The organism is Sorangium sp. So ce406, from assembly GCF_051474675.1.
Lineage (GTDB): Bacteria > Myxococcota_A > Polyangia > Polyangiales > Polyangiaceae > Sorangium > Sorangium cellulosum_G.
This window is the reverse complement of sequence record NZ_CP150340.1, coordinates 6,261,466-6,319,136: the sequence shown is the minus strand read 5'-3', so window position 1 is coordinate 6,319,136 and position 57,671 is coordinate 6,261,466. Positions and strand designations below refer to the sequence as shown.

Genomic DNA, 57,671 nt, shown 5'->3' with positions numbered 1-57,671 from the left:
TCATGCTCCACTTGCGGCGATCAGCTCGCCGCGACCGACAAGACACCAAATGATTCCGACAAACTTTAGGGATCACGCACGTCGGGGCGCCACGTCGGGGCGACCCGGAACGCATCAAGGAAGACCGAGCCCCCCCGCTCTCCGCTGGAATAGCTCACGCAGCAAAGCGTTTTCAGCATCGGCGTCCACCGTGCTCTTCTGAAGCTGGCTCATCACGGCGGCCTTCTGTCGCGCCAGGGCTTGCCTGCTCAACTTTTTCGAGTTTTCCAAGAGCGTCGCCTTGGCCGTTGAGGCCGCTTCGAAGACAGGCGAGACCAGCCGTCCAGCCGCGAATGAATGGATCGGAGCCGGGACTTGCGCAAGAAATTCGCCGGCGGCAAGTCCCATTTCAAATGTGAAATTTTGACGCGCTGTGACAATTGCAAGAGCGACGTCGCCTTCAAGGCATTCCAGCGCGGCCTGCACCTCATCGTCGGCCAGGAGCTCGGGGAAATCGAGGATCGATCCCAGGATCTCGAGGCTGATCTCCTGGACCTGCGCGCGCGACCGGGCGTTCTCCCAGGTCTCGGTCGACTGTCCGGAGGGGGTCACCTCGCGGGCGGGCTGGCTTCGCGGTCGGGAGAGCGACTCCTCGACGACGCGCTCGAGCTGCCGGAGGTCGTCGGGCGAGCGACCGCCGATCACGAGCTTCGAGGAGACGCGGTCGGCGTAGAGCTTCGCCATCATCCGGAGGTTGGGGTCGTCCTCCTCCGCGAGCAGCGAGGTCACGGCGCGAACGCGGGCGAACTGCTCGGGGAGCGAAGAACCCCCGAAGCTGTCGCCGTCGAGCGCCTCGTCGATGAGGTGCTCGAGCAGGCCGCGCGCCCCCTTGAGGATGCGCGCGACCGCGTCGGGGCCGTGCTTGCGCGCGAGGTCGTCGGGATCGAGGCCGGCGGGCAGCACGGCGACGCGGGCGCTGAGCCCCGCCTCGCGGCAGGGGGCGCGCGCCGCGCGCGTGGCCTTCTTGCCGGCCGCGTCGCCGTCGAAGAGCAGGACGACCGCGGGCGCGAAGCGCTTGATGAGCTTCGCCTGTGCGGGCGTGAACGCGGTGCCGAGCGGCGCGATCGCCTGGCCGATGCCGCGCGCGTGCAGCGCGACGACGTCGAAGTTGCCCTCCACGAGGATCGCCTCCCCGTGCTGCCGGATCGCCTGGCGTGCCTGGTACAGGCCGAAGAGGTGCTCGCCCTTCGTGTAGATCGGCGACTCGGGGCTGTTGATGTACTTCGCCGGCGCGCTGTCGGCCTGCGGCGCAGGGCCGGTGAGGCCGAGCGACGAGAGCTCCGCGGGGCTCGGATCCGGCAGCGCGCGCCCGCTGAACGCGATCACGCGGCCCATCACGTCGGTCACGGCGAACATGAGCCGGTGCCGGAAGCGGTCGTAATGGCCGCTCCCCGACGAGCGCGGCACGAGGAGCCCGACGCGCTCGCCGAGGACCGGGGAGACGCCTTGTTGCCGCAGGAAGTTGGCGAGCCCGTCCCAGCCGAACGGGGCGTAGCCGATCCGGAACGCCTGGAGGGCGTCGGAGATCGGGTCGACGGATCCTTCGCCGTCGCGGAGGGGCAGACCGCGACGCTGGAGCTCCTCGTGGGCGTAGCGCGAGAGCGGGTGCGCGCTGGTGCCAGGACCGCCGCGGAGGCTGTGCTCGAAGAACGTCGCGGCGAGGTGGTTGACGGCGTAGAGGTCGTCCTTCGACTTGCGCGCCGCGTGCGCTTCGCGCCGCTCGGCCTCGGTCATCGCGTCCGCCACCTCGATGCCGGCGCGCTCGGCGAGCGCGCGCACCGCCTCGGCGAACGTCCGGCCTTCGAGCTTCATCACGAAGTCGATGGCGCTGCCGGTCTCCTTGCAGCCGAAGCAGTGATAGAACCCGCGGTTCGGGTTCACGTGGAAGCTCGGCGTCTTTTCCTTGTGGAAGGGGCAGAGCCCGGTGAAGGAGTGTCCGCGGCGCGTGAGGCGCACGCTTTCGCCGATGAGCGCTACGAGATCCGTGCGCTCTTTCACGAGCGCGATCGTCTCCGGAGAGATCATGGGCTGCCTTGAGGGCCCCGTGCGTGCGGGGCCCGCAGATCGTCACGGGTGAACCCGAACGGCGTGGCGGCGTTCGCGCCAGCGCCTGGGCGGTGCGGGCAGCTCGCGAAGCGGGAAATTCCCCAGGCCTCCGCGGCCAGTGTGAAGAACAGTGTCCTGTGCGGCGGCCGCACGCGCAAGGCGGTTGCCGCCAGGTACGTCACTTCGGGTCGGGGAACGGAGACCCGGGCTTCTTGTGGTCTGTGAGGCTCTCGTCGGGGTGGGAGGCCTCGACCATCTCTTCGACAGAGGGCGCCTCGGCGTGGTCGGCGAGGAACCGCGTGTCCTCGCGGACCATCGGCGGCGGCGGGTCACCGATGAGCTCGAGCTCGGTAGCGAGCCACTGCTCCTCTTCGATGAGCTCGCGGCGGCGCGGATCAGTCAGGTCGCCCTGCCAGTGGTCGAGCTCAGCGTCGACCTCCTTGAGCCGGAGGCGCACCCTCACGACGTCGACATCGTCCTTCTTCGCGAAGCGCTCGGTGAGCAGCAGCGCGGTGTCGTTGGCGACCTCGACGAAGCCGTGATGGACGGCCAAGCGGTGCTCCTGGCCGTTCTGATGGTAGGTCACGAGGCCAGTCCGGAGCGCGGCGAGCAGCGGGAGGTGCCCGGGGAGCACGCCGAACTCACCGGCGACGCTCGGCGCGGTCACGTCCGTGACCTGCTCGCGCAGCGCGACGCCGGTCGGCGTCACGATTTCGAGGAGGATTGTGTCGGCCATGGCTGCTTCAAGCCGCCCTCTGCGAGGCCCGAGCCTTCACCTCGTCGATGCCGCCCACCAGATAGAAGTCCTGCTCCGCGACGTGGTCGAGCTTGCCGTCGAGGATCTCCTCGAAGCCCGCGATCGTGTCCTTGAGCGGCACGAGCTTGCCCTCGAGCCCGGTGAACTGGGCCGCGACGAAGAACGGCTGCGACAGGAACTTCTGGATCTTGCGGGCGCGCGACACGACGAGCTTGTCGTCCTCGCTGAGCTCGTCCATGCCGAGGATGGCGATGATGTCCTGGAGGTCCTTGTAGCGCTGCAGCGTCTGCTGCACGCGCCGCGCGACGGAGTAGTGCTTCTCGCCGACGATCTGGGGATCGAGCATCGTCGAGTTCGAGTCGAGCGGATCGACGGCCGGGTAGATGCCGAGCTCCGAGATCGCGCGCGACAGCACGGTGGTGGCGTCGAGGTGGGCGAACGCCGTGGCCGGGGCGGGATCGGTCAGGTCGTCGGCAGGGACGTAGATCGCCTGCACGCTGGTGACGGAGCCCTTGGTCGTCGAGGTGATGCGCTCCTGGAAGGCGCCCATCTCCGTCGAGAGGGTCGGCTGGTAGCCGACGGCGCTCGGAATACGCCCGAGGAGCGCGCTCACCTCGGAGCCCGCCTGGGTGAACCGGAAGATGTTGTCGACGAACAGGAGCACGTCCTGGCCCTCCTCGTCGCGGAAGTGCTCGGCCACGGCGAGCGCCGAGAGCGCGACGCGGGCGCGGGCCCCCGGGGGCTCGTTCATCTGGCCGTAGATCAGCGCGGCCTTGGAGATGACGGGGCTGCCGTCCGCGAGCTTCGACTCGCTCATCTCGAGGAAGAGGTCGTTGCCCTCGCGCGTCCGCTCACCGACGCCGGCGAAGACGGACACGCCGCCGTGCGCCTTCGCGACGTTGTTGATGAGCTCGAGGATGAGCACCGTCTTGCCGACGCCGGCGCCGCCGAAGAGGCCGATCTTGCCGCCCTTGCGGTAGGGGGCGATCAGGTCGATGACCTTGATGCCCGTCTCGAAGACCTCGACCTTGGTCGACTGCTCGATGAACGGGGGAGGCTCCCTGTGGATCGGCGCCAGCTTCTTGGCGTGCACGGGGCCGGCCTCATCGATCGGCACGCCGACGACGTTCAGGATCCGGCCGAGGCACTCGTTGCCCACCGGCACCATGATCGGCTTGCCGGTGTCGCGGACTTCCATGCCGCGCACGAGGCCGTCGGTGGAGTCCATCGCGATGGTGCGCACCGTCGACTCGCCGAGGTGCTGGGCGACCTCGAGCACGAGGTTGTCAGGATCAGCCGAGATGCTCGGGTTGCTCACCTTGAGCGCGTTCAGAATCCTGGGCAGCTGGCCCGACGGAAAATCGACGTCGACGACCGGTCCGATGACCTGAGTGATCTTTCCAACAACCATGGAGCGGGAGCCCTCCTCGTACGAGCTTTGACGAGTCGGGCGGCGCACTAGCACGGACCTGCGCGTCCGACTAGGGGTTCCGAGGCCCACTCCCGCAAGAGAACGACCGCGCGGGCCGGCGGTCGGCGCTCGCGCGGGACCGCGGTCAGCGGCCCTTGGCGGCGGCGATCCGCGCGAACGCCTCCACGCTGAGCGTCTCGCCGCGCGCGTCGAGCGAGATGCCGGCGTCCTTCGCGCGGCGATCGAGCTCCTCCGGCGACCAGCCGTAGAGGTTCCTCCAGGCGTTGCGGAGCGTCTTGCGGCGGGCCGAGAAGGCGGCGCGCACCGCGGCGCGGAAGGCGTCCGTCTCCTCGGCCCGCCGCGGGCGTGACGGCGTCAGGACGACGACGGCCGAGTCGACCTCGGGCCTCGGATAGAACGCGCCCCCGCGCGCGACCAGGAGGCGGCGCACGTCGAACGCGGCCTGCACGAAGACCGAGAGCGCGCCGTAGTCGCCGCTGCCAGGGGCGGCGGTGAGGCGCTCGGCGACCTCGAGCTGCACCATGAACACCGCGCGGTCGATCTCGTGCGCGATCGTGGTCGCCTGCTCGAGGAGCCGGCCTGTGAGCTGGTACGGGAGGTTGCCGGCCACAGCGCGCGGGGGCGGCTTCCCGGCGAGCGAAGCGACCCAGTCGACCTGCGCGGCGTCGGCCTCGAGCAGCGTCAGCCGGCCTTCCTCGATCGGGCCAGCGAGCTGCTCGCGGAGGATCGGGACGAGGTCGCGGTCGCGCTCGATCGCGACGACGTGCGCGGCGCGGTCGAGGAGCGGCCGCGTGAGCGCGCCGAGCCCCGCCCCGATCTCGACCACCGCGCCGCCCGTGGGCGTGGTGGCCGCCTCGGCGATCCGGCGCGCCGCCTCGACGTCGACGAGGAAGTTCTGACCGAACCCTTTCTTGGGAGAGAGCCCGCGCGCGCGCAGGAGCTCGGAGATGGACATCGCTCGTCCTAGGTCTGAGGTGGGGGTGCCCCGTCGTGGGGCGCGGTCGCGCTCGGGGCGGCGGCGGTCGTCGCGCGAAGCCGTACCACGCGCACGCCGGCCTTGCGGAGCACAGCTTCACGGCGGGTTTGCGCCACCCGCGCGCGGATGAGCACGGCCTCCGCCGCGATCGGCGCGAGCTCCTGGAAGGCCTTGTCGGCCGGCGTGAGCGCTCGCGGCTCCTCGTCTCCGTCGCTCTCCGGCGGTCGCGGCGCCTCCCAGGGAGGGCTGAGCCCCGGCTCGAGCTCGGGGAGCGTCCACATCACCTGGACGGCCTTCCGCGAGAGCCGCCGCACCGCCTCCGAGAGCCGCCCGAGCTGCGCGTCGGCGGGGGGCGGCGCGAGGACGTAGACCATGCTCGCCCGCGGCTTGGTGCGCGCGACGTGCGTGAGCGACTCCGCGATCGTCACGGCCGGATCGCGCCGATCCGTCTCGGACCGCGCGGGCGATTCGATGCCATAGCTGGCGAGGTAGCGGCGCAGGGTGCGCTCGCGCTGCGAGCGCCCGAGCGGCGCCGGCGCCGAGAACGGCGCGCGCGACCGCATCGACTCGGCGCGGGCGGCCAGCCGGTCGAGGTCGCCGCGGCGCAGGTCGTCGAGGCCGCGCGCGTCGAGCGGCCTGAGGTGCTCGAGGACGCGCGCCGCGACGTCCGCCTCGTCGAGCTCGCTCCGATCCGCGTCATACGTGCCGCACCCGACGGTGAGCGCGTGCGCGATCTTCTGGCCGTGCCCAGGGCCGTGGTCGGGCGGGATCGTCACGCGCGGGCCGGGCGCGAGGATGATGAGCCCGACGCGATCGCCGCGCCCGAGGTGCCTCGTGGCGATGGCCGAGGCCTCGTCGATCATGAGGTCGAGCGGGGCGCGGCCGAGCGGGCCCGCCCAGAGATCCACGGCCGCGTCGACCAGGATCCAGACCACGTCGCGCTCCTCGCGCTCGAACTCCCTCACGAGCAGCGTGCCCCGGCGCGCGCTCGCCTTCCACGCGATCTTCCGGAACGGGTCCCCCGGCTGGTGCTCTCGCAGCTCGCGCAGATCATCTCCCTCGCCGCGCACGCGGCCGGGCCTGCCGGAGGCCGCGAGGAGGTGGCTCCGCCCTCCGCGCGGCTGCGTCAGGTACGCCATGAAGGGCCGCGGGAGCACCTCGATCCCGTACGGGTTCGCGAACGTGAGCGGCACCTCGAAGAGGCCGGGGGCGCCGTGCACCTCGAGCGCGAGCCCGTGGAGCCCGTGCTGGCCGACGCGCGGCGTCCGCACGACGACCTTCACCTTGAGCCGTCCCGAGGCGGAGACCTCCCCGCGGTTCGGCTCGATGCGCACGTCGAGCTGCGACGAGGCGATCGCGCGCAGCTTCACGTAGCGCGCCGCGAGCGTGTCGCGGTTCCGCACCTCCGCCTCGATCTCCACGGTGCCGCCCCGCGCGGACCGCAGGACCCGCTTCGAGCCGCCCCAGAGCATCTCGAACCCGGCCGCGCGGATGCGCGCCACCGACACCAGCGTCACGCCGCGGGCGAGCGCGATGGCGACCAGGATCGCCCCGCCCCAGCCGACGATCGCCGGCTCCCGCGCGATGAGCCCGGCGCCCATGACCGCGACGCCGGCGATGGCCAGATGGGCGGCGGTGCGCGTGGGGTAGAGCTGCATGGGGCGACCTACGCCGGCCGCGCAGCGCGCCGGTAGCCCACGCGCTGGACCGCCTCCTCGACGATCGTGTCGCGCGCCTTCGTGTCCACGTCGGCCTCGGGCACGAGCACCAGGCGGTGCGCGAGCGTCGCGGGCGCCATGCCGCGCACGTCGTCCGGCGTCACGAACGGGCGCCCGCCGATCACCGCCGCCGCCTTCGCCGCCTGGATGAGCGCGAGCGTGGCCCGCGGGGAGGCGCCGAGCAGGACGCGGGGATGCGTGCGCGTGAACGCCGTGAGGTTCACCGCGTACTCGTACAGATCCTCCTCGACGTGGATGCGCCGCGCGACGCCCTGGAGCATGAGCAGGTCCTGGACGGCGAGCGTCGCCCGCGCGCGCGGCGGCTCGACGTTGTGCGCGCGGAGCATCGCCACCTCGTCCTTGTGCTGCGGGTACCCGAGGCTCACCCGGATGAGGAACCTGTCGATCTGCGCCTCCGGCAGCGGGTAGGTCCCCTCGAGATCGATCGGGTTCTGCGTCGCGAGCACCATGAAGGGCGACGGCAGCTCGAAGCGATCGCCCTCGATCGTCACCTGCCGCTCCTGCATGGCCTCGAGCAGGGCGGACTGGGTCTTCGCCGGGGCGCGGTTGATCTCGTCGGCGAGCACGAGGTTCGCGAAGATCGGACCGGGGCGCAGCGTGAACGTCCCCTCCTTGGGCGACAGGACGTACGTCCCCGTGATGTCGGCCGGCAGGAGGTCGGGCGTGAACTGGATCCGCCGCACGGACGCGCCCAGCGCGGCCGCGAACGCCTTGACCAGCGTGGTCTTTGCGACGCCAGGGACGCCTTCCAGCAGCACGTGCCCCTGCGCGAGCAGGGCGGTGAGCATCAGATCGATCGCGCGCGACGATCCGATGTAAACGCGCGTGATCTCCCGCCGGACCGCCTCGATCCGCTCCTTGGCAGCGGAGATTTCATCGACGGCGACGGCTTGAACCTGGTTCATCGAGCGCCTTTGTCAGAGGGTGGTGGTGCGAGCTTCGCGTCGGCCTGCGAGGGCGGCGCCGCCGAGCGGCCTTCCGGCGCGCCGGGATGAGGCCCCCGCGGCGGCTTCCGGCCGTCGGCGCCGCAGGCGGCAAGGACCTTCCGCACGACGTCGGCGGCGTGCATGAGCGCGGGCCTGGACACGTTCGCCGGCTTGCCGGCGACGACGGACGCTTCGACTCGGTACATGGTGCCCAGGACCTCCTTGAATGCCGAGAGGGCGCGCTCGTCAAGAGATCCCTCTCGGGCCACGAGCCGCGTGACCGTGTCCTGCGCCGGGTTGGCCTCGAGGCCGAAGCGCACGGACAGGGCCTCGAACAGCGCGCTCTTCAGCTCGAGGAACGCGAGCCCGCGGGGGGACGACGGGGCCGCGAGCACGGCGAAGCGCCCAGCGGCGCCGCCCTGCGAGACGAGCGGCGTCGGGCGGGCGTATCGAGGGAGGGGGCTCCGGTAAGGCCGCGCCGAGGCGCGCGCGGTCCAGAGCGCGAGCCCGAGGCCGGCCAGCGCTGCGAGGGCGAGGAGCGCGCCGCCGGGCAGGCCGTCGCGGCGGGCGTCCTCGACGGCGCTCGCGAGCGTCTTGAGCTGCTCGTCGAAGTCCTTGCGCAGCGACGTCTCGCCGCCGAACGAGCTCTCCTCGTCGAAGCGGTTCGCGACGATGTAGAGCCGTCCCCGGCGCGGCTGAGCCCCGTCTTCGTCGACGAGGTAGCGGGTCAGGCCCGAGGCGAACGCGCGGTTGCCCGGATACCGGAGCATCATGTTCATCAGCGCGGACGGGTCGCCCATCGCGAAGAGCCGGCCCTTGCCGACCTGTCCGGCGACGGCGACGATCACGTCGGGCTCGCTGACGGCGCGGATCCGCAGCACGGGCGAGAGGTTCGGGTGCCTCAGGCCGGTCGCGTGGTTCGTCACGAGCCGCTGCACATGGCTGACGACGGGGTGCGGGCCGATGGCGTGGCCGCCGACGACGTCGACGACCGGCTCCGCGACGGCGAGGGCGGGGCGGTTCCGGAGCGCGGCGACCGGCCGGGCTGGCGTCGGGATGCGCTCGATCTGGAACCGCCGGAGCGTGTCGTCGCCGCGGCCGAAGTCGTCGACGATCGCGAGCCGCCCGCCGGCCTTCATGAACGAGGTGGTGTCGTCCGCGTCGAGCGCCTGCAGCGGGTGGAGCACGAGGATTCCGTCCTCCGGGCCGACCTGGCTCCAGTCGAGCACAGCGACGGCGTGGACCCTGGCAACCCCGAGCTCCGCGCGCGCGATCTCGAGAAACTCGGAGCAACCCTCCCAGCTCGGGTCGTTGACGTCGAAGGCAGCGGCCGCTGCTCGGGCGGGCGCAAGCAGCGCCATCAGCGCGGCCAGCGCGACCACGAGGGAGCGGCATGTCGCCCGCGGGCGCACCCGCGGACGCCGATCATCCCAGTGAAACTCGAAGGATGCGTGCGTAGGCCACGCGCCGTGCCGCGTCATGAGCGCCGCGAACATACCACCGTCGGCCCGAGCGATAACCTTGACCCGCCATCCCACATTGCTAGATTCGCTTCTAAGAGCGGGGTGCTTTCTCCCAGACCTCGTTCCACCAATTCAGCCGAGCACTCTACGAGGTGGAGGGGTTAGTCGATGCTTCCTCCGTTCATCATCGAGCAAATACGGCAGCGCGAAGAAGAGAAGGATCGGTCCAGAAGAGAAGAAATTCGACCGCGCCTTGAGCTGCCGATCGAACGCTACCCCGCACCTCGTCGTCTTCCGGACGCGGAAGAGGACGATCCCAACCGGGGCGTCATCATCCTCGACCTGGGCTGACGCCACGTGTAGCACGCAGGTCCCCTCTCTGATTCCCGCGGGAACGCCAGCCCAGCGGTTCCCGTGAGCGGTCCCCCCCGGACGCTCTCCGCTTTCCCCGCAACTCCCACATTTTTTCGGCGTCGCGCATCGTCCGATGCGTGCTGAGCTCGGTCACCCGCCTGTACCAGGGTTCAGCGAAGCTCGTCTGGTCGGAACGGCCGGTCACGACGACGGCGGGCACGAGCGCGGCATGCGCATGGGGGCGGGGAAAAAGTTGCCCTTCGCAGGGCTCGCCACGCGCGTGCGGGGTTGACCACCGGCGGGATCTTCGCCTAGGTTGCGCCCCCACTTCTGGCGCCGGGCACTGAACGAGCTACGCTCCGGCGCCTCAGAGCAGGCCGTGCACAACGTGCGCACGGGCTCTTCCATATCGATCGAGGTTCTACAGATGGCCGTTCATATTCGCCTCGCCCGCGCGGGCACCAAGAAGACGCCCTTCTACCGCATCGTCGTCGCCGACCAGCGCAGCCCGCGCGGCGGCAGGTTCATCGAGCGGCTGGGCACGTACGACCCGCGCAGGACGGAGATCCGCCTCGACGTGCCCCGCGTGAGGCACTGGATCTCGAACGGCGCCCAGCCGACGCACACGGTGGCGCTGCTTCTGAAGCATCCTGGGCTTGCCCAGGCGGCCGCTCCGGCGGACGCCGCGAAGTAGCATGGCCTCCTCGACGTCTCCGCTGGTCGATCTCGTCGCGCTCGTCGCTCGAGCGCTCGTCGATCACCCGGACCGGGTCGTGGTGCGCGAGGTCGCGGGCGACCGCTTCCCGCGGATCGAGCTGACGGTCGCGCGAGAGGACATCGGCAAGGTGATCGGCAAGGATGGGCGCACCGCGCAGTCGATCAGGACGCTGCTGAGCGCCGCTGCGAGCAAGTCGGGGCGGCGCGCGCACCTCGACATCCTCGACTGAGACGGGCCCGACGTGGAGCGACGTTACGTTCCCGTCGCGGAGGTCGCCCGCCCGCACGGCGTGCAGGGCGAGCTGCGGCTGCGGCTCTACAACGAGGCGTCCGACCTGCTCGTCGCGCGGCTCGCGGTCAAGCTGCGCCTCGCGGACGGGGCCGAGCGGGACGCGAAGCTCGTCGCGACGCGGCCCGCCGACAAGGCGCTGCTCGTGCGGCTCGCGGGCGTCGACGATCGGGACGCGGCCGAGGCGCTGCGCGGCGCGCAGGTGTGCGTGCCGCGCGACGCGTTCGCGCCGCTCTCCGAGGGCGAGTTCTACGCATGCGATATCGAGGGGGCGCGCGTGATGACGCCCGAGGGCACGGTGCTCGGGCACGTGAAGTCGCTCCAGTCGTACCCGACCTGCGACGTCCTCGTCGTGGAGCGGCGCGGCGCAGACTCGATCGAGATCCCGCTGACCGAGGGCTTCGTCAGCAGCGTGGACGTGGAACAGCACCTGGTCCAGCTCGTCACGCTGGAAGGCCTCGTCTGAGCCGCCGTTCGGCGCGAGGCAGCCCGCCGCGGCAGGTTCAATGCGCATCGCTGTAGTCACCCTGTTTCCAGAGCTCTTCCAGGGCTTTCTGGCGATCGGCATGGTCGGGCGGGCGCTCGCTTCGAGCGCGGTCACCGTGCAGATGCGCAGCCCACGCGAGTTCGGCCTCGGCCGGCACCGAAGCGTCGACGACACGCCCTACGGCGGTGGCTCGGGCATGGTGATGCGCGTCGACTGCATCGTCCGCTGCATGGAGGCGCTCGACGAGGCTGCCGGCGAGGGCGAGCCGGCGATCGCGCCTCCAGCGGGCGAAGGGGAGGCGTCGCCCGGCCTGGCTCGGCGGGCGCATCGGATCCTGCTCACGCCGCAGGGACAGCCCTTCCGCCAGGAGAAGGCGATCGAGCTCGCGGCGCGCCCCTCCATCGCGCTCGTGTGCGGCCGATACGAAGGGTTCGACGAGCGGGTCCGCGCCTTCGTCGACGAGGAGATCTCGCTCGGCGACTTCGTGATGACCGGCGGCGAGGTGGCGGCCATGGCGGTGATCGACGCGTGCGTACGCCTGCTGCCAGGGGTGCTGGGCAACGCGGGATCGGCGGAGCACGAGTCCCACAGCCCCGCGCTGTCCGGGCTCCTGGAGTACCCGCAGTACACGCGCCCCGTGGAGTTCCGCGGGCACAGGGTGCCCGAGGTGCTGCAGCAGGGGAACCACGCCGCGATCGCCCGATGGCGACAGGCGCAGGCAGAGCTGCGCACGGCCGAGCGGCGGCCCGACCTGTGGCGCAAGGCGCGAGGGGGAGACGCTCCGCCGGACGAGCGCGGCGAGGTGCGGCGATGAGGCTCGCGCTCGCGCTCGTTCACTACCCGGTGCTCGATCGCTCCGGCGAGACGGTGACCACGGCGATCACGAACCTCGACCTGCACGACATGGCGCGAAGCGCGCGCACGTACGGGGCCGAGCGGCTCTTCGTCGTGCACCCGGTCGCAGCCCAGCGCGCCCTGGCAGAGCGGATCAGGGAGCACTGGGTCGTCGGATCAGGCAAGCGCCGGATCCCGGATCGCGCCGTCGCGCTGGACGTGCTCAGCGTGGTCTCGAGCCTCGAGGAAGCGTACGGCGCGCTGAGCAGCGCGGGACGAGAGGGCGTCGAGGTCTGGACGACCGCGGCCGCTTCGCGGGGGCTGCCCGTGACGAGCTATGCGGAGACCCGCGCGCGCCTCGCGCAGGCGACCCGGCCGGTGCTGATCACGTTCGGCACGGGCTGGGGTCTCGCGCCGGAGCTCATCGCCAACGCCGACGTCAGGATCGAGCCCATCCGCGCGGCCGGGAACACCGGCTACAATCACCTCAGCGTGCGCGCGGCGTGCGCGATCACGCTCGATCGGCTGCTCGGCGAGCAGACCGCCGGGTGAGCTCGCGAGGTCGCCGCGCGTGAAGCCGGCGCCCACGTCCGTACGGCTACCATCGACGTCATGAACAAGCGCGATGCCCATCGTCCCGCAGGGGAGGCGAGCGCGGAGCGACCGACGGTCGATCGCCTCGTCCGCGAGCAGGCGTTCGCGCTCGGGTTCGATGTCGTCGGGGTCGCGCGCGCGGACGAGCCGATCGGGATCGAGCACGCCCGGTACCTCGAGTTCATCGAGCGCGGCATGCACGGGGAGATGGGCTACCTCGCGGAGTACGCGGAGCAGCGGCGACGGCTGGACACCGGCGCGATCCTCGAGGGCGCGCGCTCGGTCGTGTGCGTCGGCCGCAGGTACGCCCGCCCCAGGGAGAGCGAGGGGCGCGACCCCGCGCTCGCGCAGAGCGTCGCGCGGTACGCGCGGGGGCAGGACTATCACAACCACCTGAAGCGCCGGCTGCGGCGGCTCGCGTCCTTCATCCGGTCGCTCGCGCCGTCGGTCGCCGCGCGGCCGCTCTGCGACGTCGAGCCGGTGATGGAGCGCGTCTGGGCGGCGCGCGCGGGCATCGGCTTCGTCGGCAAGAACGGGCTCCTCATCACGCCGGGGCAGGGGAGCTACCAGCTCCTCGGCGAGGTGGTGACCACGCTGCCGCTCGTCCCCGACGTTCCCATCGCGGAGCGCTGCGGATCGTGCACGCGCTGCCTCGACGCGTGCCCGACGCAGGCGTTCGACGCGCCCTTCGTGCTCGATCCGCGTCGCTGCATCGCGTACCTGACGATCGAGCAGCGGAGCGCGCCGGCCGAGGGGCTGCGGACCGGCATCGGAGAGCACCTCTTCGGTTGCGATGTCTGCCAGGAGGTCTGCCCGTTCAACAAGACCGCGCCGCCGCCGCTCGAGCGCACCGCGCCGTTTCATCCGCTGGCGCGATGGGAAGCCCGGGACGTCGACGACCTCGCGTCGCTGGGCGAGCAAGAGTTCGACGCGCTGACGGTCGGGACGCCGCTCCGGCGCGCGCGGCGCGGCGGGCTGGCCAGGAACGCGACCATCGTCGCTGCAAACCGGCTCGCGCGCGGCGCAGAAGGCGCGGCCGCGTCCAGCGCGAGGCGCGCGCTCGCCGCGGCGCTCACCCACGAGGATCCCTCGGTGCGCGCCGTCGCTGCGTGGGGGGTGCGCCGCGCCGGGGGCGCCGAGCCGACGAACCCGGCCGCGCCCGGACCCGCCGAGCCGCCCGAGGATCCCGGCGCAGGCTGAGGCGCGCAGCGCGCCTACACGGCCCCTCGGGCCGCGGCGCGGCGGTGCTCCGGCGCTCTTCGCGGACGCCTCGCGATCCGCTACGGTGTCCGCCTGCAAGACGCCGCGCGCACGAGCACGAACGTGGATCTCCCTTCCAGGCTCCGAGCGCTCCTCGACGACCTGCGCCACCACGACTCCGTGCTCTGGCGGCGCGCGGTCGACGCTGGGGTGACCTACGGCCCAGACCTCCTCGTCCGCCACAGCCCTGCGCTGTTCGGGCTCTTCTTCGGCGCGGTGTTGCCAGAGCAGCGCAAGGCCGTGCTCCGGAACCTGCGGCTGGCGCTCGGCGAGCGGGGGGCGCTCGACGAGTACCGGGACGTCGCCCGGGTGTTCATCAACTTCGCCAACTGCCTCACCGACGCGTTCATCGCGGGCAGCAGCCGGTCCGAGCGGCTCACCGGCCTGTGCGTGAACGACGAGCACTTCACGAACGCGTTCCGGCGCGGCCACGGGGTGATCGTCGTCACGGCGCACACCGGCGGCTGGCAGGCCGCCGCGCCGCTGCTGCGCTCGGTGCATGCAGCCGACGTGCTCGTCGTGATGCAGCGCGAGCGCGACAGCCGGGCGCAGGCCATCCAGGACGGCACGCGCGATCGGGTCGGCGTGCGGATGCAGCACGTGGAGGATGATCCGCTCGCGGTGCTCCCGCTGCTCGCGCACCTGCGTCGAAAGGGCGTCGTGGCCATCCAGATCGATCGGCTGCCGTCCGGGATGCGCGGGCGCGACGTCGAGCTCTTCGGGATGCCCTGGCGCGTGCCAGAAGGGCCGCTCCAGCTCGCCGCTGTGAGCGGCGCGCCCATCGTCCCGGTGTTCACCCGCCGGACCGGGTTCATGCAGTACGAGATCTGCATCGCGCCGCCGATCTCGCTGCCCCGCAGGCCAGGACCGTCCGAGCTCGACGTCGCAGCGCGGCAGATCACGGCCGAGATGGAGCGGTTCCTCCGGGAGAACCCGACGCAGTGGTTCCACTTCGAATAATCAAGGATTTTGAGCCTCGCGCGAGAAATCGCGCCGCCGTCGGCCATGCGCTGCATCGGCGCGCAAGCTGGGTTAAGAGTCCGCGCTGATGGCCCGCCTCCTCGTCGGACTGCCCTCGCTCAAGGGGGATATCCAGAAGTACAAAGATCGCTTCGATCTGGTCGAGCTCCGTCCGGTCGACTCGTCGCTGCCCCGCGTGACGACGCTGCGCAAGTGGCGCAAGGCGGTCCCGCCAGGCTTCGTCTTCAGCGTCGTGCTGCCGCGCGTGGTCGGCGAGCTCGCGTCCGGGAGCGAGCTCGACGAGGCGCTCTCGACCTCGCTCGAGGTGGCGGCCGTGCTGGAGGCGCGATGCATCGTGCTCCAGACGCCGGCGTCGCTCCGGCCGACGGCGAGCAACCGCAAGAAGCTCGCGGCGCTGTTCGAGCGCCTGCCGGCGGAAGGGGTCGTGCGCTGCTGGGAGCCCTCCGGGATCTGGGAGCGCGACGACATCGTCGCGACCGCGCGCGCCGCGAAGGTCATCCCGGTGCTCGACGTCGCCCGGGACGCCCCCCCGCCCGGGCCGATCGTCTACACCCGGCTGCGCGCGCTCGGAAAATCCTCGTCGCTCGGGGCGGCCGCGCTCGAGCGCGTCGCCGATCGCCTGCGCGGACGGCGCGAGGTGTTCCTGGTCGTCGAGGGAGACCGCGCGGTCCAGATCAAGTCGCAGCTCGCGGCGTCGCTCGCGCGCAAGCCCGATCGCTCAACGGCTTCGGCTGTGGTAAGGCCGACCATGCCCATGCCGAACACCCTCGTCGCCGAGGACGAGGAGCAGTGATCCGCGGCGCCGCGGCCACGGCGAGCGACGCCTCTGCGGCCTCGGCCGCTCGGGCCGCGCTCGAGTCGTCCGGCAGCGCGATCGACGCGATCGTCGCCGGCTTCTTCGCCGCCGCGGGCGCGCAGCCCGACGTGCTGCTGGCGCCCGCGGTGGCGCTCGCGGCCGGCGTCGGCGTCGGCGCGCGGGCGTTCGATGGACGGGCGATCCAGCCCGGCCGCGGCGCGCCGCGGCCGCGCGGGTTCGTCGACGGGCAGAGCGTTCCGGAGGCCGCGCGCGTCGCGGTCCCGCGATCGCTCGGCATGCTGGTCCTGCTGCACGGTTACCTCGGGCGCGCGCGGCTCCGCGAGCTGGTGCGCGCCGGCGTTGCCGCGGCCGAGCGCGCGGGCGCGAGCGGGCGCGCGGCGCTGCTCCGCGAGGTCGGCTCGCTCGGCGCGGTGGCGCTCCGGGCGCGCGACGTGGAGCGGGCGCTGCTCGCCGTGGGCGGGCCGGTCGCCGGCGGGACGCTGACCGCCGAGGACATCGCCGAGGCCGTCCCGGCCGAGGTCGAAGCCGCGTCGACGCCGATCGCGGAGGGCGCCACGGCGCTCCAGGCGCCGTGGCCGGTCGCGGAGCAGGCGCGGCCCGCGGACGCCATCGTCGCCTGCGACGGCTGGGGCACGGTCGCGGCGCTGGCCTACGCGCGCACCGACGACGGGATCGCCGTGCCCGAGCTCGAGATCGCGCTCGGCCGCGATGCCGTCCCGGTGCGCCGCGGCATCACGCGCCTCGCGCCGGGCACGCCCTTGCCAGCGGCGGCGCCGATCGCGATTCTCCAGCGCAGCACCCTCGCGGCGGCCGTCGCGCTGACCGGCAAGCCCAGCCTCGACGTGAACGCCCTCGGCGCGCTCCTTCACGGCACCGCGCTCGAGGCCGCCCTTCACGACGTCCGCACGCAGTTGAGCGCCGAGGGCGCCCTCGCCGTGCTGCGCGACGACCGCGACGCGCGCGCGGTCCACCTCGCGCCCGGCTTCATGGCGGGACCTGGGACGCGGCCAGCAGGCGATTGAGACGAAGCTGGAGCGGGCTGGCCGACGCGCTGTGCGCGGCAGCGCGTCCATCGAGCGGCCTGGCCGACGCCACGCTGGCTGGCCGAGCGGGAGCTAGCCGCCGCCGCCCTGCGGCGGCTGGCCGACGCCACGCTGGCTGGCCGAGCGGGAGCTGGCCGCCGCCCTGCGGGCGGCTGACCGACGCCCCTACCGTCGAGGGCTCCGGGGAACGTTAGGGGGCGCTGCGTGATGCCGCGACCGACGACGTTCGCGGCGAAGCATCGGCCGACGCTTGGCGGCCGCACAGAGTGCCTGCCGCAGGATGCTGGGGCTACGTGTGGAGCGGGGCGGAGCCCCGGGAGGAATCAGAAGGAGAGCGCTGCGCGCGTGCAGCCGCGAAGCGGCTGCGAGACACTCGCCTGGTCGCGCCGGCGCGGCGCCTAGAGCGCGACGCCGTGGCGCTTCGCGTACGCGACGACGCCGATCTTGTCGATCGTGCGGATGTCGCGCGTCGTGAGGTTGAGCTTCACGAAGCGGTTGAGCTCGGGGACCCAGACGCGCCGGGTCTGGATGTTGACGAGCTGCCAGCGCTTCGTCTTGATGTTGGAGTGGGAGACATTCTGCGCCAGAAGCTTCCGCTTCCCAGTGATGTCGCTCTTCGCCATGACGTCCTCGGTTGGAAGGAGCACCGCCCTCGGTGCCCCGACCTGTATCGAAAAAACTGGCCGGGCACACGCCCTGCGCGGGGGAGCAGGGGGGCTCGGGAGCGCGGGAAAGTGAAGGAAGCCGGGGGACATGTCAAGCGTCCACCCGCGCTCGTCGCGCATCTTTGCGTTTACGCCGTTTGCGCAGCACGGCGCAGCTCCCGGAGCGCGCCCAGCTCTTTTTTGCGTGCTTCTGGCGCAGGAGCCTAGGTCAGCCACTCGCCGCCGGAGGGCGGACGCTGGTCCGGGCCATCCTTGTCGCTCGGGCGCGAGTGCAGGTCGATGCGCCGAGCGTCGGCGGCCAGACGCCAGGCCAGGATCTGGAACAGGCCCAGGCTCGTGAGGGCGGACGTGGCGGCGAACGCCACCCCCGCGGAGAGCACACCGACGAGCTCGCCCGGGGAGAAGGCGCCGAGCTGCGCGAGCCTGCCGACGACCAGGTCAGCCGTGAAGGCGAGCACCACCGCGACAGCAAGGAACGTCCCGGCGCCCGTCGTCTCGGACCCCATGAAGCCGGTGAGGCTGGACAGCACCGCCAGGATCACCATCACGGCGCCGAGCTGGCCCAGGTGCGGATCGACCAGGGCGAGCTGCGCGACGGCCTGTCCGAAAGACGGGAGCGCGACGAGGAAAGCGGCCACGAGCAGCCAGCGCGCGCCGCTGTACGCCCGGTAGCGCGACCGGAAGACGAGCGCCGCCGGCAGCGCTATCGCCGCCACCGCCCGGGCGGCTCCCCAGCCGAACGCCGTCCCGGAGCTCTGCAGGCCGATGACGGTCGCGATCGCCCCCAGCACCACCATGGCCACGGCGCGCTGCCTGTAGCTCACCGACGTGAGCGCGGTGAACAGCGCGACGATCCCGAGCACGAACGCGGGCGGCCCGGCGACCACGCCCTCCGGACGGAGCCCCGCGAGCGACAGGCCCCCGAGGAGGAGAAACCCCACGCCCACGGCGGCGCACCAGATCCGCGCCGCGTCCTGCGCCGGACGCATCGGCGCGAGATCCTCCATGAGCGCCTCGGACGCGAGCAGCGGCTTGGTGACGCGCTCGCGCGCGCTCGGGGGCGCCTCCTCGATCGTGATGACCGGGCTCGCCCCGAGCTGCCGCTCGGCCGGCGCCACGCTGTTCGATGCCGCTGCGGGCGTCTCCTCCGCGGGGCGGATGGCCGGGGCGTCGTCGACTGTGGCGCCCTCCAGCGGGGCTGGTGCTGCCTTTTCCCGTTCGGCGGTCGCGCGACGGCTTGCTGGGGGGCGGTCGCGGTTCGCCTCTCCGCAAGGCTTTTCCATCGATGGGGCTGGATCAGATCTCACGGGCGTCGAGGGGGTTGCGGCGAAGCTGACCGAGCAGCTCGGCCGAGGTGAGCCGCGCGACCAGGGTGCGCCCGAAGTCTCGCACGGCAGTGAATCCTTGCCCATCCATCGCGAGGGATTGCTCGTCCATGTACAGCCGGCGCGCAATCTCGATCTGCACGGCGTGGACGGCACGGTGCGGCTGGCCGTAGTGCGCTGTGCTGAAACCTCCTTTGTAGGGGTCGTCGTGGCGCACCGAGAAGCCGTAGGCGCGCGCGTGCTGGTCGACCACGTCGATCACCGGGCTGGCGGCGGTCGTCCGCCCGCGCGTCCCGGGGACGATGTCGGCGCGGCCGACGGCGCCCTCCGCGCCGCGGCGGCTCTGGCTCGGCATCGAGTGCGCGCAGAGGAGGATCGCGAAGCCGAAGCGCTCGCGCTTGCGGGCAAGGATGGCGCTCAGGCTGCGGTGGTAGGGGCGATAGAACCGGTCGAGCCGGCGCTCCACCTCGCGCCGCGGGAGGCGCGAGGTGAGGATGGGCTTGCCGTCCGTGGTCACACGCCAGATGAGCCCCCTCGGGTAGGGCGCCCGGCCACCCCCCTCGACCGCGTCGCCGTCACAGTCGGCCTCGCTCCGGTTGAGATCGACGACCAGGCGGCTCATCCGGGAGAACAGGAGCGTCGCCCCCTCGGCCGGCGCGTCCTGGAAGAGCGCGTCGACGTAGAGATCGGCGTCGCGCCCGATGCTGCGCGCAGGGGCGATGGTCCACGACAGCGACTCGGGATCCATGTGGACGCCCGCGTGCGGTACCTCGACGAGGACCGGGCTTTCCGCTCCGCGGGGCTCGACGACCTCGAAGGGTGACAGCACGGCGACACTGTGACGCATTCCGCGCCCGGCTGGAACCGGGACGGGCGCGGATCAGGCTGGAACGCAGGAAGAGCTACGGCCGTCCGGGGTGCACCTGCCCCGCTTTCTGGCGCACTTTGCCGCTTTCGCAGTAGCGTTGGGCGTGGACCTCGCGACCTGGGTGGACGCGTACCTCGATCACCTGCGCGTCGAGCGGGCTCTGGCGCCCCTGACGCTCGAGGCGTACGGCCACGACCTCGCCAAGCTCGTCGCGCATGCGGAGGCGGCCGGGATCACGACCGTCGAGGGGCTCGACCAGGCGCTGATCGGCACCTACCTTGTCGCGCTCGGCCAGGCGGGCATCAGCGCGAGCTCGGCCGCTCGCCATCTCTCCGCGGTCCGCGGGTTCATCCGCTTCCTGCTGCGCGAGCGCCGGATCGAGCGCGATCCGTGCGCGCTCGTCGAGCGACCCCGGGTCGGGCGGCGGCTGCCCAAGGTGCTCTCGTTCGACGAGATCGCGCTCCTCATCGAGGCGCCCGAGCAGGGGACCTTCAGGGGCCTGCGCGATCGCGCCATGCTCCACGTGATGTACGCGGCCGGCCTGCGCGTGAGCGAGGTGGTGCGCCTCAAGCTCGCGGACATCGAGCGGCGCAAGGGGATCGTGATGGCGCTCGGCAAGGGCGGGAAGCGACGGCTCGTGCCGCTCGGGGAACCGGCGCTCGCGGCGATCGACGCCTACCTGGAGGCGCGCGCCGCGCACCCGCGCAGCGCGTCGACGCAGGTGCTGTTCCTCTCGCCGCGCGGCGGGGCGCTCACCCGGCAGGCGGTATGGAAGCTCCTCGGGGGGTACGCCCGCGCCGTCGGCATCGACAAACCGAGCTCGCCGCACAAGCTCCGCCACTCGTTCGCGACACACCTGCTCGAGGGGGGCGCCGATCTCCGCAGCGTCCAGGCGCTCCTCGGTCACGCGAACGTCGTGACGACCGAGATCTACACGCACCTCGCCGACGACCACGTGCGCGCCGCGTACAGGCGGGCGCACCCGCGCGCGTGAGCGTACGTCCCGTGGTTAGTTGCAGCGCTTGAGGAATTTTCCGCAGGGCTTTTTCGTGGCCTGCCCCGCCGGCTTGGCGGGCGCCGGGGGGATCTCGGTCAGCTGAAACTCCTGGACGAGCGGCGTGCCGGCCTTGGCGACGACCTTCAAGCTCCGCGGGAAATAACCGGCGCGCTTCACGGCAATCTGGTGCACCCCCGGCGTGAGCTCGAGGTCGACCTCGGGGGCCTGCGTCGCCTTGCCGTCGACCGTGATCTCCTCGCAGGTGACGGGCTTGCACGAGATCTTCACCGGCACCAGCGCGCTGGCCGCAGCGCCGGCGTCGGCCGGGGCGCCGGCGTCGACAGGGGCCTGGGCGATCGCGGCGCCGGCGTCGGGCGCCGGCGCGGTGGCGGCGGGCTCGGGCGGCGGGGGCACGGCCGACGGCAAGGGCGGCACGACGGAGGCCGACGTCGAGGCGCTGGGGCTCGGCTGCGCCTGGTCCTTGCGGTCCAGGACGTACCAAGCGGCGGCGGTGCCCCCGACGAGCAGCACCGCGGCGATGCCGACCGCCAGGGACGCCGCCTTGCCCCAGGGCGACCGCGGCGAGGGGCTGACCGCGGTCAGCGCGGTGCCGGCCGTCCGAGCGGGCGCCGCGGGGCTCTCGGCCGGAGGCGACGGCGCCTCCGTGAGGGTCACGTCGGGGAGCGTCGGCTGCGGTGAGTGCGACGGCTGCAGCGCGGGGCCGAGGGGCGGCGACGGCGCATGCGGCGGCGACGGCGCAGGGGAGAACGGCGCGAACGGCGACGGCGCGAGCTGCGTGGCGTCGCCCAGCGGCAGCGGCGCAGGCGCGGCCGCCGCGGGGACGGCGTGGGGCGGCGGCGCAGGGACGACCGCCTCGCTCGCCGATGGGGACAGGGCGAGCGTGGAGCCCACCTCGATGGCGGCCGCCGAGAAGCCGCTGAGCATGGCGGCGAGCTCGCTCGCGGAGCGGAAGCGCTCGCGGGGATCGTGCGCGAGCGCGCGCGCGAAGGCGGCGTCGAGCGCCGGGCTCAGAGGGACGCCGAGCTCCGCGGCGCGCGCGGAGGCGGCGAGGCGCGGCCCCATGAGCTCGCGCTGCCAGCCGGGCACGTCGACCTGACCCTGGCAGGACCGCCAGTACGAGCGACCGGTGAGCGCGAAGAAGGCGACGAGCGCCGCGGAGAAGATGTCGGCCGCGGCGCCCGCAGGGACCCCCGGCTGCACCTGCTCGGGCGCGAGCCACGGCGCGGACTGGACGTAGCCGTCCGGCGTCGGCAGCAGGCTCCGCGCGACCGACGGCCCGAAATCGGTGACCTTCACGTTGCCCGGAGCGCCCGGATCGATGAACAGGTTCGTCGGCTTGAGGCCGTGATGCGGGACCTCGCGCGCGTGCGCCGCGTCGAGCACCGCCGCGAGCGAGCGGAGCATCGACCCGACCTCCTCGAAGCCCAGCGGACGGCGCCGCGCGACCTCGGCGAGCGACGGGACATGGATCATGTCCGTCACCGTGAAGGGCGCGGCGGTCCCCTGGTCGTAGCCAGCCTCGAGGATGTGCGCGGCGAACTCCTGCGGCAGCCTGTTCGTCTCGGCCACGTACCGCTGCAGGTGCTGCATCGCGTCCGGGCGCTGACCGATCACCGGCGAGTACAGCTTGAGGGCGACGTCGCGCGCCTGCGCCGTCGCCGCGCGGAAGGTGGCCGTCGCACCCCCGTAACCGAGCAGCGCGCGGACAGAGAACCTCCCCGCGATGACGCTGCCCGGCGCGACGTTCGGTGCCGTCACGAGATCACTCCCCCGCGACCGAGATCGACTCGATCGATTGCAGGATGGTCGCGTCGGCGCCGGAGCTGTCGTCGTCCGGCACGAAGCCGAGCCCGAGCAGGATCTCGCCCTCCTTGCCGGTGTCGGCGAAGATCAGCAGCGGTCCCTTCTTGGTCCCGCGCGCGGCGCCCTCGCTCTGCCAGAGGCCGATCTTCCTTCCGGCGATGTCCTTGGTCTCGAGGGGCTTCTTCCAGTTCACCTTCTTCTTGGGCAGCGTCACGTTGATCTCGTGCGCCAGCGCGTCGAGCGCGGCGTCGCGCTTCTCCGCCGCCTGCTTGCCCTCGCCCACGTCGACCTGCGCCGTCGCGAGGGCCGGGCCCTCGGCCGCGGCCTGCGCGATCGTCGCGCTCTCGGCCTGGGCGTAGGTCCAGCCCTTCACGGGCGTGAGGACGAAGGAGCTCCGGGCGATCTTGGCCCGGGTCGATTCCTCGGCCTCGCACGCCTCGTCGAGCGCCTTGCAAGGCTTCGGCGCGGGCGGGGGCGGGGGTTCGGGCGCCGCGGTCACGGGGGGCTCGGGCGCTACGGGTTGGGGTGGAGGCGGCGAGCTGCACGCCGCGGCGAGCGCCGCCGCAGCGCTCAGCGCCAGGGTGGGCCATCGTCGAAAGAACATTGCGCCCGAGCGTTGCAGGACCGGACCCGGTACGGCAAGTAAAGAGCGATCCGGGGGGACGGCTTGCGCCGGGGGGCGCGGCAGGCGCCGCCTGGAACGCCGAGCGCGCCGGGGGGAATGCGCCGGCGCGCTGGCGAGGTGCAGGGGCTACTTGACGAGGGCGCCGACGTCCTGCTCGACCTGCTCGGCGAGTCCCGAGGGCACCTTGCCGTGGAGGCGGGTGCGCTCCGTGACCAGGAAGTAGTCAGGCTTGCCGCTCGCCCCGGGAGGCCCCTTCACGAGCTCGAGGAAGCCGATGTCGCCCGAGGCGCCGGTGTACTCGACCCGCACCACGACCTGCGTCTGCTCCGGGGCCGCGGCCACGTACTCCGTGGGACGCAGGCGGTCGAGCTTGCTCACCCAGTTGCCGACGGTCTCGTCCTTCTGATCGGGGCTCGCCGGATCGGCCCAGAACTTCTTGCCCTCTTCGCCGCTGCGCACGAGCTCGCGGCGCTTGTCCCCGGCGATGACGCGCGCCCGGGTGAGATCGACGTCCTTCCACTCGTGCAGATCCCGCTCCATGAGCCGCGACTCGGCGGTGTCGAGGTCGCGGTAGATGTCGCCCTTGATGGCGTACACCTCGCCCGTGGCCTCGTCGCGCGCGTAGCGGTCGGCGCCGCCCGGCGTCATGCCGCCGATGACGAGCTTCTTCTCGGCGCCGCGCAGCTTGACGGTGAGCGTGCCCTCCGGCTCGGCGAGCCCGAACTCGCTGGCGCGGTCGTCCGCGACGCGGCCGACGGCGCGCAGCGCCTTGAGCGGGGCCAGCACCTCGGCGAGCTTGTTGCCGGCGCCCACCGAGACGAACGTCGACGTCTTGACCTTCGGCTCGGTGTCCGCGGGCTCATCGTCGTGCGCGTCGTCGCCGTGAGGGTCGTGGGGGTTCTCCTTCTTCTCGGGCGGGGGCGTCGTGCGCTCCATCGTGCCGACGAAGTAACGGCCCTCCTTGTCCTTCTTCGCCTCGAGGACGACCTTCCTCGATTTGCCCTCGAAGGCGATGTGCTCGACGTCCTCGGCGCGGCCGGCCCAGACGGTCACGTCCATCGTCGAGAGCGCGGCCGCCGTCTTGTCGCGCGTCCAGACGAGGACGGCGAACACGGCCGCGACCCCGAGAAGGCCGAGGTGCACGAAAAAGCTGCGATCCAACCTCATGCGCGCCTCCCGCTCGCGCGCCGCCCGCGGCGCGTGATGAAGAGCCCGAGACCCAGCACCATGGCCGGCGCCACGAGGATCGTGGCCCAGAACCAGACCTGGTCCTTCTGCTTCGTGTGCTCGATCCGGACGTCCTCGTTCGTCGTGATCTCTCCGGCGAAGCTCTCCTCGCCGCCGAGCCACCGGAACGCGTCGAGCGCGAGCACGATGTTGGGTTCGTTCCTGAACGTCGCGTCGGTGAGCGCGTCGGCGTCCGCGAGCACGAACGCGCGCAGCTCCTGCTTCTCCTTGCCGTCACCGCCGGGCGCGATCTCCTTGGAGACCGCGGCCGCGAGGTTGTAGGCGTTGCGCTGCTCGCTCCCCTGGTCGAACTTGAAGTCGCCGTTCGTGTCGGCGAACGTCTCGCCCAGCGTGCGGACGACGAAGTCGACCTTCACGTCGACGCCCTCGACCTTGTCGAGCGACGACGCGCCCGGGAAGATCGTCGGCGCCTGCTGCGCGTGGCGGCTCAGGGTCGAGACCGAGGCGTGCGAGGAGTACCGCGTCGTGACCAGCATCCCCTGGTCCGATTCGTTGAAGCGCCGCCGCACGTAGACCCGATCGTTCGCGAGGGTCACGGGCTTCCACGTGAGGCCCACGACGCGCGCGAGCGGATCCAGATCGACCTTGGCCTCCGGATCGAGCGCGAGCAGGAGGTGCCCGCCGCCGTCGGCGTACCGCTGGAGCGCCGCGACCTCCTCCGGCAGGAACTCCTTCTGCGGGCCGAGCGCGATGACGACGCCCGCGTCCTTCGGGATCTCGCTGCCGAGCCCCTGGGCGAGCCCGAGGTCCTTGATGACGTAGTTCTGGGACTCGAGCAGCTTGCGGAGGTTCTTCGTCGTCCGTCCCTCGGCCGAGCTGGCCGTCTCGTTCAGCTCGCCGTGGCCGACCGTCATGTACGCGATGCGCTGCGCGCGGATGACCTTGAGCAGGACCTTCTGGAAGTCGGCGTCGAGGCTCTTCAGCTTGGCGCCCGCGGTCTTCATGTCGGCGCCGACGATGAGCACCTCGCGCGAGGTGTCGCGCGTGAGCACGATGACGCCGTCCTGCGTGACCTTGGCCTCCTTGGCGAGCGCGGGGACGAGCAGGCGGTCCTGCATCTCCACCGTGATCTGCGGCGACGCCGCCTTCACCTCGCGCAGGTAGCCCTCCACCTCGGCGCCGACGTCGTTGAGCTGCGGGAAGAACGCCGTGATCTTGAGCGGCTCGGTCAGGCTCTCGGCGACGCGCTTCGTGGACTCGCCCGGACGGGCGGTGCGGTAGTACGAGAAGTCCGCCTTGAGATCGAGCTGGCCGGCGGCGTACACGAAGAGCGCGGAGTACACCGCCGCGAACGCGAGCGTCACGCCCGAGAGCGTCGCCGCGCGGACGCGTCGGACCTCGATGCGCTCGGCGCGTCGCATCGGCGCGAGCGCCGCCTCGCCGAAGAACAGCGGCACCGTCGCGATGACGAGCAGCGCGATCCAGCCGACCGTGGTGGCCGCGTCGATGCGCGCGCGCAGCTCGGGCGCGGCGCGGGACACGCCGAGCATGGCCCGGCCCGCGTCGGTCGTCGTGAAGTAGGCCGCCACCGCGACGACGCCGAGCGCCGACAGGATCGCGAGCGCGCGCTCGACCGCGCGGCGCTCGCCCGTCTCGCGGACGGCGGTCGCGAAGCGCAGCGCGGTGACGAGGACCAGGGTCAAGAACCCGAGCCCCGACAGCGCGTAGCGGAGCCCCTCGATCGTGGGGACCACGCGCTCGCCAAGGAAGATCGCGAGGAGGGCGCCCGCGTACGCTGGCACCATCCAGGCCCCGGGGCGGATCGCGGGCCCGCCGCGCGGCGCAGGCGCCGGCCGCTCGGCCGGGGGTTCCTGCGGCGCCGCGCCGGGCGCTGCGCCCTCCGCGCGCTGCGCGGCGGCCGCTTCCTTGCCGCTCACATCGGCCTCGTCGGCCTGAGCTCTCTGGTCCTTCACCGCCACCTCCGTGCCCTCAGGGTGTGGGTCGCGGCGAGCAGGAAGAAGTAGGCGACCGCGACGTAGTACACGACGTTCTCCAGCCGGAGCACGCCGTTCAGGAACGGCTTCTGGTTGTTCGGGTAGAGGTTCAGCGCGCTCACGAAGTCGTTGAGCGGCGGCTCCGTCACGCGGGCGACGAGGAACAGGAAGCCGAGCGTCCCGATGATCGCCGCGCCGAGGATGACCGCGATGACCTGGGTCGCCGCCAGCGTCGAGGCGAAGAGCCCGATCGCGAGCGACGCGGCGCCGAGCAGCAGCACCCCGGAGTAGCCGACCAGGATGTGCCCGACGGACACCTTGCCGTTCACGAAGATGAGCGCCGGCATGTAGATCGTGACCGCCGTCATCAGGGTGACCAGCGCGAGCGCGGCGAGGAACTTGCCGACGATGATCTCGCCGTCGCGCACGGGCGCCGTCTTGAGCAGGATGAGCGTCCCGCCCTCGCGCTCGCCGGCGATGAGCCGCATCGAGAGGATGAGCGCCGCGACCATCGTGATGAACGCCGTGCCGTCGAAGAACTTGAGCAGCACCTCCGCCGACAGCCGGGCGCCCGAGCCGAGCGCCGCGACCTGGAAGTAGATGCCGTCGATGAGCAACGCCGCGGCGGCGACGACGTACCCGAGCGGTGACCTCAGGTACGCGGACAGCTCCCGCCGCGCGACGAGCAACGTCCCTCTCATGCTTCGCCTTCGCCTTCCTCCGCCTGCTCCTCCGCAGGGGTCTTCCTCGCCTCGCCGCCGGACCTCGCCTTCGCGGCCGCGGCGGCCCTGTCCTTCGTCGCCGGCGTCGCGCGCGTGGCGAGCCGCAGGAACACCGACTCGAGCTCGCGCTCGCTCCGCTTCACCTCGAGGATCCCGATCCCCGCCTGCACGAGCTCGGCGCAGAGCGCCGCCCGCACGTCGCGATCGGCCTCGACCGCGAAGGTCACGACGTCGCTCCCCGGCTCCGCCGTGGCGAGCTGCTCGACCGACGTGACCCCCTCTACCTCGCGCGCGATCTCGAGCGCCCGCGCCGCCTCGCCGCGCGTGACGCGGTAGCCGGCGCCCTCGGCCGCGGGGCCGCGCACCGTGAGCTCGACCCGGACGCCGTGGAGGAGCTTCGCCGAGAGCTCCTGCTCGGTGCCCTGCGCGCCGATCTCGCCGTCCCGGATCACGAGGATGCGGTCGCACGTCTCGCTGATCTCGGAGAGGATGTGGCTGGAGAGCAGGATGGTGTGCTCGCCGCGCAGGCTCCGGAGCAGCGCGCGCATCTCGACGATCTGCACCGGGTCGAGGCCGCTGATCGGCTCGTCGAGGACGAGAAGCCGCGGCTTGTGCACGATCGCCTGGGCGATGCCGACGCGCTGCTTGTAGCCGTGCGACAGCGCGCTGATCGGGTCGGACGCGACGTCGTCGAGCTGCGTCACCGCGAGCGCCTCGGCCACGCGCTTGTCGGCGGCGCCGGCGTCCACGCCGCGCAGGCGCGCGGCGAAGTGGAGAAAGGCGCGCACGCTCATCTCGTCGTAGAGCGGCGGCCTGTCCGGGAGGTACCCGATGCGCGACCGCACCTCGTGCGGGTGGTCGACGACATCCAGCCCGTCCACGAGGACCCGCCCCGCGGACGGGAGCAGGTCGCAAGCGAGGATCCGGAGCGTCGTCGTCTTGCCCGCGCCGTTCAGGCCGAGCAGGCCGACGATCTCCCCCGCCTCGATCGAGAACGACAGGGGCCCGATGGCCTTCCGGTCACCGTAATATTTATAAAGGTCGCTGATTTCGATCACGGCCGTGCACCCCTCCGCGAAGGGAAGAAGGTCTCGCGCCGGCGAAGCGGATGCCGCGCAGCGCGGCGGTCCAGGCGCCAGCGGCCCCTTACAACAGCGGGTGGCGGAAATCATTCCCGACCGGGCGCGCGCAGGGCCGCCCTGCGGAGGGCAACCACCGCCTCCGGACGCGGACGACCGGGACACGCGGTCCGTGCGGTGAGCGTAGCGACCGGGACGTGATGGATGTCAGCGTCGGGCGTGAGCGGGCGGGGGAGGGGCGGCGATCCGGGGGGACGCTCGCCCCGCGGTCAGCAATGCTCGGCGATGATCGCCCAGCAGGCGTCCGCGAACTCCCGGTAGGTCGAGCGGTCGAGCGTCGTCTGCGTCACCGGCATCACGTCCTGGTGCTCCGCGAGCATCGGGCGCAGCGCGCCCTCGATGTCGGCGCTCGTCTCGATCCACAGGAACTCCTCGATGCCGTCGGTGATCTGGCCGCGGATGAGCTTCGGCACCTCGCTGAGCCGGACCTTCTTCGGGCTGCGCCGGGCGATCGACGACGCGATCTGCTCGGCGTGCGCGGGCCACCGCTTGAGCGCACGGTGGAAGGTCGAGCCGACGAGCCGCAGGATCTGCTGCGCGAGCTTCGCGACCCGCGGGCGCTGCACCCGCTCCTCGTTCTCCGCGACCATCGCGAGGTAGTCGTCGGTCATGAGCCTGCGGAGATCGCTCGTCAGGATCTGCTGCGACTCCGGCGTCATCCGCAGCTCCGCGATGTGCGCGAGGAAGATGTCCCGGAGCATGGTGAGCCGCGCCGTGACCGAGCCGGTCGGGGTCGTGTCGAGGATCTCGGCGAGCGGGTCGATCAGGCGACGCCCGAACGTGGTGAGGATGTGATCGAGGATGCGCTTCTGATGCTGCTCGTGGCCGAGCACGGACAGCGCGCGCGCGATGTGCGCCTTGCTCGGCGCGTCCACGAGGATCTCGAGCGGCTGGTCCTGCTGCTTCCCCTCGTACATCCGCAGCGACGCGAACATCTCGCGGAAGGCGTCCGCCGCGGCCGGGCCCTCGCCCGACTCCCCGTAGACCCGGATGACGAGCCCGGAGTCGGGGCCGGCGTCGAACAGCCGGCGGAGCTCTTCCCGGATGTCCTCGTCGGTGACGAGCGGCGCCGGGGGGAGCGACTTCCCGCGTGGATCCATGGATCTCCAGCCTACGGCAAAGTGCGGCCTACCTGAACCTCTGCGCCCGAGATTGCGCGCGCATGGTGAGCCTTCGGGGGCCGGTGAAGATGTGCCTGCGGCGATGTCGTACCCAGGCGGGACGAGCCGCCAGGCTGCCGTGGACGGTGTCGGCCTGGGCTGGGGGTCGTCGTCCTCTCCGCCGTTCGCGCGTCTCGTCGTCCTCGCCGTGAGGCGCCGCACTGACCTTGTGGTGCGCTCGCTTCGCCGGGTACCATCGGCCGGTCGGTCCCGTCGCGTCCCGTGCGCGAGGAGCGGGCATGGGAGCATGTATGGACGGTGCGAACCCGGCTCATCGGCTGAAGGGAAACGGCGCGGCCGGCGCGATGGTCGCGCGCGGCGAGGCCCGCGCGGAGGTGCACGTCGCCTCCGGGGACGCGCTCGATGTGCGTCAGTTCACGGCCTCGGACCGCATGTCGGCGCTCTTCGAGGTGCGCATCGTCGCCGTCTCGGACAACCCGGACATCGATTTCGAGGCCGTCATCGGTCGGCCGATGAGCTTCGCCGCGCACCTGGAACAGGTCCGCGCGTGGTCGGGCATCTGCAGCCAGCTCCGGCAGATCGCGGTCGAGGAGCGCCACCTCTCCACCTACGAGCTCACGCTCGTGCCCGCGCTGTGGCTCGCCACGCAGCGGCGCAACCACCGCGTCTTCCAGCACCTGTCGGACGTCGACATCGCGCTGAAGATCCTGGAGGAGTGGGGGATCTCCCCGGCGCTGCGCCTCGCGGGGAGCTACAGGAAGCGCAAGTACCGCGTGCAGTACGGAGAGAGCGACTACACGTTCCTCTGCCGCGTGCTCGAGGACGCGGGGGTGAGCTTCTATTTCGAGAGCGGCGGCGAGAGCCGGCTCGTCCTCGACGACGGTCCTCACGGCAACCCCCGTCGTCGTCCGATCGCGTTCCGCGACCACCCGACCGACGCCGACCTGGAGCACGTCACCGAGGTCCGCGTCGGCCGCCGGCTGCGCCCGGGGAAGTACACGGTCCGCGACCACGACACCCGGAGGCCGGCGTCGTACGAGCTCATGGCGAGCGCCTCCGGCCCGGGCGGCGTCGAGGAGCGGCTCGAGCGCTTCCACTACGTGCCCGGGGCGTTCCTGTACGAGAGCGACAGGGGCGAGAGCACGCCGGTCGCCGACGACAAGGGCAAGTACCGCGCGGACGAGTCCGAGGGGGCGGCGCTCGCGCAGCGGCGGCTCGACGCGAAGCGCGCGTCGGCCCGCGAGGTCACGTTCGAGACCAACACGATCGATCTCGCGCCGGGCACCGTCCTCTCGTTCCTCGACCACCCGAAGGCCGAGCTCGGCCCGGACAGGGCGCTGCTCGTCCTCGAGTCGACGCTCACGGGCGAGGTGCCGGGCGGCTTCCGGCACGCGTGCAGGGGCGTGACCGCGGACGTCCCGTACCGCCCGCCGCTCCGCACGCCCAGGCCGCGCGTCCAGGGGGTCGAGTGCGCCACCGTCGTCGGCGCGCCGGGCGAGGAGATCCACGTCGACGAGTTCGGCCGCGTGCGCGTCCAGTTCCACTGGGATCGGCAGGGCCGCATGAACGACGGGTCGTCGTGCTGGATCCACGTGAGCCAGCCCTGGGGCGGCGCCGGCTTCGGCGGCACCAACCTGCCGCGCGTCGGGCAGGAGGTGATCGTCGACTTCCTCGGCGCCGATCCCGACCGCCCGATCATCACGGGCCGGGTGTACACGAACCTCCAGAAGACGCCGTACAAGCTCCCCGAGAACAAGACGCAGAGCGGCTGGAAGAGCAGCTCGTCGCCCGAGACCGGCGGCTACAACGAGCTCATGTTCGAGGACGCGGCGGGCAAGGAGCTCGTCCGGGTGCAGGCCGAGCGCGACCTGAACAAGACCGTCAAGCACGACGAGGCAGTGACCGTCGGCAACGATCGCGTGAGCGCGATCGGGAACAACGAGGATCAGACCGTCGGCAACGACTTCACGAAGCTGGTGATGAACAACGCGCGCGAGGTGGTCGGGATGAACCGATCGCGCGCGGTGGGCAACAACGAGACGGTGGAGATCGGCAGCGTGCAGGCGACCCGGGTCGGGGACAGGGTCGAGATCGTCTGCGGCAAGTCGAGCATCGTGCTCGAGAAGTCGGGCAAGATCGTGATCTCGGGGACCGACATCACGATCCACTCGAGCGGCCACACGCAGGTGTACGGCGACCCGATCGACCTCAACTAGCCGTCACGAGGTCACGAGGCCTCCGCCGCCTCGCGCATCGCCGCGCGCACCTCCTGGGCCGCCGCGGGATCCTTCACGCTCCGCTCCAGCCACACGCGCCGGAGCCGGAGCAGCGCGCCGTCCGGCAGGCCGAGCTCCGCGAGCACCTGCGCGTCGTTCCCGCGCTCGGCCGCGATCACGAGCCGCGCGTACTCGCGCGCCGTGATCGTGCCTCGCTCGGCCTCCAGCGCCGCGATGTACGCGGCGTCGTACGACGAGAGCAGCCGCCGCTTGCCGCGCCCCATGTCGGCGCGGATCGCGTCGAGCCAGTGCGCGTGCAGCGCCTCCCACGTCTCCGGCGAGAGCGCCTCCGCCGCGAGGATCTCGTCCAGCGCCAGAGGGCGCCTCGCGAGCCGCGCCGCGATCGCCGCGCAGCGCTCGAGGGGATACGCGCCGACGGGCAGGAGCGGCTCGGATGGCTCCTCGACCGGGGGCCGCTCGGGGACAGCCGCAGGATGGGGGGCGAGGGCAGCGGCGTCGGGCGCGAGCGCCGCCGGTCGGACGAGCTCCACGACGCCGAGCGGCGCTGGCGGCGCTGGCGGCGCTGGCAGCGCTAGCAGCGCTAGCAGCGCTGGCGGCGCTGCCAGGGCTGGCGGCGCCGGCGGTGTGGGCGGCTCCTCCTCTTCCGGTTCCGGCTCGTGCTCGTGCGACGCGAGCGATCGACCGTGCGCGTGTTCCGGCGGGAGCGCGTGAAACGGGAGCGCGGGCCCCGGGAGCACCACCGCGGGCACGAGGGTCTGCGAGGCGTCCTCCTCGACCGGGGACGCCGGCGGGAAGCGCGGGTCGGCCGCGTCCGGCGTCGCCGCCGTGGGAGGCTCCGGGGGGAGCTGCGCGGCGGCCTGCAGGAACGGGAGCACCGCGGATGGCCTCGACGAGAGAGGGGCCATCACCGTGCCCGTGAGGCTCGGCGCGAGCTCCCCCTCGGTGACGAGCACGACGCCGTCGCGCGGCGGGCGATCGAGCATGAGCTGCCCGCGCCAGACGAGCGCCGCGACGCCGTGATCGGCGTCGATGACGAGCGTGTCGCACCGGAGGGGCACGCGCTGCTCGGCGCCGTTCGTCATCGCGATCGCCTGCGGCGCCGGCGCGCGCAGGGACGTCGTGAGCCGCGGGAATCGCGGGTGCAGGTGCTCGAGCACGAGCGGCTCCGTGCCCGTGAGGTCGTTCGTCACCTGGTCGAGCGGCGCGACGTTGAAGTACCCGGTGTCGATGCCCTCGGGCAGCGGCTGCTCGGTCCAGCGCGCGTGATCCCAGGCCGCCGCGTGGCGGCGCAGGCGCTGCGCGCGGTCCGGCCACTCCGGCCGGAGCGGGCCGAAGCCGGCGGGCCAGAGGTGGCCGTGCCTCATCGCGGTCGACGAGGCCACCGGCAAGAGGTTCGGCGCGCGCGCTCGCCCCCATCGATCGGGGAGCGCGCCGTTGCCGGTCGGCACGCCGATCGGGTTCGACGTGTGGAGGCCTCCGGCGGCGCGCTCCCAGCGGAGCGGCATGCGCGCGAAGGGCGCGGGCTCGCCGAGCGATCCATCCCGCTCGAAGAACGAGTCGCCGCGGACCAGGACCGCCTTGTCGATGTCGCCCACGGCGAGCCGCGCGATGAGCGATCGGACCGGGATGCCGTCGGGCGCGTGCGTGTGGCCGACGACGATCACCTCACCCCACCGCTTGAACGGCGCGACAGGGCCCCACGGCTCGACGAGCCGCCGCTCGTCCCCCTCGTCTTCCAGCGCCGCCACGGGGACGCTCGTCACCGGCGACTCGAACGGCGCGAGCTCGAACAGCGCGTGGCACGCGATGGTGAGCACCCACGCGTCGGGGGTGGGCCGCCATTCCAGCGAGCTGGCGCGTATCTGGCCTTGGCAGACGACGTGCATCGACGTGAATGACGTGACGGACGTGACCGGGATGATCGACGCGGCGCAGACGTGCGCTCGGTCGACGCGCATCTCAGCGACGCGCCTCAGGATATCCGAGCCGGGAGGGCCATGTCCGGGTGAACCTCCGCCGTCACGCCGCGGCCACGCGCTGGATGCTCCTCCGCAGCGCGGCGTCGCGCGACGCGGCGCGCGGCGCGCGGGGCCGTCGAGGCGCGTCGCCATTGAAGGCGATCGCGCGCTCCGATAGCGTCGCGGTGCGACGATGGAGTGCCAGAACCTCACCCCATTCGACGCCCTGGCCTACAGCGCCCTCGATGCGCACGACGAGGAGCACCATGTCGTTGCGCTGAAGGCGGCTTACCGTCTCGTCCCCGGAGGGGGCGGGGAGGTGACCCACCGCTGCGAGCTCGCCCCGGACGACAGCGCGGGGAGGCTGCTCCTGCGCGACGCGTTCGAGGGGGAGCCGAACGCGTCGAGCGTCCGCGCCGAGAGCGACCTCTCGCCGTTCAAGCCGCGCTGCGACGTGCTCGTGCGCGCGACCGCGTGGGCACCCGGGGAGGAGCCCGCGGAGCGCTGGACGGCCCGGCTGCGCGTGACGGCGCTCGGCGCCGCGCACGCGGGTGGCGGCGGCGGCGCGCGCGACCTGCCGGGGCGCGCGCTCATCGACAAGACCCTCGAGGTGTGCGGGCCGCGGTGGTTCGAGCGCACGGCGGACGGGTGGCAGCTCACCCGACCCGGACCGGCGGCGAGCGTGCCGGTGCGCTGGGAGCGCGCCTTCGGCGGACGCAGCCTGGTGAGCGCCGAGCCCGGAAGCGCGCCTCGCCTCGACGAGGTGTGCTTCACGAACCCGGTCGGCTGCGGGTGGATGGAGGCGCGCTACCTCGACGCGCTGCGCGACGCCGGCGCGCCGGTGCCGGACCGCGTCGCGGCGCCGCAGATCGAGCGACCCGACAGCCGGGTGACACACCTCGCCGTGGCGTCGCACCCGCCCCACGCCGTCGAGGCACCGCGGATGGCGGAGATCGCCGCGGACTACCCGTTCGCGCCCGCGGGCCTCGGGTGCGTGGGGCGCGCGTGGACGCCGCGGCTCCAGCGCGCGGGCACCTACGACGACGCGTGGGTGGCCGGCCGGCACCCCTTCCTCCCCGACGACTTCTCCTTCGCGTACTGGAACGCGGCGCCCGACGATCAGCAGATCCCGCACCCCGACCTCGGCCTGCGCGTCGAGCTCTGGAACCTCGCGCGCCCGGACGTCGCCCGCGACGGGCGCGTCGCGTTCGATCTGCCGCCGCACCGGGCGTTCGTGATGGCGTGGATCGCGGGGCTGCCGGCGCCGGTGCCCGCGGCGCTCGACACGCTCTCGGTGGACGCCGAGTCCATGGTCGTGACGTGCGTGTGGCGGGCGCTCGTGGCGCGCGCGTTCGGGGTGCAGCGGATGGAAGCGCGCTTCGAGGTCGACCCGCGCGCTCCGCTCTTGAAGATGGAGGTCGGGCGTGGCTGAGAACGTCCTCTCGCGCAAGCAGGAGCCCTGGATGGCGGTGTCGTGCGCGCCCGACGTGTGCAAGACGCCGATGGGGTCGAGCACGCCGCCCGTGCCGTACAACGTGGTCTCCAGGCTCGCGCCCGCGCTCGACGCGAGCGAGGACGTGCACGCGAACGACGGGCGCGTGCAGAAGCACGCCCTGACCGTGATGCCCACGACCGAGGGCGACGAGCCGGGCAGCGCCAGGGGCGTCGTGAGCGGCACCGTGGGCCAGCAGAGCTGGTCGCAGACGCACAGCCCGAGCGTCCTGGTCAACTCGCACCCGGTCGTGCGCCACGACGACCTGGCGCAGATGAACGGCGACAAGGCGGCGCAGGACAAGGCGGACAAGCGGGCCCGCTACCTGTGCCGCAAGGAGCAGATCGAGGCGGGCAAGTACAGCGACGACCCGGCGACGCGCGAGGCCGCCGCGCGCTTCGAGCGCAACACCGTGGCCGCGGAGAAGGCCGCGCTCTCGGGCCACGCCTACGACCCCTCGAAGCCGGCGCCGACGGGCTGGCGCGACATCAGCGACGACCCCGAGGCGCTCGCGCGCTACGGGCTCACGCCCGGCGATCTGGACGGGAGCCGCCCCGACGCGACGCGGCTCTACGAGCCCGACCCCGACGTCTTCGGCGGCGATCAGCGGCCCACGGTGGCGTTCCGGGGCACGGAGGGCGGCGCGGACTGGAAGAACAACCTCGCGCAGGGGCTCAACATGGACTCGCCGTACTACCGCGACGCGGTGCGCGTGGGGAACACGCTCGGAAGCAGCGTGGATTATACGGGCCACTCGCTCGGCGGGGGCCTGGCGTCGGCCGCGGCGACGGCGGGCGGATCGCGGGGCTGGACGTTCAACGCGGCGGGCCTCAACCCGGGCACGGTGACCGGCTATGGCGGCACGGAGCGCCCGGCCGACATCGCCGCGTACCGCGTCCAGGACGAGGTGCTCACAGGCTTCCAGGAGCAGGGGTGGAAGGGCACCCTGGCCGCGTGGGCCGCCGGCGGCCTGTGGGGAGCCCTGGCCAAGGTGGGCCTGAGCGCCGTCATGCCGGACGCCGTCGGCACGAAGTACGAGCTGCCGGCGTCGAGCCTCGACCCCTACAACCGACACCTCATGCCCGACGTCATCAACGGCATCGAGAAGCAGAAGCAGGAAGACCAGCGGAAGATCGCCGAGAAGACCGGCAAGAGATGCTGAGCGGAGCCACCATGCGCGCGCCCGACCCCGACCGCTTCTTCCTCGGCCCGCAGCGCGAGCTCGCGCGGGCCATCGCGGCCGCCGACCTCGCGGCCGTCCGCGCGCTCGCGCCGACGACGGACCTGAACACCCCCGGCGCCGAGGACATGACGCTGCTCGTGTTCGCGATGCACCGGGCGTCGGGGCAAGAGCCCGCGCGCTTGCGGATCGTGGCCGAGCTCGTGCGCGCGGGCGCCGACGTGCACCACGTGGTGCCGCTCCTCTCGAGCGCCCTCGATCTGGCGATCCTCTCGAAGAGCCCGGCGTTCCTGCGGGCGATGCTGGACGGCGGCGTGTCGCCCGACGCGCGGGTCGGCCGCGGCCACACGCCGGCGCTCTTCCGCGCGGCCTCGGAGGCGACGGTCGAGAACATGCGCCTCCTCCTCGACCGCGGCGCGGACGTGAACGCCCGCGACTCGCTCGGGACGCCCGCGATCACCTACGCGCTGCGCGCGCTGCAGCTCGACCAGGTGGAGGAGCTCCTCGACCGCGGCGCCGACCCCCGCGCCGTCAACCGCCTGGGGCAGTCGTTCGCGCGCGTGCTGGAGGAGCTCATGGCGCGGCAGCTCCCGGGCTCGGCCGCGCTCCGGAAGATGGCGGCGATCCGCGACCGGATCGCGCGGGGAGGCGTGCGGTGGCCGCCCGACCCCCCCGAGGTGGAGCGCGAGCGCATGCGGCAGCGCGGCGAGGAGCCGATCGTCCCCGCCGGGCAGGCGCGGTGAGGTGACACCATGGCAGCCGGCAACACCATCGGGCGCATCGTCGGTCAGTCCCCTGTGCGCGCGGTGCCCGCGGAGCAGGCCAACCCTGCCGTGCAGCTCTTCCAGGGCGTCGCGCGGCTCGTGCCGATGTGGCAGCAGCTCGAGGGGATCGTGCAGCTGCTCGCGGGCGGGGGGCGCGGCGGCGCGGCGGCGGCGTTCGGCGGAGCGCGCGGGGGCGGGGCGGGCGCGCCGGGGCCCGGGGGCGTCGCGTCGGCCGAGGAGCTCGGCGCGCGCCTGACCGAGCTGGGCCGCCTGGTGCGGACGCCGCCCGAGGCGATGGACGGGCCCGCGCGGCCCGATCAGGCCAGGACGCGCCAGATCACCGAGGAGATCTTGCGGCAGGCGATGGACGTGTCGGGGCCCCGCGGCCAGGCCGTCCACGCGCGCTCGCTCGGCGCGGCGCGGGAGCGGATCGAGGCGCTCGCGGCGACGGCCCCGTCACCGGCGCAGGCGGCGCAGGCCGTGGGCAACGCGCTGACGATGGCGCAGATGCGCGGCGCCAACGCGCCGGTGCTCGAGATGCTCCGGTCGGTGCTCGCGGGGCTCCAGCCGGCGTTGCGCCTGATCCAGGGCATCACGGGCAGGACGGACGGCGCGCAGATCCGGAAATAGGGTGTCCAAATGAACGACCCGGGTGTCCAGATGAGCGGCCCGGGTGTCCAGATGAGCGGCCCAGGTGTCCAGATGAGCGGCCCGGGTGTCCAGATGAGCGGCCCAGGTGTCCAGATGAGCGGCCCGGGTGTCCAGATGAGCGGCCCGGGCGCCCGATGAATCAGATGAAGACGACGGGCTGCTCCCAGATCGCGAGGACGATGCAGCCCTCGGCGCTCGAGACGCTATGACGGGTGCCCGGCGCGTTCACCACGAGCGTGCCGGCGCGGTGGTGACCGCGCTCGTCCGACTGCGAGCCCGCGAGCACGAAAATGTGCTCGTGGCCGCGATGGACGTGCTGCGGCACGGACGCGCCCGGCGCGTAGCGCAGCAGCGCCGCCGAGGTGCCGGAGTCGCCGTTGCCATGAAGGCGATGGATCTCGATGCCCTCCCGGAAGCGCCGCCAGGGGACCGACTCCGGATGAGCGACCATCGTCGCCACATTCGCAATGATGAACGGCAACTGCACAGGTGCCGAATCCCGCTTCGCCGCTGAACTGGTGGGTGTCATCGCGAATCTCCGGTGTTGATGGAACGATGCCACGGCGCGCGGCGCGCGCTCAACGGCGATCAAGCGGAGAGCGAAAAAATCACGAGCGGGAAAAGTTCCAGAAATGAAGAGGCGCGTACAGATCCAGGGTGTGAAGAGCACCCTGCGAACTCCTCTGCTCCCCTGGGCCGGCGCGCCGCGCGGAGCGCGCTTGCTCGCCCTCCTCCGTCCGCTGCTCCTCGCGCTCTCGCTGCTGCCAGCCGCCGCCTGCAGCAAGGAGGAGTCCAGCGAACAGCCGCTCACGGTGGGCTTCATCTACGTCGGCGCCCGGGACGACTACGGCTACAACCAGGCGCACGCGGAGGGCGCCGCCGCGGTCGCCAGGCTGGCCGGCGTGAAGACCCGCGAGGAGGAGAACGTCCCCGAGACCGTCGCCGTCCAGAAGACGATCGAGAGCATGATCAACCTCGACGGGGCGTCGGTGATCTTCCCGACGTCATTCGGTTACTTCGACCCGCACATTCTCAAGGTGGCAGAGAAGTTCCCGGACAGGACGTTCCTGCACTGCGGCGGTCTTTACGACGGGTCGAAGCACCCGAGCAACGTCGGCAGCTACTTCGGTTATATCGATGAGGCGGAGTACGTGTCCGGCATCGTCGCCGGGATGACGACGAAGAGCGGCAAGCTCGGGTTCATCGCGGCCAAGCCGATCCCGCAGGTGCTGCGCAACATCAACGCGTTCACGCTCGGGGTCCGGAGCGTGAACCCGGGCGCGACGACCGCCGTGATCTTCACCGGCGACTGGTCGATGCCCGTCAAGGAGGCAGAGGCGGCGAACAGCCTCATCGATCAGGGCGTCGACGTGCTGACGGCCCACGTCGACTCGCCCAGGGTGATCATCGAGCTCGCGGAGCGCCGCGGCGCCTTCAGCACCGGGTACCACACGAACCAGGCGACGCTCGCGCCCAGGGGGTACCTGACCGGGGCCGAGTGGAACTGGTCCAGGGTCTATACGGACTACATCGCGTCGATCCGAGAGGGGAAGCCGTATCCGCACCTCCTGCGCGGCGGCTTCAAGGAGGGGTTCGTCAAGCTCTCGCCGTACGGGCCCGCCGTCTCCGAGGAGGCGAAGAAGAGGGCCGAGGAGGCCAAGGCGAGGCTCACGGAGGGCACGCTCACCATCTTCAAGGGGCCAATCAAGGACAACGAGGGCAAGGTGGTCGTCGCCGAGGCCGTCGAGCAGCAGCAGACCGACATCGTGCTCGAGAGCATGAATTATCTCGTGGACGGCGTCGTCGGATCCGTCCAGAAGTAGCGCCGCGCGCAAACGAGCGAGCGTTGAGCCGCCAGGACGCCAGGGACATCAAGAAGACGCGGAGAACCTCTCTTGGCGTCCCTGGCGTCCTGGCGGTTTTCTTCCCCCGTTCTCTCTGCGGAATCCGCTCGACTGCAGCCGTTTTTCAGAGAGGAGACTGAACAGGGAGGCGGTGAGACAGGGAGTATTCTGAAGATTTTCTCCCCGTCTCCCCGCCTCCCTGTGAATCCTCCGAAGAATTCGAGGGAATACCTCAGCGGTTCTCCCTCTCCGCCGATCAGAGCGACGCAAGGACGGTGGTGGTCGGCGCGGTCCAGCCGACGATCGCCCCCTGGGCGCGGATCATCTCGAGGGTCGCCGCCTTGAACTCCGGGAAATAGCTCTCGGTGGCGTCCTCGATCAACAGGCACTCGTAGCCGCGGTCGTTCGCCTCGCGCATCGTGGTCTGGACGCAGACCTCGGTGGTCACGCCGGCGATGAGGAGCTGCGAGATACCGAGCGACGCGAGCCTGGCGTCGAGCCCCGTCCGGTAGAAGGCGCCTTTCCCCGGCTTCGGCACGACGATCTCCCCGGGCGCGGGCGCGAGCTCGGGCACGAAGTCGTTGCCCGGCTCGCCCAGGACGAGGATGCGCCCCATCGGGCCGGCGTCGCCGATGCGCATGCCCGGAGCGCCCCGGTAGCGCTTCGCGGGCGGGCAGTCGGAGAGATCCGGCCGGTGGCCCTCCTTGGTGTGGAGGACCGGCAGGCCGCGCTCGCGGAAGGCGTCGAGGAGGCGGCGGACCGTCGGCACGATGCGCTGGAGCCGGCGGACGTCGTTGCCCAGCGCCGCGCCGAAGCCGCCCGGCTCCAGGAAGTCGCGCTGCATGTCGATGACGAGCAGCGCCACCGACTCCGGCCCGGCGAGGCGGAACGGGTACGGCCTCGCCGCGATCTCGGGGGCCCGCGGCGTCATGCGTGCCCCGCCATCGCGCGGCCGATCTCGGCGACGTCGGCCGAGGCGATCGGCGACTCGTGGACGATGCGGCCCTCGCTCATCACGAGGACGCGATCGGCCATGGCGAAGATCTCGTCGAGATCCGCGCTCACGAGGAGGACGGCCGTCCCGCGGTTGCGCGCCTCCAGGATGCGGGCGCGGATCTCGGCCACGGCCGCGAAATCGAGCCCGAAGCACGGGTTCGCGGCGATGAGGAGCTCGATGCGCTCGTCGCCGCCGACCCCGAGCTCGCGCGCGAGGACCGCGCGCTGCACGTTCCCGCCGGAGAGCTCGCCGATCTTCGCGTCGACCGAGGGCGCCTTGACGGCATACTCGGAGGCGAGGCGCTCGGCCGAGCGGCGCAGCGCAGCGCGGCTCACGCCCCAGCGGAGCCGGGTGAACGGCGGCGCGTCGAAGACGCGGAAGCCGATGTTCTCCGCGACGGTCATCGCCGGCACGCACGCGTTGCGCAGCGGCTCCTCGGGCAGGCACCGCACGCGGTGCTCGCGGGTCTGCTCGCGGCCGGCGGCGTACGGCGCGTCGTGGACGAGCACCCTGCCGGACCGCGCGGCCCGCTGGCCCGCGAGCACCTCGACGAGCTCCTCCTGCCCGTTGCCCGAGACGCCGGCGATCCCGACGATCTCGCCGCTACGTACCGTGAGCGTCACGCCGTCGAGCGCCGGCCGGCCGCGATCGTCGCGCGCGGCGAGCGCCTCGACGCGCAGGACCGGCGCCCCGGCGGGCGCGTCGCTGCGCGCCGCCGGGGCGCGCGCCGGCTGGGGGCCGACCATCATCTCGGCCATGGCCGCCGGCGTGAGGTCGCGGGCCTCGCCGCGGCCCGCGACCCGGCCGCGCCGCAGCACCGTGACCTCGTCGGCGAAGGCCATCACCTCTCGGAACTTGTGCGAGATCATGAGCACGCTGAGCCGGCGCTCGTCGGCCATGCGCCGGAGCATCCCGAGCACCTCGTCGGCCTCCGCGGGCGTGAGGACGGAGGTCGGCTCGTCGAGCAGGATGATCCTGCTCCCGAGGTAGAGCTGCTTCAGGATCTCGAGCTTCTGCTTCTCGCCGGCGGCCAGCGAGCGCGCGGGCCGATCCGGATCGATCTGGAACGGCATGCGCGCCATGAACGCGCGGATCGCGTCGCGCTCCGCCCGCCAGTCGATCACGAGCGGGAGCGACGGGCGCGCGAGGACGAGGTTCTCGGCGACCGTCATGTTCATGACCAGGGTGAAGTGCTGGTAGACCATGCCGATCCCGAGCGACTGCGCCTCGCGCGGGCTCCTGATGGACAGGGCGGCGTCGCCGACCCGCACCTCGCCCGCGTCGGCCGGGTGATAGCCCATGATGCACTTCACCAGCGTGCTCTTGCCGGCGCCGTTCTCGCCGAGGAGCGCGTGGAAGCTCCCGGGCGCGACGCGCAGCGAGACGTCGTCGAGCGCGAGCAGCGGGCCGAACCGCTTCGTGATCCCGGCGGCGGAGAGCGCGGGCGGCGGCGCGGGCGGGCCGGGATCGCCCACGGCGGCGCGGGCGGGCCTCGCCGCCGGGATCGAGAGGACGCGCGGGTCCATCACGACGACAGCGCCTCCAGGAGCGCGGCGGAGGTCGAGACCGCGCCGAACACGCCGTTCTGCATCTTGATCATCTTCAGCGCGGCGGCGTGGTTGCCGGGATCCGTGGCCGCGCAGCAGTCGGAGAGCAGGAGGCACTCGTAGCCGCGATCGTTCGCCTCGCGCATCGTCGTGTGCACGCAGACGTCGGTCGTGATCCCCGTGAGGACGAGGTTCTCGACGCGGCGCTGGCGCAGGATGAGGTCGAGATCGGTCGCGCAGAAGGAGCCCTTGCCGGGCTTGTCGATCACCGGCTCGCCGGGCAGCGGCGCGAGCTCGGGGATGATCTCCCAGCCCGGCTCCCCGCGGACGAGCACCCGCCCGCACGGCCCCGGATCGCCGATGCCGACGCCCGTGCCGCGCCCGCCGTCGGTCCGGCGCGAACGCCAGCGCTTGTTCGCCGGGAGATCCGAGAGGTCCGGCCGGTGCCCCTCGCGCGTGTGCAGGACGTGGAGGCCGCGGCGGCGCGCCTCCGCGAGCGCGCGCTGGATCGGCGCGACGCAGGCCCGCGTCAGCGAGATGTCGTATCCGAGCAGATCGATGTACCCGCCCTTGCCGCAGAAGTCGGTCTGCATGTCGATGACGATCAGGGCCGTGTTCTCGGGGCGGAGATCGCCGTTGTACGGCCAGGCGTAGGGGTCAGCGGCCACGTAGGTCATGCGTCGAGTCCTCCTGTCATCCAGCGTCTGGCGTTGCTTGCGTCTCGTTGCGTCGTTTGCGTCTCGTTGCGTCCTTCTCGGATGTTGCGCGCTCACCGCGCGAGCGTGAGCTCGGCGGGCTGGTCGGGCAGGGTCCTTGTCGCGGAGCTCGTGGCGACCATGAGCGCCAGCGTGACGAGGTACGGCGCGGCGTTGAAGAGGTGGTATCCCCAGGTGACGCCCACGGACTGGAGCGCCGGGCCGAGCGCGCTCGCGCCGCCGAAGAGGAGCGAGGCCCACAGGCAGCGCACCGGGTTCCAGCGCGCGAAGATGACCAGGGCGACCGCCATGAGGCCCTGTCCGCTCGACAGGCCCTCGTTCCAGCTCCCGGGGTAGAAGAGCGAGAGGAACGAGCCGCCGACGCCGGCGAGGAAGCCGCCGGCCATCGTCGCGCGCAGCCGGACCAGGTTCACGTCGACCCCCATCGCGCGGGCGCTGTCGGCGCTCTCGCCCACCGTGCGCAGCACGAGCCCGAGCCGCGTGCGGCGCAGCGTCCAGAGCAGGAGCGGGGCGAGCGCGGCGCCGATGAGGAAGAGCGCGTTCACCTGGAGCGCGGCGCGGACCTGCGGGAGATCGCTGAAGAAGCCGAGCGAGATGGCGGGCAGGCGGGGGGCCGTCGGCCTGATGAGCGGCTTGCCGAGGAAGAAGGCGAGGCCGACGCCGAAGAGCATGAGCGCGATGCCGACGGCGATGTCGTTGACGCGCGGCTTCGCGCAGAGCCACGCGTGCAGCGCGCCGAGCGCCGCGCCGACGGCGCCGGCGGCGAGGACGCCGAGCCAGGCAGAGCCGGTGAGGTACGAGACGCCGTAGCCGCCCATCGCGCCCATGACGAGCGTGCCCTCGAGGCCGAGGTTCACGCGGCCGCTCTTCTCCGTGAGGCACTCGCCGAGGCTCACGAACAGGAACGGCGTGCTGATGCGGACGGCCCCGGCGGCGACCGCGAGGGGGATGCCCCAGAGCCCCAGCGCCCCGGCGTCGCCCATCACGCCACCGCCGATGCGGGCGCCGCCTGCGGGGCCGAGGGCGCGCGGGTGAGCCGGAGGCGGCCGCGGAGCGCCTCGCTCGCGAGGATCGCGAGGAACAGGATGCCCTGGAGCACGCTGACCGTGGCGTCGGGGAGGTGCGCGGCGCGCTGCACCAGGCCGCCGCTCGCGCCGATGCCGCCGAGCAGGAGCGCGACCGGCAGGATCGCGAGCGGGTGGTGGCGCGCGATGAACGCGACGAGGACGCCTGTGTAGCCGTAGCCGCTGACCAGCGACGCGTTGGCGCGGCCGTGGACGGCCGCGACCTCGACCATCCCGGCGAGCCCCGCGCACGCGCCGGCGAGCATGCAGGTGAGCACGACGAGGCGCCTGACCGGCAGGCCGGCGAGGAGCGCCGCGCGGACGTTGCCGCCGCTCATCGCCGCGGCGAAGCCGAAGGTCGTGCGGTGCATGAGCACGTAGCAGAGCGCGCAGGCGAGCACGCCGTAGGCGAGCCCCCAGTGGACCTCGACGCCGGGCAGGCTCCCGAGCGTGTTCTCGGCGGCGATGGGGGCCGTCGATGGCTTGTTCAGGCTCGCGGGGTCGCGCAGCGCGCCCTCGACGAGGTGGTTCAGGATCGCGACGCCGACGTAGTTGAGGAGCAGGCTGCTGATCGTCTCGCTGACGCCGCGGTAGACGCGCAGCGCGCCGGCGAGGCCCACCCAGAGCGCCCCGGCGGCGAGCCCCGCGAGGAACATCGCGGCGAGCGCCGCGAGCGGCGGCGCGCGCCACGCCTGCGCGCCGAGCGCCGCCGAGGCGGCCGCGAGGCCGCCCATGACGACCGCGCCCTCGCCGCCGATGACGATCAGGCCGAGGCGCGCCGGCAGGGCCGTGCAGAGCGCGGTCAGCATGAGCGGCGCGGCGCGCAGCAGGGTGTTCTGGAACGAGAACCACGTGCCGAAGGCGCCGCGGTACATCTCGTAATAGACACGCAAGGGGTTCGCGTCCTGGGTGGCCACGAAGGCGCCGAACACGAGGAGAGAGACGGCGATGGCCCCGACCGGGATGGCGATCGACTCGGCTGTCTCGCGCCCGAGCAGCCCGCGCGGAATGAGCTTCACGGCGCCGAGAATAAGGCCTCCACTATTTCCGGGTTTTTTCGGGGACCTTGCCGGTCGTCGCGCGGGGGCGCGGCGCGCGCCTACCAGGTCGCCGATCGGGCCGGCGATGCTGCGATGTGGTGGCCGTGGCGACCGCGAACGATCCGCACAGGGAGGCCGTCGTTCATCGGGTCTCGGCCTTGCACCCGGCGGGGGTGGTCCGGTGAGCCCCGACCTGGAGGTATCTCTGGCATGCGGTTCGGCCGATCGATCCTGCTCCTCGTGGGCGCCAGCGTCCTGACAGCGCCTCGCGCGACGGGCGCCGCCGAGCTCACGTGTTCATCGAGCGCGACCCTCGAGGCGCTCGTCGCGTGCATCCGCGACCAGATGCCTGGCAGGAGCTCAGGGGTGTTCCTGCCCCCGAGCCCCACGGAGATGGAGGCCTGGCGCAGCGTCGTCAGCGCCATGATGTACGGCGGGTGCGACTTCGTGCTCCCGCCCAGCCTGTGGTCGTTCGCGCGGGTCCGATCCTTCCGCGACGCGGACAACGGCCGCCCGTACTGCCTGCTCCTGGAGACCGCCGACTGGAACGGGGACGGCGTCGTCGACCGCGGGTTCGGCGCATTCATCGTGGACCCGTTCGCAGAGCGGGAGCTCAGCCATCAGGTGTCGCACCCGATCGCGGACGCAGGGACGGAGATCCAGGCCATCACCGTCTTCAAGAAGACGAGGTCCCGGACCTTCCTGCTGGCCGGCGCGCACCGCCACGCGATCGCGGGCGGCCGCTGGTTTCACGGCCACTCGATGAGCTCGGACGTCGCCCACAACACGGCGACCATGTTCCACAGCGCTCACGCGGCGATCACGTCATTTTACGGGTGGAAGCCGTGGTGGGCCGTTCAGTGGCACGGCATGGCAGAGAACACGTGCGAGAGCGTCGATGTGTACCTCTCTCACGGCGTGGACGCCGCCCCCGTGGCGGGCGACAAGATCCTGGAGCTCAGGAACAACCTGCTCGCCCACCAGCCGACATGGCGGATCGGCGTCCCTGGCAGCCGGGGGTGCGCGCTGAACGCGACGAGCAACGTCCAGGGCAGGCTCCTCAACGACGGCGCGTCGACCGGCTGGGTTCCCGGCGGCTCGCCGAGCGGCTGGGTTCCCGGCGGCTCGCCGAGCGGCTGGAGCTTCGGGCGCCCGGCCGCGGCGCACGCTCGGCGGTTCGTGCACATCGAGCAGCACCCCTGGGTCCGCGACGCGGACCGGTGGATCGCCGCCGTGCTGGCCACCTGGCCGTGAAGGGCCGCGCTCGGCGAGCAACCTGGTGCGGTGGCGGGTCAGCAGGCGCGGCGCGAAGCGGGGTGTTCTGGAGCGAGGACCACGCGCCGAAGGCGCCGCGGTACATCTCGTGATCGACGTTGGAGAGGTTCGCCCCTGGGTCGCCACGAAGGCGCCGAACCACGAGAGAGGCCGTGAGGGCCCCGGCGGGGATGGCCATCGACTCGGCTGCTCCGCGCTCGAGCAGCCCGCGCGCAATGAGCTCCACGCGGCCGAGGACAAGGGGCCTCGTAGTTCGGCCAGTCTTCCGGGATCTTGCGGGGCATGGCCGGCGCGCAGGATCGGCGGGCGGAGGGAGCGCGTCGCGCATGGACGGCACCGGGGGGGCGCCGCGCCGCGCCCCGCCGTCGCGACAGGCGCGTACACGATCGCCCATCGGGGCAGCGATGCTGCGGTGCGGTCGCCGAGGCTGCCGCGAATGGACTGCACAGCCCGCTCGTTCGAGCGGCGGTCTCGGCCTTGCACTCGCCGCCGCCGACCCGTGATCGGTGATGTTGCTTGTCGACCGTCGCGCCGACCGTGAAGAACGCGGCGAGCGGGCGCTCACGTGCAACGCCCGTGAGCGGAGGAGCGCTCCGTGCGGCGTCCGGAGCGCCTCGTCGCGCGCCTGCATGCGCAGCGCGCGTCTCGCGCGCGCGCCGGTCGGCATCGCTCATGAACCCCTGTCTGGAGGTGTCTACGTCATGCGGCTCAAACCAGCGATGTTGCTCTTGCTCGGCGTTGGCGCTCTGATCTCGTCTCGCGCGGCGATGGCAGCCCAGCTCACCTGCTCGGCGAGCGCGACCCTCGAGGATCTGACGGTGTGCATCCGCGACCAGATGCCCCCCCGGGACTCGGGGATGTTCGTCGCCCCGAACTCCACGCAGATGAACGCCTGGCGGAGCGTCGTTCGCGCGATGATGCGCGGCACGTGCAACACTGCGCTCCCGTCGAGCCTGTCGTCGTTCATGCGGATCCGGTTGCTCCGCGACGCCGCCAACGGACGCCGGTATTGCGTGCTCATGGAGACAGGCGACCAGGACGAGGACGGGTTCGTCGATCGCGGGACTGGCACCTTCATCGTGGACGCAGCCGCCGAGCGGGAGCTCAGCCACACGGCGCCGCACCCGCTCTCGGACATGACCACGGAGACGGAGGCGATCACCATCTTCAAGGAGACGAGATCCCGCACCCTCGTGCTGGCCGGGACTCACCGCGACGCCAGCCTCGCCGTCAGCAACTGCCAGAGCTCGACGATGCTCTCGGACGTCGCCCACAACGTGGCGAACATGTTCCACGCGACCCACCTGGAGCTCGCGGCCCACTACGGACCGCGTCCATGGTGGGTGATCTCGTGGCACGGCATGGCGGAGAACACCTGTCGGGCCGTGGATGTCCTCCTGTCCCACGGGATGGATGTCCCCCCCGTGGAAGGGGACAGGGCGCTGGAGCTCAGGAACAACTTGCTCGCCTATCACCCTGGATGGCGGGTCGGGCTCCCGGGCGGCGGCATGTGCTCGCTGAACGGGACGACCAACGTTCAAGGCAGGTACCTCAACGGTGTGTCGGCGAGCAGCGTCTGCGGCAGGCCCGCGGCGAGGTACAGCGGGCGCTTCGTCCACATCGAGCAGGATCCCGAGTTCCGGGATCCGGACAGCTGGATCGCCGCGGTGATGGACACCTGGCCCTGAGCCCGGCCCATCGCGCGCGCCTGACCCGGTGTGAGAAAGCTCGCCGAGCCGCCGGCACAACGAAAAATCGTATGTCATGCGACGTGGAGGGACGTTGAAGACATAATATCCGCGACATGATGGATCATGGTGGACATCTATTGTCCGGTGACGTGCGTCTGCGTCGCGTCTATCGTCACCTCATGACATGGTCGCTTGTTCCCCAACGTGCCTTGAGCATCGCGACAGCCGGTGCCGTCCTCGTTGCAGCGACAGCCCTGTCGTGCGGCGGTAGTGACGGACCGGGTTCCTCTTCGTCCGTATCACCCTCTTCCTCGTCCTCCTCGGACGGAGGTTCGGCTCCCGTCAGCGCCGGAGCAGGCCAGGGCGCTGCGGGCAGCGCCGGGTCGGGCGCCGGCGGCGCTCCTGCCACCGTCGGTGCCGGCGGAGAGGGGGGCGGCCCGCCGGCGCACGTGCCGGGAGAGCCGATCTCCATCCCGCCGCAGGCGTGGAGCAGGGGTATCACGGAGGGCGTTTACGAGGACGGCGCGCCCATCGGCGGCTTCGGGGCGGGCACGATCACGTGGCGGTTCGACGGCGGGTTCTACAAGGGTCGACTCGATATCGGCAGCAGCGATCTGACCGTCGATGCGAACGCGGGCTTCTTCATGTACCAGAAGGCCGGCGGCGGCGCCGCGGACACGAGGCGCCTCGACAAGGGCGGTATCGGTCAGGGCCAGGCGACGTACTTCTCGCTCTTCCCGCGCTCGTGGGTCGATTACCACGGCGCGATTTTCCCCTGCAAGGTGAAGGTGGAACAGTACAGCCCCATCATCCCGGGAGACACCAAGAAGACCAGCTATCCGGTCGGCGTCTATCGGTGGGAGATCACGAATCCGACCGGAGCGCCGTGCGACGTCGCCGTCATGCTGACCTGGAAGAACGACCATGGCGGCAGCGGCGCGACGGTCCAGACGGCCGGCGACGACGTCGGCCTGGTCCTCACCCGCGGCGGCGGGGAGCCGAGCTCGGAGAACCAGGGCGAGTTCACGCTCGCGAGCCGGAACGCGCCCGGCGTGGTGGTCTCGTACCAGTCCGCCGAGAGCGTCGCCGCCCTGCAGGGGGAGCTGGCCGACGACGGCACGCTCGCGAACACGACGGGATCGCACGCGCTCGGGGCCATCGCGTTCAAGGCCACCGTGGCGCCGGGGGAGCGCGCCGTCGTGCCGATCGTGCTCGCCTGGGATATCCCGATCACGCAGGCGGGCTCCAGGGACAAGTGGTACCGCGCCTACACGCGCCACTTCGGGCGATCGGGGAGCGCCTCGTGGGCGATCGCGGCCGAGGCGCTCGCCGAGCACGAGCCGTGGCTCTGGGCGCTCCAGGACTGGCAGGCCAGCGTGCTCGAGAGCGCGCGGTATCCTGAATGGCTCAAGGGCGCGCTGTTCAACGAGCTCTATTACTATGCGATCGCGGGCACGTACTGGGAGGCGGGCGCCGCGTCGGGCCAGCCCGACGACCCGGACGAGGACATGTTCACGAGCCTGGAGTCGTACATCTACCCGTTCTACGGGACGTCGGATGTGCGCTTCTACGGCTCATGGGCGCTGTTCTCGCTCTGGCCGGACATCGACAAGCAGGAGGTGCGGCAGTTCTGCGACAGCGTGACGACCACGCGCAGCGACAGGCCGCGCGCGCTCGGCACGACAGCGCACGACTTCGGAGACACCGAGAGCGTGTTCCGCACCTGGAACGCGTACACGTACCGCGACTCCACCAGCTGGAAGGATCTCAACTCCAAGCTGGTCCTGATGGTCTACCGCGACTGGGCGCTCACCGGGAAGACCGACGCGGCGTTCCTCGACTACTGCTGGCCCGCCGTGAAGATGGCCATGGAGAAGGTGAAGAGCCAGGACGGCGACGGGGACGGGCTGCCCGAGAGCAACGGGATCGACCAGACGTACGACGACATGGATCTTCACGGCAACACCGCCTACTGCGGGAGCCTCTTCCTCGCGGCCAGCGAGGCCGCGCAGGAGATGGCGACCGCCAAGGGGGACGCCGCGCTCGCGAGCACCTACAAGGCCTGGCTCGACCTCGGCAAGGCCGGCTTCGAGGCGAAGCTCTGGACGGGGGAGTACTACAAGATCGACACGGGGAGCCGGGACACGAACCGGATCATGTCGGATCAGCTCGCCGGCCAGTGGTACGCGCGCGCCCTCGGGCTGCCGCCGATCGTGGAGGCCAATCGCGCCGCGTCCGCCTTCACGACGATCTACGAGAACAACTTCAAGCGGTTCGACGGCGGGACCCGCGGCGTCGTCAACGTCATGACCGCCAGCGGTTCGGTCGACGGGACGAGCAACCAGACGCGCGAGTGCTGGGTCGGCACGTCCTGGGGCGTCGTGGCGGGCATGATCCAGGAGGGGCTCGCCACCGAGGCCGGCGAGATCGGCGAGAGCCTGGTCAACACGATCTGGAACACGGACGGCCTGTGGTTCCGGACGCCGGAAGCATGGGAGTCCGACGGCAGGACCCGCGCGGAGTATTACATGCGCGCCACCACGCTCTGGGCCGCGAAGCACGCGTACGACATCACGCCCTAGGTCCGCCGGCCCGGCATCCGGCTCGGGCGCTCGCGGCGCTCGCCGCGCGTCCCGGCGCTCGCAGGGTGTGTCCCGGCTGCCACATCCCGCGCCCGGCTTCCACGACGGACAGGCCCCTTGCGCCCGCGGCATCCCCATTGCTGAGTCGCGGCGACATGCTCGCCGCCCCGCGCCTCCGGTTCGCGCCCGCCGCCCTGGCCGCCATCGCCCTCAGCCTCGCGTGTGTGCAGGGCGCGCGCGCTCCCAACGTCCCGCCCCGCGGCACGCTCGCCCCGGGCGCGCTCGACCCGGGCGGCAAGGCCGCGGAGGGGCCGTTCGCGGTGGTGTTCGGCGCGCCCCGCGGGCAGACAACGAGCCCCGCCGAGATCAGCCTGGTGTTCAACCGGCCGATGCGGCCGCTCGACCTCGCCGCCAGCGAGGCCGCCGCCCCCGCGATCCTGAAGCCGGCCGCGCCGGGACAGTGGCGCTGGGTCGGCACGAGCGGGCTCACGTTCGTCCCTCAGGGACACCTGCCGCGCGGCACCGCGTTCACCGTCGAGGTCCCGGCGGGCACCAGGGCGCTCGACGGCAGCGCGCTCGCCGAGCCGTACGTGCTCACCTTCCGCACCGAGCTGCCGAAGGTCGCGCGCGTCGAGCCGTGGTCGGGCAAGGACGACCTCAAGCCGGAAGCGCGGTTCGAGCTCCGGTTCAACCAGCCCGTCGACACCGCCGAGGTCGCGCGGAGCGTGTCGCTCACGGCCGGCGGCCGCGCGGCCAAGGTGGCGTTCGACGTCCGGCGCCCCGACCCGAAGAACGAGCTGCTCGCCGAGATCGTCCCGCGCGCCGCGCTGCCGCGCGACAGCGAGATCGAGATGGTCGTGGCCCGGAGCCTCCGCGGCCGCGAGGGGCCGCTGCCCGCCGGCGAGGAGCAGCGGTTCTCGTACCGCACCTACGGGCCGCTGCGGCTCATGAGCCCGCAGTGCGATCGCGACACGCCGCAGCAGCGCTGCGCGGCCGAAGGCGGGTTCACGCTCCTCTTCTCGAACCCCGTGCGGTTCGCGGACGCGAAGCGGGCGATCTCCGTGGAGCCCGCCGTGAAGCCGCGGTGGCCGTCGTGGATCCAGGACGACGAGTTCACGAGCCACATCCCCGTCGGCGGCGCCTTCGCGCCGGGGCGCAGCTACGAGGTGCGCGTCGCCGCTGGGCTGCGCGACCAGCACGGGCAGGCGCTCGCGGGCGCCGTCTCCCAGCAGATCGCGTTCGGCGACCGCTGGCCCGAGGCGCAGATCGGGCTCACCGGGAGCGTGTTCGAGCCGGCGCAGCGGCGCGAGATCCCGGTCGTGTCCGTCAACGTGCGCGAGCTCTCGCTCGCGGTCGGCGCGATGACCGAGGAGGCGGTGCTCGCGCTGGAGGCCGACCCGAACAGCCCGGGGCGGAGCCCGAAGATGAGCGAGATCGCGGCGCTGCCCTCCGGAAAGCAGTCCGCCCTGCGCCCGGCCGCCGCGACGAACGCGCCGGCGACGCACCTCGTGCGCGCCGCCGAGGTGCTGGGCGGCGAGGGAAAGCGCGGGCCGCTGGCGATCGGGGTCAGCTACACGGCGCGGCCCGGGACGCGGCACGCGCGCACCTCCTCCCAGGCGGTGATCGCGCAGGTGACCGACCTCGGGATCAGCGCGAAGGTGTCGCCGCACGGCTCGATCGTGTGGGTGACGCGGCTGTCGACGGGCGCGCCGGTCCCGGGCGCGAGCGTGTGGATCCGGACCCCGGGCGCGCCCGCGCCCGCGCCGGTGGTCACCGACGCCGAGGGGTTCGCGACCGTCCCCGAGGCGGTGTACCGGCCAGAGACGTCGTCCCGGCCGGAGCGCGGCGTGATCTTCGCGCGCGCGGGGGAGGACTGGACGTACCGCCGCGTGGCCGACGCGCTGAGCGGGTGGCGCTTCGGCGCGCCGTCGGACTTCGGCGAGGCGCGCCCGTTCGGGATGGTGTTCTCCGATCGCGGCATCTACCGGCCGGGCGACACCGTGCGCGTGAAGGGGATCTTCCGCGAGGAGGCGGCGCGCGGGACGAGGACGCCGGCCGGCAAGAGCGTCGCGTTCAAGGTCGAGGGGCCCGACGGCGAGGCGCTCGTCACGCTGACGCCGGCGCTCGGCCCGTTCGGCACGTTCTCGGCCGACGTGAAGATCCCGGAGACGGCGCGCCTCGGCACGTACAGCCTCGCCGCGACCGTCCAGGGGGGCGAGGCGGGGTGGCCGGACGTGACGGGCAGCGTCGAGGTCGCCGAGTACCGGCCCGCCGAGTTCAAGGTGAGCGTCGAGAGCGACCGGCCGAGCTACGTGCGCGGCGACAAGGCGCGCTGGGTCGCGCGCGGCGACTACCTGTTCGGGGCGCCGATGACGAACGCGGAGGCCAGGCTCTCGGTGACGCGCGGCCGGGCCGCGTTCTCGCCGCCGGGGCTCGAGGGCTTCACGGTGCGCGAGGACGAGCTCACGGACGCGTTGCCGGACCGGTCGCCGCGCGAGTACGAGGTGCAGAGCGGGCGCGACCGGCTCGACGCGGCAGGGCAGGCGGCGATCGGCGCGACGCTCGCGATGCCCGGGCAGCGCGGGACCGAGCTCGTGACGTGCGAGGCCGAGATCACCGACGTCTCGCGGCAGGCGATCGCGGGCAGCTCGACGGCGCTCGTGCACCCGGCGGAGTTCTACGTCGCGCTCAAGGAGCCCGAGCGCTTCGCCAAGGCGGGCGACGTGCTCCGGCCGGAGATCCTCGCTGTCGATCCGAAGGGGGCGCGCGTCGCGCAGGTCGCCGTGCGGGTGGAGCTCATCCAGCGGACGTGGACGCTCGCGCGCGAGGAGAGCGGCAGCGCGTACCGCAGCGTGAGCACGCCGGTCGACAAGGTCGTCGCGCGCTGCGGCGTGACGACCGCGGCGGCGCCGCGGAGCTGCGAGCTCACGGTCCCGTCCGGGGGCTACTACCTGCTGCACGCGACGGCCAGGGACCGCCGGGGCAACCCCGTCGGCGCCGCGACCGGCGTCTACGCGCTCGGCGAGGGCGGCGGCGGCTTCGGCGATAGCGACCAGCTCCAGGTCGAGCTCGTGCCCGACCGCGACAGCTACGAGGTGGGGCAGACGGCGCGCGTGATCGTGAAGTCGCCGTTCGCCTCGGCCGACGCGCTGGTCACGGTCGAGCGCGCCGGGATCACCTCGCGGCGGAGGGTGAAGCTGTCGGGCGCGATGCCGGTGATCGACGTGCCGATCACGGACGACCTCCGGCCGAACGCGTTCGTCTCCGTGCTGCTCCTGCGCGGCCGCACGAGGCCGCCGCCCGCGCCGGGCAAGGGCGGGGCGGCGGGGCCCGACGTCGGCGCGCCGGCGTTCCGCCTCGGCTACGCGCCGCTCCGCGTGAACCCCGAGGCGCAGCGGCTCGCGGTGAGCGTCCGCCCGGACAAGGCGGACGCGCGGCCCGGCGACCCGATCCGCGTGGACGTCGACGTCCGCGACCGCGGCGGCCGGCCCGCCCGCGCAGAGGTCACGCTCTACGCCGTGGACGAGGGCGTGCTGTCGCTGACCGGCTACGAGACGCCCGATCCGATCCCCGTGTTCGGCGCGCCGCGCAGCCTGAAGGTGGCGACGATCGAGACGCGCGAGGCGCTCGCCCGCGTGCGCAACCCGTTCGCGGACCTCGGCGCCGACAAGGGGCGCGCGGGCGGCGGCGGCGCCGCGGGCGGCACGGGCGTGCGCCGCGACTTCCGCCAGAGCGCGTACTACCACCCCGCGCTGGTCACCGACGCCTCCGGCAAGGTGAACGCGAGCTTCAAGCTGCCCGACTCGCTCACGACCTACCGGGTCATGGCGGTCGTCGTCGCGGAGGACGATCGGTTCGGCTACGGCGAGTCGCGCGTGACAGCGAGCCAGAAGCTCATGGCCCGGCCGGCGCTGCCGCGCTTCCTGCGCGCCGGCGACGCGATCGACGCGGGCGTGGTCGTGACGTCGAAGGGGCTCGCGAAGTCGACGGTCGAGGTCGAGGTCGCCGCGTCGGGGCTCACGCTCTCGGGGAGCGCGAAGCGCGCCGTCGAGCTCGCGCCGGGCGCGTCGACGGAGGTCCGCTTCGCGCTGTCGGCCCCGCGGGCCGGCCCGGCGACGCTGCGCTTCCGGGCGGCCGGCGGCGGCGCCGAGGACGTCGTCGAGGTGACCCGCGAGATCAAGGCGCCCATGTCGCCCGAGGCCGTCGCGCTCTACGGCGACACGACCACCGCGAGCGCGGAGCGGCTCGGCGATCTGTCGGCGATCCGCGACGACACAGGCGGGCTCACGGTGAGCCTCGCGCCGACGGCGCTCGTGGGCCTCGGCGGCGGCGTGGAGCAGCTCCTCGAGTACCCGTACGGGTGCACCGAGCAGCTCACGAGCCGCATGGTGCCGCTCCTGTCGCTGCGCGACCTCGCGAAGGCCTACGGGATCGCGCTGCCGCAGAACCTCGCGGCCGTGATCGGCAAGACGGTCCGCGAGATCCTGTCGCACCAGCGCGGCGACGGCGGCTTCGGCTTCTTCGCCGAGTCGGACAGCCCGGATCTCTGGACGACCACGTACGCGCTGTGGGGCCTCACCGAGGCGAAGCGCTACGGGGTCGCGGTGCCGGCGGACGCGGTGGAGCGCGCGGTCTCGTTCGTGCGATCGAGGCTCAACGAGGCCGGCGACGATCCGATGCTCCGGGCGACCTCGCCGTTCATCCTCGACGTCCTCGCGGCGAGCGGCGCGCCCGACCCGGGGCGCGCGAGCCGGCTCTTCGAGGAGCGCGAGAAGCTGCCGCTCTTCTCGAAGGCGCTCCTCGCGCACGCGATGGTGATCGGCAAGAGCGACAGGGCGGCCGTGGACGAGCTCGTGCGCGAGATGGAGGGGTCGCTGCGCCTCGACGGGCCCATCGCGCGGGCCGTCCACAACCACGGCGACGCGTACGCGGTCCTCATGGACTCCGAGGCCCGCACCTCGGCGCTCGTGCTGCGCGCGCTGCTCGCCGCGCGGCCTTCGCACCCGCTCGCGCCGCGGCTCGCGGCGGGCCTGCTCGCGGATCGGCGCGGGGGCACGTGGCGCAGCACGCAGGAGACGGCGTGGGCGCTGCTCGCGCTCGACAAGTACCGGAAAGCACAGGAGAAAACGGCGCCCGACTTCGACGCGCGGGTGTTCCTCGGGGAGGTCGAGCTGTTCTCGGCGCCGTTCCACGGCCCGACGACCGAGCAGGTCAAGACGTCGATCCCCGCGGCGCGGCTCGCGAGCGCCGCGGGCGCGCCGCTCGCGTTCGCCGTCGACGGGCGCGGCCGGCTGTTCTACGAGGCGCGGCTCCGGTACGCGCGCAAGCAGCTCCCGGCGACGCCGCTCGACCGCGGGTTCTATATCGAGAAGTCGCTCCGCGCGATCGCGCCCGAGGACCTCGCGGCCGTTGTCGGCGGCGCGGCGCCGGCCGGCGGCATGGGGGCCGCGGCGGGCGCGGCGCCCTCGTCGCTGGCCTTCGCCGGCGGCGACCTCGTGCTCGGCGAGATCGTCGTGGTGGCGCCCTCGCCGCGCGATTTCGTTGTGATCGACGACCCGCTGCCGGCCGGCCTCGAGGCGGTCGACGCGCGCCTCGCGACGTCCGCGCGCTCGCTCGACGTCGACGCGGCGGAGGCCGCGGCGCACGACGCCGACGCCGACGTCGACCAGGACGATCTGCGCGCGACCGGCCGCTTGTACGACCCGAGCCGCTTCGTGCGCGAGATCCGCGACGACCGGGTCCTGTTCTTCGTCGATCACATGGCCGCCGGGATGTACCGGTACCGGTACCTCGCGCGCGCCACGACGCTCGGCTCGTTCGTGGTGCCGCCCGCGCGCGCCGAGGAGATGTACAGCCCCGAGGTCTTCGGCCGGACGGGCGCCATCTCGGTCAAGGTCTCGACCCGGGGGACGGACGCGGCGGCGCGTCCGCGCTGATCCGTGGTCGCGCCCTCCCCGCCGTGGACCGGCCGGCTCGCGCGGTGGCTCGCGCGCCTCCGCCCGCGCTCGCCCCTGCGCCTGCGCCGCGCCGCGCAGATCGCGCTCGCGGTCGCGGCCCTGCCGTGGCTCCTGCTCGCCATCGCCGCGGCGCTGACGCCGCTCCCGCCGGAGCTCCGGGCGGCCGAGGATCGCGCCGTGTCCACGGTGCTGCTCGATCGCCACGGCACCGTGCTGCGCGAGCTCCGCGCCGGCGACGGAGCGCGCGCGCGCTGGCTGCCGCTCGCCGAGGCCGGCGATCGCATCCAGCGCGCGCTCCTCGCCGCGGAGGACCGGCGGTTCGCGCGCCACCCCGGCGTCGATCCGATCGCGATCGCGCGCGCGATCGGCCAGCTCGCGGCGGAGCGGCGCGTCGTCTCGGGCGCGTCCACGATCACGCAGCAGCTCGCGCGCGCGCTCGTGCCGCGCCCGCGCACCGTGCGCGGCAAGCTCGGCGAGATGGCGCTCGCGCTGCGCATCGAGGCGTCGCTCTCGAAGCGCGAGATCCTCGAGCAGTACCTGAACCGCGTCGCGTTCGGCCCGGGCCTGCGCGGCGTCGAGGCGGCGAGCCGCTTCTACTTCGACAAGCCCACCGCCGACCTCTCGCTCGCCGAGGCCGCCGCGCTCGCCAGCATGCCGCGCGGCCCCGCGCTGTACGACCCGCGCCGCGGCACGGGGCCGCTCGAGCGCCGCAGGAACCGCGTCCTCGATCGCATGCTCGCGGCCGGCCTCGCCGGCGAGGCGGAGGTGGCCCGCGCCCGCGCGGAGCCCATCGCGCTCGCCCCGAAGGGGGGCGGCCTCGGCGCGCCGCACCTCGTGCGCGCGGTGCTCGGCGGCGCGCTCGGCGACGGCGCCGGCGCGGCGCCGCTGCGCGGCCGGGCGAGCGCGATCACCCTGACGATCGACCGCGGCCTCCAGCGCGAGATCGAGGTCCTCGCCCAGCAGACCGTCCGCGGCCTCTCGGACCGCGAGGTCGGCGCCGCGGCGGTGGTCGTCCTCGAGAACGCGACCGGCGAGATCCTCGCGTACGTCGGCTCGCACGACATCGACGACGTCGCCGGGCTCGGCCACAACGACGGCGTCCTCGCGCTGCGCCAGCCGGGCTCGGCCCTGAAGCCGTTCGTCTACGAGCTCGCCATGGAGCAGCTCGGCTTCACCGCCGCGACCGTCCTGCCCGACGTCGAGCTCTCGTTCCCGACCGCGGACGGCAGCTACGTCCCGCGGAACTACGACGGGCGCTTCCACGGCCCGGTCCGCCTCCGGGACGCGCTCGCCAGCTCGTACAACGTCCCGGCGGTCTGGACGGCGGCCGCGCTCGGCCCCGATCGCGTGCTCGCACGGCTCCGGGAGCTCGGCCTGGGCTCGCTCGACGGCGCGCCGTCGCGCTACGGCGTCGCGATCGCGCTCGGCGACGGCGAGGTCCGCCTCCTCGATCT

General features: G+C 72.6%; 46 protein-coding genes (1 of these 46 running past the window's edge). 22 read left to right on the top strand and 24 right to left on the bottom strand.

The features are described 5' to 3' along the window. Positions 1-114: 114 nt before the first annotated feature. From dnaG to WME96_RS23215, 7 genes are all read right to left on the bottom strand, one after another. Positions 115-2,064 carry a DNA primase gene (dnaG, locus tag WME96_RS23245; RefSeq protein WP_437283779.1) on the bottom strand — a complete coding sequence of 650 codons (1,950 nt, stop codon included), beginning with the start codon at positions 2,062-2,064 and terminating at the stop codon, positions 115-117. Positions 2,065-2,263: 199 nt separating this feature from the next. Continuing rightward, positions 2,264-2,821: an ATP synthase F1 subunit epsilon gene (gene atpC / locus WME96_RS23240; protein ID WP_061618646.1), complete on the bottom strand. Its 558-nt coding sequence runs from the start codon at positions 2,819-2,821 to the stop codon at positions 2,264-2,266. 7 nt (positions 2,822-2,828) lie between these two features. Then, positions 2,829-4,253 (bottom strand): F0F1 ATP synthase subunit beta, encoded by a 1,425-nt coding sequence (gene atpD / locus WME96_RS23235; RefSeq protein WP_433937702.1) that lies wholly within the window; start codon positions 4,251-4,253, stop codon positions 2,829-2,831. A gap of 145 nt (positions 4,254-4,398) precedes the next feature. Continuing rightward, a complete protein-coding gene (gene rsmA / locus WME96_RS23230; protein ID WP_437283778.1) occupies positions 4,399-5,229 on the bottom strand; it encodes a 16S rRNA (adenine(1518)-N(6)/adenine(1519)-N(6))-dimethyltransferase RsmA in 831 nt (276 codons plus the stop codon). A gap of 8 nt (positions 5,230-5,237) precedes the next feature. Continuing rightward, positions 5,238-6,908, bottom strand: coding sequence for a DUF58 domain-containing protein (locus tag WME96_RS23225; protein WP_437283777.1), 1,671 nt, complete (start codon positions 6,906-6,908; stop codon positions 5,238-5,240). 8 nt (positions 6,909-6,916) lie between these two features. Beyond that, positions 6,917-7,894: an AAA family ATPase gene (locus tag WME96_RS23220; RefSeq protein WP_433937699.1), complete on the bottom strand. Its 978-nt coding sequence runs from the start codon at positions 7,892-7,894 to the stop codon at positions 6,917-6,919. Continuing rightward, entirely contained in the window at positions 7,891-9,297 is a 1,407-nt protein-coding gene (locus tag WME96_RS23215; RefSeq protein ID WP_437292261.1) for a DUF4350 domain-containing protein, read from the bottom strand. Before WME96_RS23215 ends, WME96_RS23220 begins: the two co-directional genes overlap by 4 nt. A gap of 249 nt (positions 9,298-9,546) precedes the next feature. Here WME96_RS23215 and WME96_RS23210 point away from each other — a divergent pair, with 249 nt between their 5' ends. The 10 genes from WME96_RS23210 to WME96_RS23165 all read left to right on the top strand — a co-directional run bounded on the left by WME96_RS23210 (position 9,547) and on the right by WME96_RS23165 (position 16,733). Then, complete coding sequence (locus WME96_RS23210; RefSeq protein ID WP_104982642.1) at positions 9,547-9,729, top strand: hypothetical protein; 183 nt, start codon at positions 9,547-9,549, stop codon at positions 9,727-9,729. 430 nt (positions 9,730-10,159) lie between these two features. Beyond that, complete coding sequence (gene rpsP, locus WME96_RS23205; RefSeq protein WP_012237071.1) at positions 10,160-10,426, top strand: 30S ribosomal protein S16; 267 nt, start codon at positions 10,160-10,162, stop codon at positions 10,424-10,426. Position 10,427: 1 nt separating this feature from the next. Beyond that, positions 10,428-10,679 (top strand): KH domain-containing protein, encoded by a 252-nt coding sequence (locus tag WME96_RS23200; protein WP_061608562.1) that lies wholly within the window; start codon positions 10,428-10,430, stop codon positions 10,677-10,679. 12 nt (positions 10,680-10,691) lie between these two features. Next, the gene (gene rimM, locus WME96_RS23195; protein ID WP_437292260.1) at positions 10,692-11,204 is read left to right on the top strand and encodes a ribosome maturation factor RimM; all 513 of its coding nucleotides are present in this window, start codon (positions 10,692-10,694) and stop codon (positions 11,202-11,204) included. 40 nt (positions 11,205-11,244) lie between these two features. Further along, a complete protein-coding gene (trmD, locus tag WME96_RS23190) occupies positions 11,245-12,039 on the top strand; it encodes a tRNA (guanosine(37)-N1)-methyltransferase TrmD (protein ID WP_437292259.1) in 795 nt (264 codons plus the stop codon). Further along, on the top strand, positions 12,036-12,611 hold the full coding sequence (locus tag WME96_RS23185; protein ID WP_437292258.1) for an RNA methyltransferase: 576 nt from the start codon (positions 12,036-12,038) through the stop codon (positions 12,609-12,611). The genes trmD and WME96_RS23185 overlap by 4 nt, the downstream gene beginning before the upstream one ends. A 60-nt stretch (positions 12,612-12,671) precedes the next feature. After that, on the top strand, positions 12,672-13,853 hold the full coding sequence (gene queG, locus WME96_RS23180) for a tRNA epoxyqueuosine(34) reductase QueG (RefSeq protein WP_437292257.1): 1,182 nt from the start codon (positions 12,672-12,674) through the stop codon (positions 13,851-13,853). Positions 13,854-13,976: 123 nt separating this feature from the next. Next, positions 13,977-14,873 carry a lysophospholipid acyltransferase family protein gene (locus tag WME96_RS23175; RefSeq protein WP_437292256.1) on the top strand — a complete coding sequence of 299 codons (897 nt, stop codon included), beginning with the start codon at positions 13,977-13,979 and terminating at the stop codon, positions 14,871-14,873. 88 nt (positions 14,874-14,961) lie between these two features. Next, entirely contained in the window at positions 14,962-15,687 is a 726-nt protein-coding gene (locus WME96_RS23170; protein ID WP_437292255.1) for a DUF72 domain-containing protein, read from the top strand. After that, positions 15,684-16,733 carry a hypothetical protein gene (locus WME96_RS23165; protein ID WP_437292254.1) on the top strand — a complete coding sequence of 350 codons (1,050 nt, stop codon included), beginning with the start codon at positions 15,684-15,686 and terminating at the stop codon, positions 16,731-16,733. The genes WME96_RS23170 and WME96_RS23165 overlap by 4 nt, the downstream gene beginning before the upstream one ends. Positions 16,734-17,152: 419 nt before the next feature. On the opposite strand, the gene rpmB is transcribed toward WME96_RS23165, so the two are convergent. From rpmB to WME96_RS23150, 3 genes are all read right to left on the bottom strand, one after another. Beyond that, the gene (gene rpmB, locus WME96_RS23160; RefSeq protein WP_061608570.1) at positions 17,153-17,377 is read right to left on the bottom strand and encodes a 50S ribosomal protein L28; all 225 of its coding nucleotides are present in this window, start codon (positions 17,375-17,377) and stop codon (positions 17,153-17,155) included. 245 nt (positions 17,378-17,622) lie between these two features. Next, the gene (locus tag WME96_RS23155; RefSeq protein WP_437292253.1) at positions 17,623-18,537 is read right to left on the bottom strand and encodes a hypothetical protein; all 915 of its coding nucleotides are present in this window, start codon (positions 18,535-18,537) and stop codon (positions 17,623-17,625) included. Between the two features lie 178 nt (positions 18,538-18,715). Next, positions 18,716-19,573, bottom strand: coding sequence for an N-formylglutamate amidohydrolase (locus tag WME96_RS23150; protein WP_437292252.1), 858 nt, complete (start codon positions 19,571-19,573; stop codon positions 18,716-18,718). Positions 19,574-19,715: 142 nt separating this feature from the next. On the opposite strand from WME96_RS23150, the gene xerD reads away from it, so the two are divergent. Then, positions 19,716-20,606 (top strand): site-specific tyrosine recombinase XerD, encoded by an 891-nt coding sequence (gene xerD, locus WME96_RS23145; protein ID WP_433937688.1) that lies wholly within the window; start codon positions 19,716-19,718, stop codon positions 20,604-20,606. Between the two features lie 15 nt (positions 20,607-20,621). Here xerD and WME96_RS23140 read toward each other — a convergent pair whose 3' ends face one another. From WME96_RS23140 to WME96_RS23110, 7 genes are all read right to left on the bottom strand, one after another. After that, the gene (locus WME96_RS23140; RefSeq protein WP_437292251.1) at positions 20,622-22,388 is read right to left on the bottom strand and encodes a serine/threonine protein kinase; all 1,767 of its coding nucleotides are present in this window, start codon (positions 22,386-22,388) and stop codon (positions 20,622-20,624) included. 4 nt (positions 22,389-22,392) lie between these two features. Beyond that, the gene (locus tag WME96_RS23135) at positions 22,393-23,037 is read right to left on the bottom strand and encodes a hypothetical protein (RefSeq protein WP_437292250.1); all 645 of its coding nucleotides are present in this window, start codon (positions 23,035-23,037) and stop codon (positions 22,393-22,395) included. Between the two features lie 147 nt (positions 23,038-23,184). Next, positions 23,185-24,225: a DUF4340 domain-containing protein gene (locus tag WME96_RS23130; protein ID WP_437292249.1), complete on the bottom strand. Its 1,041-nt coding sequence runs from the start codon at positions 24,223-24,225 to the stop codon at positions 23,185-23,187. Continuing rightward, positions 24,222-26,219, bottom strand: a complete 1,998-nt coding sequence (locus tag WME96_RS23125) for a Gldg family protein (RefSeq protein WP_437292248.1) — start codon at positions 26,217-26,219, stop codon at positions 24,222-24,224. Before WME96_RS23125 ends, WME96_RS23130 begins: the two co-directional genes overlap by 4 nt. Next, on the bottom strand, positions 26,216-26,941 hold the full coding sequence (locus WME96_RS23120) for an ABC transporter permease (RefSeq protein ID WP_061610753.1): 726 nt from the start codon (positions 26,939-26,941) through the stop codon (positions 26,216-26,218). Before WME96_RS23120 ends, WME96_RS23125 begins: the two co-directional genes overlap by 4 nt. Beyond that, positions 26,938-28,020, bottom strand: coding sequence for an ABC transporter ATP-binding protein (locus WME96_RS23115; RefSeq protein ID WP_437292247.1), 1,083 nt, complete (start codon positions 28,018-28,020; stop codon positions 26,938-26,940). The genes WME96_RS23120 and WME96_RS23115 overlap by 4 nt, the downstream gene beginning before the upstream one ends. Before the next feature lie 290 nt (positions 28,021-28,310). After that, positions 28,311-29,201 (bottom strand): hypothetical protein, encoded by an 891-nt coding sequence (locus WME96_RS23110; RefSeq protein ID WP_437292246.1) that lies wholly within the window; start codon positions 29,199-29,201, stop codon positions 28,311-28,313. A 311-nt stretch (positions 29,202-29,512) separates the two neighbouring features. On the opposite strand from WME96_RS23110, the gene WME96_RS23105 reads away from it, so the two are divergent. Next, the gene (locus WME96_RS23105; RefSeq protein WP_437292245.1) at positions 29,513-31,438 is read left to right on the top strand and encodes a type VI secretion system Vgr family protein; all 1,926 of its coding nucleotides are present in this window, start codon (positions 29,513-29,515) and stop codon (positions 31,436-31,438) included. Positions 31,439-31,449: 11 nt separating this feature from the next. On the opposite strand, the gene WME96_RS23100 is transcribed toward WME96_RS23105, so the two are convergent. Then, positions 31,450-33,417, bottom strand: a complete 1,968-nt coding sequence (locus WME96_RS23100) for a DUF2169 family type VI secretion system accessory protein (protein ID WP_437292244.1) — start codon at positions 33,415-33,417, stop codon at positions 31,450-31,452. Positions 33,418-33,610: 193 nt separating this feature from the next. On the opposite strand from WME96_RS23100, the gene WME96_RS23095 reads away from it, so the two are divergent. Genes WME96_RS23095 through WME96_RS23080 form a run of 4 tightly spaced genes read left to right on the top strand, consistent with a single transcriptional unit; the run spans position 33,611 to position 37,483 of the window. Further along, positions 33,611-34,849 (top strand): DUF2169 family type VI secretion system accessory protein, encoded by a 1,239-nt coding sequence (locus WME96_RS23095; protein ID WP_437292243.1) that lies wholly within the window; start codon positions 33,611-33,613, stop codon positions 34,847-34,849. Then, positions 34,842-36,071, top strand: coding sequence for a DUF4150 domain-containing protein (locus WME96_RS23090; RefSeq protein ID WP_437292242.1), 1,230 nt, complete (start codon positions 34,842-34,844; stop codon positions 36,069-36,071). Before WME96_RS23095 ends, WME96_RS23090 begins: the two co-directional genes overlap by 8 nt. Before the next feature lie 11 nt (positions 36,072-36,082). Next, positions 36,083-36,832: an ankyrin repeat domain-containing protein gene (locus WME96_RS23085; protein ID WP_437292241.1), complete on the top strand. Its 750-nt coding sequence runs from the start codon at positions 36,083-36,085 to the stop codon at positions 36,830-36,832. 9 nt (positions 36,833-36,841) lie between these two features. After that, positions 36,842-37,483 carry a hypothetical protein gene (locus WME96_RS23080; RefSeq protein ID WP_437292240.1) on the top strand — a complete coding sequence of 214 codons (642 nt, stop codon included), beginning with the start codon at positions 36,842-36,844 and terminating at the stop codon, positions 37,481-37,483. Between the two features lie 160 nt (positions 37,484-37,643). On the opposite strand, the gene WME96_RS23075 is transcribed toward WME96_RS23080, so the two are convergent. Continuing rightward, the gene (locus tag WME96_RS23075) at positions 37,644-38,096 is read right to left on the bottom strand and encodes a cupin domain-containing protein (protein WP_437292239.1); all 453 of its coding nucleotides are present in this window, start codon (positions 38,094-38,096) and stop codon (positions 37,644-37,646) included. A 40-nt stretch (positions 38,097-38,136) separates the two neighbouring features. On the opposite strand from WME96_RS23075, the gene WME96_RS23070 reads away from it, so the two are divergent. Continuing rightward, on the top strand, positions 38,137-39,327 hold the full coding sequence (locus WME96_RS23070) for a BMP family ABC transporter substrate-binding protein (protein WP_437292238.1): 1,191 nt from the start codon (positions 38,137-38,139) through the stop codon (positions 39,325-39,327). Positions 39,328-39,604: 277 nt separating this feature from the next. On the opposite strand, the gene WME96_RS23065 is transcribed toward WME96_RS23070, so the two are convergent. From WME96_RS23065 to WME96_RS23045, 5 genes are all read right to left on the bottom strand, one after another. Beyond that, positions 39,605-40,279: a cysteine hydrolase family protein gene (locus WME96_RS23065; RefSeq protein WP_437292237.1), complete on the bottom strand. Its 675-nt coding sequence runs from the start codon at positions 40,277-40,279 to the stop codon at positions 39,605-39,607. Further along, entirely contained in the window at positions 40,276-41,871 is a 1,596-nt protein-coding gene (locus tag WME96_RS23060) for an ABC transporter ATP-binding protein (RefSeq protein WP_437292346.1), read from the bottom strand. The genes WME96_RS23065 and WME96_RS23060 overlap by 4 nt, the downstream gene beginning before the upstream one ends. Then, entirely contained in the window at positions 41,871-42,569 is a 699-nt protein-coding gene (gene biuH, locus WME96_RS23055; RefSeq protein WP_437292236.1) for a biuret amidohydrolase, read from the bottom strand. The genes WME96_RS23060 and biuH overlap by 1 nt, the downstream gene beginning before the upstream one ends. Before the next feature lie 92 nt (positions 42,570-42,661). Beyond that, on the bottom strand, positions 42,662-43,591 hold the full coding sequence (locus tag WME96_RS23050) for an ABC transporter permease (protein WP_437292235.1): 930 nt from the start codon (positions 43,589-43,591) through the stop codon (positions 42,662-42,664). Then, positions 43,591-44,691, bottom strand: coding sequence for an ABC transporter permease (locus WME96_RS23045; RefSeq protein WP_437292234.1), 1,101 nt, complete (start codon positions 44,689-44,691; stop codon positions 43,591-43,593). The genes WME96_RS23050 and WME96_RS23045 overlap by 1 nt, the downstream gene beginning before the upstream one ends. Positions 44,692-44,922: 231 nt before the next feature. On the opposite strand from WME96_RS23045, the gene WME96_RS23040 reads away from it, so the two are divergent. From WME96_RS23040 to pbpC, 5 genes are all read left to right on the top strand, one after another. Next, positions 44,923-45,966: a hypothetical protein gene (locus WME96_RS23040; RefSeq protein WP_437292233.1), complete on the top strand. Its 1,044-nt coding sequence runs from the start codon at positions 44,923-44,925 to the stop codon at positions 45,964-45,966. A 788-nt stretch (positions 45,967-46,754) separates the two neighbouring features. Then, positions 46,755-47,675, top strand: coding sequence for a hypothetical protein (locus WME96_RS23035; protein ID WP_437292232.1), 921 nt, complete (start codon positions 46,755-46,757; stop codon positions 47,673-47,675). A gap of 452 nt (positions 47,676-48,127) precedes the next feature. Next, a complete protein-coding gene (locus tag WME96_RS23030) occupies positions 48,128-50,260 on the top strand; it encodes a GH116 family glycosyl hydrolase (RefSeq protein ID WP_437292231.1) in 2,133 nt (710 codons plus the stop codon). Between the two features lie 155 nt (positions 50,261-50,415). After that, a complete protein-coding gene (locus tag WME96_RS23025; RefSeq protein WP_437292230.1) occupies positions 50,416-56,196 on the top strand; it encodes an MG2 domain-containing protein in 5,781 nt (1,926 codons plus the stop codon). Positions 56,197-56,199: 3 nt separating this feature from the next. Continuing rightward, on the top strand, positions 56,200-57,671 hold the 5' portion of the coding sequence (gene pbpC / locus WME96_RS23020; protein WP_437292229.1) for a penicillin-binding protein 1C. 1,054 nt of this gene lie beyond the right edge of the window; 1,472 of the gene's 2,526 nt are visible here — the first part of the coding sequence; its start codon is at positions 56,200-56,202; its stop codon lies beyond the right edge, outside the window.

Excerpts from the sequence above, each read along its gene's own strand:
- WME96_RS23065 (WP_437292237.1), bottom strand. The coding sequence starts at position 40,279 with ATGACGCCGCGGGCCCCCGAGATCGCGGCGAGGCCGTACCCGTTCCGC.
- WME96_RS23105 (WP_437292245.1), top strand. The coding sequence starts at position 29,513 with ATGGACGGTGCGAACCCGGCTCATCGGCTGAAGGGAAACGGCGCGGCC.
- WME96_RS23220 (WP_433937699.1), bottom strand. The coding sequence starts at position 7,894 with ATGAACCAGGTTCAAGCCGTCGCCGTCGATGAAATCTCCGCTGCCAAG.
- WME96_RS23035 (WP_437292232.1), top strand. The coding sequence starts at position 46,755 with ATGGCAGCCCAGCTCACCTGCTCGGCGAGCGCGACCCTCGAGGATCTG.
- WME96_RS23135 (WP_437292250.1), bottom strand. The coding sequence starts at position 23,037 with ATGTTCTTTCGACGATGGCCCACCCTGGCGCTGAGCGCTGCGGCGGCG.
- rpmB (WP_061608570.1), bottom strand. The coding sequence starts at position 17,377 with ATGGCGAAGAGCGACATCACTGGGAAGCGGAAGCTTCTGGCGCAGAAT.
- dnaG (WP_437283779.1), bottom strand. The coding sequence starts at position 2,064 with ATGATCTCTCCGGAGACGATCGCGCTCGTGAAAGAGCGCACGGATCTC.
- WME96_RS23085 (WP_437292241.1), top strand. The coding sequence starts at position 36,083 with ATGCGCGCGCCCGACCCCGACCGCTTCTTCCTCGGCCCGCAGCGCGAG.
- rpsP (WP_012237071.1), top strand. The coding sequence starts at position 10,160 with ATGGCCGTTCATATTCGCCTCGCCCGCGCGGGCACCAAGAAGACGCCC.
- WME96_RS23130 (WP_437292249.1), bottom strand. The coding sequence starts at position 24,225 with ATGAGGTTGGATCGCAGCTTTTTCGTGCACCTCGGCCTTCTCGGGGTC.
- WME96_RS23080 (WP_437292240.1), top strand. The coding sequence starts at position 36,842 with ATGGCAGCCGGCAACACCATCGGGCGCATCGTCGGTCAGTCCCCTGTG.
- WME96_RS23070 (WP_437292238.1), top strand. The coding sequence starts at position 38,137 with ATGAAGAGGCGCGTACAGATCCAGGGTGTGAAGAGCACCCTGCGAACT.
- WME96_RS23060 (WP_437292346.1), bottom strand. The coding sequence starts at position 41,871 with ATGGACCCGCGCGTCCTCTCGATCCCGGCGGCGAGGCCCGCCCGCGCC.
- trmD (WP_437292259.1), top strand. The coding sequence starts at position 11,245 with ATGCGCATCGCTGTAGTCACCCTGTTTCCAGAGCTCTTCCAGGGCTTT.
- WME96_RS23225 (WP_437283777.1), bottom strand. The coding sequence starts at position 6,908 with ATGCAGCTCTACCCCACGCGCACCGCCGCCCATCTGGCCATCGCCGGC.
- rsmA (WP_437283778.1), bottom strand. The coding sequence starts at position 5,229 with ATGTCCATCTCCGAGCTCCTGCGCGCGCGCGGGCTCTCTCCCAAGAAA.
- biuH (WP_437292236.1), bottom strand. The coding sequence starts at position 42,569 with ATGACCTACGTGGCCGCTGACCCCTACGCCTGGCCGTACAACGGCGAT.
- WME96_RS23120 (WP_061610753.1), bottom strand. The coding sequence starts at position 26,941 with ATGAGAGGGACGTTGCTCGTCGCGCGGCGGGAGCTGTCCGCGTACCTG.
- WME96_RS23210 (WP_104982642.1), top strand. The coding sequence starts at position 9,547 with ATGCTTCCTCCGTTCATCATCGAGCAAATACGGCAGCGCGAAGAAGAG.
- WME96_RS23100 (WP_437292244.1), bottom strand. The coding sequence starts at position 33,417 with ATGCGCGTCGACCGAGCGCACGTCTGCGCCGCGTCGATCATCCCGGTC.
- WME96_RS23040 (WP_437292233.1), top strand. The coding sequence starts at position 44,923 with ATGCGGTTCGGCCGATCGATCCTGCTCCTCGTGGGCGCCAGCGTCCTG.
- queG (WP_437292257.1), top strand. The coding sequence starts at position 12,672 with ATGAACAAGCGCGATGCCCATCGTCCCGCAGGGGAGGCGAGCGCGGAG.
- WME96_RS23200 (WP_061608562.1), top strand. The coding sequence starts at position 10,428 with ATGGCCTCCTCGACGTCTCCGCTGGTCGATCTCGTCGCGCTCGTCGCT.
- atpC (WP_061618646.1), bottom strand. The coding sequence starts at position 2,821 with ATGGCCGACACAATCCTCCTCGAAATCGTGACGCCGACCGGCGTCGCG.
- WME96_RS23025 (WP_437292230.1), top strand. The coding sequence starts at position 50,416 with ATGCTCGCCGCCCCGCGCCTCCGGTTCGCGCCCGCCGCCCTGGCCGCC.
- WME96_RS23110 (WP_437292246.1), bottom strand. The coding sequence starts at position 29,201 with ATGGATCCACGCGGGAAGTCGCTCCCCCCGGCGCCGCTCGTCACCGAC.
- WME96_RS23170 (WP_437292255.1), top strand. The coding sequence starts at position 14,962 with ATGGCCCGCCTCCTCGTCGGACTGCCCTCGCTCAAGGGGGATATCCAG.
- WME96_RS23050 (WP_437292235.1), bottom strand. The coding sequence starts at position 43,591 with ATGGGCGACGCCGGGGCGCTGGGGCTCTGGGGCATCCCCCTCGCGGTC.
- WME96_RS23185 (WP_437292258.1), top strand. The coding sequence starts at position 12,036 with ATGAGGCTCGCGCTCGCGCTCGTTCACTACCCGGTGCTCGATCGCTCC.
- atpD (WP_433937702.1), bottom strand. The coding sequence starts at position 4,253 with ATGGTTGTTGGAAAGATCACTCAGGTCATCGGACCGGTCGTCGACGTC.
- WME96_RS23095 (WP_437292243.1), top strand. The coding sequence starts at position 33,611 with ATGGAGTGCCAGAACCTCACCCCATTCGACGCCCTGGCCTACAGCGCC.